Annotated in this window: 39 protein-coding genes; 23 read left to right on the forward strand and 16 right to left on the reverse strand. The window is 66.9% G+C overall.

Annotated elements, in window-relative coordinates:
• Nucleotides 1-26 precede the first annotated feature (26 nt).
• From RH91_RS07835 to RH91_RS07855, 5 genes are all read right to left on the reverse strand, one after another.
• Nucleotides 27-449 (reverse strand): MucR family transcriptional regulator, encoded by a 423-nt coding sequence (locus RH91_RS07835; RefSeq protein WP_010162107.1) that lies wholly within the window; start codon nt 447-449, stop codon nt 27-29.
• A 110-nt stretch (nt 450-559) separates the two neighbouring features.
• Entirely contained in the window at nt 560-1,030 is a 471-nt protein-coding gene (locus RH91_RS07840; RefSeq protein WP_010162108.1) for a GNAT family N-acetyltransferase, read from the reverse strand.
• Complete coding sequence (tsaB, locus tag RH91_RS07845) at nt 1,027-1,686, reverse strand: tRNA (adenosine(37)-N6)-threonylcarbamoyltransferase complex dimerization subunit type 1 TsaB (protein ID WP_010162109.1); 660 nt, start codon at nt 1,684-1,686, stop codon at nt 1,027-1,029. Before tsaB ends, RH91_RS07840 begins: the two co-directional genes overlap by 4 nt.
• Before the next feature lie 5 nt (nt 1,687-1,691).
• Entirely contained in the window at nt 1,692-2,282 is a 591-nt protein-coding gene (locus RH91_RS07850; RefSeq protein ID WP_010162110.1) for a malonic semialdehyde reductase, read from the reverse strand.
• Nucleotides 2,282-2,854 (reverse strand): NifU family protein, encoded by a 573-nt coding sequence (locus RH91_RS07855; protein WP_010162111.1) that lies wholly within the window; start codon nt 2,852-2,854, stop codon nt 2,282-2,284. Before RH91_RS07855 ends, RH91_RS07850 begins: the two co-directional genes overlap by 1 nt.
• A 117-nt stretch (nt 2,855-2,971) precedes the next feature.
• On the opposite strand from RH91_RS07855, the gene RH91_RS07860 reads away from it, so the two are divergent.
• Nucleotides 2,972-5,920: a M16 family metallopeptidase gene (locus tag RH91_RS07860; RefSeq protein WP_051116679.1), complete on the forward strand. Its 2,949-nt coding sequence runs from the start codon at nt 2,972-2,974 to the stop codon at nt 5,918-5,920.
• Between the two features lie 155 nt (nt 5,921-6,075).
• On the opposite strand, the gene RH91_RS07865 is transcribed toward RH91_RS07860, so the two are convergent.
• From RH91_RS07865 to RH91_RS07880, 4 genes are all read right to left on the reverse strand, one after another.
• Nucleotides 6,076-7,137 (reverse strand): SMP-30/gluconolactonase/LRE family protein, encoded by a 1,062-nt coding sequence (locus RH91_RS07865; protein WP_010162113.1) that lies wholly within the window; start codon nt 7,135-7,137, stop codon nt 6,076-6,078.
• Nucleotides 7,138-7,238: 101 nt separating this feature from the next.
• Nucleotides 7,239-9,023, reverse strand: a complete 1,785-nt coding sequence (locus RH91_RS07870; RefSeq protein ID WP_010162114.1) for an AMP-dependent synthetase/ligase — start codon at nt 9,021-9,023, stop codon at nt 7,239-7,241.
• Nucleotides 9,024-9,067: 44 nt separating this feature from the next.
• A complete protein-coding gene (gene ggt, locus RH91_RS07875) occupies nt 9,068-10,828 on the reverse strand; it encodes a gamma-glutamyltransferase (RefSeq protein ID WP_010162115.1) in 1,761 nt (586 codons plus the stop codon).
• Nucleotides 10,829-11,155: 327 nt separating this feature from the next.
• Complete coding sequence (locus RH91_RS07880; protein WP_010162116.1) at nt 11,156-12,190, reverse strand: quinone-dependent dihydroorotate dehydrogenase; 1,035 nt, start codon at nt 12,188-12,190, stop codon at nt 11,156-11,158.
• Between the two features lie 230 nt (nt 12,191-12,420).
• On the opposite strand from RH91_RS07880, the gene RH91_RS07885 reads away from it, so the two are divergent.
• The 8 genes from RH91_RS07885 to galU all read left to right on the forward strand — a co-directional run bounded on the left by RH91_RS07885 (nt 12,421) and on the right by galU (nt 19,361).
• On the forward strand, nt 12,421-12,834 hold the full coding sequence (locus RH91_RS07885; protein WP_010162117.1) for an SUF system Fe-S cluster assembly regulator: 414 nt from the start codon (nt 12,421-12,423) through the stop codon (nt 12,832-12,834).
• A 145-nt stretch (nt 12,835-12,979) separates the two neighbouring features.
• Nucleotides 12,980-14,464: a Fe-S cluster assembly protein SufB gene (sufB, locus tag RH91_RS07890; protein WP_010162118.1), complete on the forward strand. Its 1,485-nt coding sequence runs from the start codon at nt 12,980-12,982 to the stop codon at nt 14,462-14,464.
• A 144-nt stretch (nt 14,465-14,608) separates the two neighbouring features.
• Nucleotides 14,609-15,352: a Fe-S cluster assembly ATPase SufC gene (gene sufC, locus RH91_RS07895; RefSeq protein ID WP_010162119.1), complete on the forward strand. Its 744-nt coding sequence runs from the start codon at nt 14,609-14,611 to the stop codon at nt 15,350-15,352.
• Between the two features lie 105 nt (nt 15,353-15,457).
• A complete protein-coding gene (locus RH91_RS07900) occupies nt 15,458-16,231 on the forward strand; it encodes a SufD family Fe-S cluster assembly protein (RefSeq protein WP_010162120.1) in 774 nt (257 codons plus the stop codon).
• Between the two features lie 118 nt (nt 16,232-16,349).
• A complete protein-coding gene (locus RH91_RS07905) occupies nt 16,350-17,570 on the forward strand; it encodes a cysteine desulfurase (RefSeq protein WP_010162121.1) in 1,221 nt (406 codons plus the stop codon).
• Nucleotides 17,571-17,579: 9 nt separating this feature from the next.
• Complete coding sequence (locus RH91_RS07910) at nt 17,580-18,038, forward strand: SUF system Fe-S cluster assembly protein (protein WP_010162122.1); 459 nt, start codon at nt 17,580-17,582, stop codon at nt 18,036-18,038.
• Nucleotides 18,038-18,391, forward strand: a complete 354-nt coding sequence (locus RH91_RS07915; RefSeq protein WP_010162123.1) for a HesB/IscA family protein — start codon at nt 18,038-18,040, stop codon at nt 18,389-18,391. Before RH91_RS07910 ends, RH91_RS07915 begins: the two co-directional genes overlap by 1 nt.
• Nucleotides 18,392-18,491: 100 nt before the next feature.
• Nucleotides 18,492-19,361 carry a UTP--glucose-1-phosphate uridylyltransferase GalU gene (galU, locus tag RH91_RS07920; RefSeq protein ID WP_010162124.1) on the forward strand — a complete coding sequence of 290 codons (870 nt, stop codon included), beginning with the start codon at nt 18,492-18,494 and terminating at the stop codon, nt 19,359-19,361.
• A gap of 221 nt (nt 19,362-19,582) precedes the next feature.
• Here the strand turns inward: galU and RH91_RS07925 are convergent, their stop codons facing one another.
• The 3 genes from RH91_RS07925 to pdxH are packed head-to-tail and all read right to left on the reverse strand — an operon-like array spanning nt 19,583 to nt 21,932.
• Complete coding sequence (locus RH91_RS07925) at nt 19,583-20,413, reverse strand: PhzF family phenazine biosynthesis protein (protein ID WP_010162125.1); 831 nt, start codon at nt 20,411-20,413, stop codon at nt 19,583-19,585.
• Nucleotides 20,410-21,354, reverse strand: a complete 945-nt coding sequence (locus RH91_RS07930) for a cation diffusion facilitator family transporter (protein WP_010162126.1) — start codon at nt 21,352-21,354, stop codon at nt 20,410-20,412. The genes RH91_RS07925 and RH91_RS07930 overlap by 4 nt, the downstream gene beginning before the upstream one ends.
• Nucleotides 21,351-21,932 (reverse strand): pyridoxamine 5'-phosphate oxidase, encoded by a 582-nt coding sequence (gene pdxH, locus RH91_RS07935; RefSeq protein ID WP_010162127.1) that lies wholly within the window; start codon nt 21,930-21,932, stop codon nt 21,351-21,353. The genes RH91_RS07930 and pdxH overlap by 4 nt, the downstream gene beginning before the upstream one ends.
• A gap of 71 nt (nt 21,933-22,003) precedes the next feature.
• On the opposite strand from pdxH, the gene RH91_RS07940 reads away from it, so the two are divergent.
• From RH91_RS07940 to RH91_RS08005, 13 genes are all read left to right on the forward strand, one after another.
• A complete protein-coding gene (locus RH91_RS07940) occupies nt 22,004-22,288 on the forward strand; it encodes a ribbon-helix-helix domain-containing protein (protein ID WP_010162129.1) in 285 nt (94 codons plus the stop codon).
• Nucleotides 22,285-22,587 carry a type II toxin-antitoxin system RelE/ParE family toxin gene (locus RH91_RS07945; protein WP_010162130.1) on the forward strand — a complete coding sequence of 101 codons (303 nt, stop codon included), beginning with the start codon at nt 22,285-22,287 and terminating at the stop codon, nt 22,585-22,587. Before RH91_RS07940 ends, RH91_RS07945 begins: the two co-directional genes overlap by 4 nt.
• A gap of 59 nt (nt 22,588-22,646) precedes the next feature.
• Entirely contained in the window at nt 22,647-23,510 is an 864-nt protein-coding gene (ku, locus tag RH91_RS07950; RefSeq protein ID WP_010162131.1) for a non-homologous end joining protein Ku, read from the forward strand.
• A 147-nt stretch (nt 23,511-23,657) separates the two neighbouring features.
• Nucleotides 23,658-26,249 carry a DNA ligase D gene (gene ligD / locus RH91_RS07955; RefSeq protein ID WP_010162132.1) on the forward strand — a complete coding sequence of 864 codons (2,592 nt, stop codon included), beginning with the start codon at nt 23,658-23,660 and terminating at the stop codon, nt 26,247-26,249.
• A gap of 318 nt (nt 26,250-26,567) precedes the next feature.
• Nucleotides 26,568-29,048, forward strand: a complete 2,481-nt coding sequence (locus RH91_RS07960; RefSeq protein ID WP_010162133.1) for a circularly permuted type 2 ATP-grasp protein — start codon at nt 26,568-26,570, stop codon at nt 29,046-29,048.
• The gene (locus RH91_RS07965; RefSeq protein WP_010162134.1) at nt 29,045-29,935 is read left to right on the forward strand and encodes a transglutaminase family protein; all 891 of its coding nucleotides are present in this window, start codon (nt 29,045-29,047) and stop codon (nt 29,933-29,935) included. The genes RH91_RS07960 and RH91_RS07965 overlap by 4 nt, the downstream gene beginning before the upstream one ends.
• Before the next feature lie 73 nt (nt 29,936-30,008).
• On the forward strand, nt 30,009-30,947 hold the full coding sequence (locus RH91_RS07970) for a DnaJ C-terminal domain-containing protein (RefSeq protein ID WP_029623698.1): 939 nt from the start codon (nt 30,009-30,011) through the stop codon (nt 30,945-30,947).
• Between the two features lie 6 nt (nt 30,948-30,953).
• Nucleotides 30,954-31,913 carry a YihY/virulence factor BrkB family protein gene (locus RH91_RS07975; RefSeq protein ID WP_010162136.1) on the forward strand — a complete coding sequence of 320 codons (960 nt, stop codon included), beginning with the start codon at nt 30,954-30,956 and terminating at the stop codon, nt 31,911-31,913.
• Entirely contained in the window at nt 31,910-32,713 is an 804-nt protein-coding gene (fabI, locus tag RH91_RS07980) for an enoyl-ACP reductase FabI (RefSeq protein ID WP_010162137.1), read from the forward strand. Before RH91_RS07975 ends, fabI begins: the two co-directional genes overlap by 4 nt.
• A 117-nt stretch (nt 32,714-32,830) precedes the next feature.
• Nucleotides 32,831-33,172 (forward strand): hypothetical protein, encoded by a 342-nt coding sequence (locus RH91_RS07985; protein ID WP_010162138.1) that lies wholly within the window; start codon nt 32,831-32,833, stop codon nt 33,170-33,172.
• A gap of 405 nt (nt 33,173-33,577) precedes the next feature.
• Nucleotides 33,578-34,075 carry a hypothetical protein gene (locus RH91_RS07995; RefSeq protein ID WP_232283437.1) on the forward strand — a complete coding sequence of 166 codons (498 nt, stop codon included), beginning with the start codon at nt 33,578-33,580 and terminating at the stop codon, nt 34,073-34,075.
• 199 nt (nt 34,076-34,274) lie between these two features.
• Entirely contained in the window at nt 34,275-35,354 is a 1,080-nt protein-coding gene (gene aroC / locus RH91_RS08000; RefSeq protein ID WP_010162141.1) for a chorismate synthase, read from the forward strand.
• Nucleotides 35,355-35,465: 111 nt separating this feature from the next.
• Nucleotides 35,466-35,798, forward strand: a complete 333-nt coding sequence (locus RH91_RS08005) for a hypothetical protein (protein ID WP_029623699.1) — start codon at nt 35,466-35,468, stop codon at nt 35,796-35,798.
• Between the two features lie 64 nt (nt 35,799-35,862).
• Here RH91_RS08005 and RH91_RS08010 read toward each other — a convergent pair whose 3' ends face one another.
• On the reverse strand, nt 35,863-37,152 hold the full coding sequence (locus tag RH91_RS08010) for an adenylosuccinate synthase (protein ID WP_010162144.1): 1,290 nt from the start codon (nt 37,150-37,152) through the stop codon (nt 35,863-35,865).
• Nucleotides 37,153-37,371: 219 nt separating this feature from the next.
• On the opposite strand from RH91_RS08010, the gene RH91_RS08015 reads away from it, so the two are divergent.
• Nucleotides 37,372-38,052 (forward strand): hypothetical protein, encoded by a 681-nt coding sequence (locus RH91_RS08015; protein ID WP_037478634.1) that lies wholly within the window; start codon nt 37,372-37,374, stop codon nt 38,050-38,052.
• Between the two features lie 172 nt (nt 38,053-38,224).
• Here the strand turns inward: RH91_RS08015 and RH91_RS08020 are convergent, their stop codons facing one another.
• From RH91_RS08020 to serA, 3 genes are all read right to left on the reverse strand, one after another.
• Nucleotides 38,225-39,334, reverse strand: coding sequence for an ATP phosphoribosyltransferase regulatory subunit (locus tag RH91_RS08020; protein WP_010162146.1), 1,110 nt, complete (start codon nt 39,332-39,334; stop codon nt 38,225-38,227).
• Nucleotides 39,331-39,723, reverse strand: a complete 393-nt coding sequence (locus tag RH91_RS08025) for an endonuclease domain-containing protein (RefSeq protein WP_157136880.1) — start codon at nt 39,721-39,723, stop codon at nt 39,331-39,333. Before RH91_RS08025 ends, RH91_RS08020 begins: the two co-directional genes overlap by 4 nt.
• A gap of 68 nt (nt 39,724-39,791) precedes the next feature.
• Nucleotides 39,792-41,369: a phosphoglycerate dehydrogenase gene (gene serA / locus RH91_RS08030; RefSeq protein ID WP_010162148.1), complete on the reverse strand. Its 1,578-nt coding sequence runs from the start codon at nt 41,367-41,369 to the stop codon at nt 39,792-39,794.
• Nucleotides 41,370-41,443: the final 74 nt, after the last annotated feature.

Below are 41,443 nucleotides of genomic sequence, written 5' to 3' on the forward strand. Positions count from 1 at the left end.
GGAAGGGAAGGGCTTGTCGCGGGGGCTCAGCGCGCGACCGGCTTGCGGCGCTTGGTGCCGAGGCCAATCTTCTTGGCAAGCGTCCGGCGCTGTTCCGCATAGTTGGGGGCAACCATCGGATAGTCGGCGGGCAAGTTCCACTTGGCGCGATATTGCTCGGGGGTCATCTGATAATGCGTCATCAGGTGACGCTTCAGCATCTTCAGCTTCTTGCCGTCCTCGAGGCAGACGATGAAATCGGGCTTGATCGAAGACCGTACCGAAACCGCCGGCTCCTGCCGAACTTCAGCAACCGGGGCAGGACCGCCGAGCGTCGTCAACGCGCCATGCACGTTTGCGATCAGAACCGGCAGGTCTGAGACTGCGACGCTGTTGTTGCTGACGTGGGCCGCGACGATGTCTGCGGTAAGCGTGATCAGGGTGTCCTGAAGCTCGCTGTTGATGTCCATTGGAATCCTTTCACACTACAGTGCGCACGATTACAGTCCGTGGCACATCGCGGCTATCGTCCGGCAGTGTGTCGATTGCAAGGCGAATTACGAAGATGACCGATGCGTCATCACAGATCACGTCGGTAAGTCAGCGCATCGAAAGCCTGACCTGCCGGGCCTCGATAGTATTGATGACGCTCGCCAACTTTCATGAAACCTGCCGAGCGATACAGTTTGATGGCATCGTTACCACTGCGCACTTCAAGATGCAGCGTTCGGGCCCCTTGCGACGTTGAATCTGCAATCACCGATCGCAATATCGCAGCACCGACACCGCGTCGGCGAAACGTCGGAACAGTTGCCAGCAGTAAAAGTTCAGCTTCGTCCAACACCCGGCGCGACAAGGCAAAACCTGCGGGATCAGCGCCGATCGTCGCGATGGTCAGCCATACGCCCGGCATGGACAGCAGGCCGAGCACCTGGTTGCGGGTCCACGCTTCGCCGAAGCGCGGGTCGAATGCCGCCTGCATGATCGTGTCGACCGCCGGCAGGTCGGCCACCACGCCGCCGCGCAGGTCGACGCGGAGCATCGTGCTCATGCCGGAAGGCCCGCGGCAACCGCCGGTGTCGCCGTAGGTTTCGCATCGGGCGCGCGACCGTAGATCGGCACCGCGGGCAATGTCGCAAAACGGGACGGGAGGAGGGTCGCCGACGCTGCATCGGGCAACATTTCCCGATAGGTGCGGTCGGGCGCGATTGCGGCGAGGAACCGCACGCCATTGCCGACCATCGCGGTCGTCGCCGACAGCGCATCGAGCGCCGCTTCGGGGCGAAGCGACACGAAGGGTGCGGTCGCGCGAAGCGGGGCGGCGAAACCTTGCATGAAGACCTCGCCATGCCCGCCTTCCAGGACGACTGCAAGATCGGGCAAGTCCCTGCCGTCCGGATCGTCAGTCCCGAACGCGGCGGCGGCAAGCAAGGCGAGCGAGGAATAGCCCGACACCGGCACGCCCCAGCCGAGCGCGAGCCCGCGCGCGGCTGCGATCCCGACGCGGATCCCGGTGAAACTGCCCGGGCCGCAATCGACGAGTATCTGTTCGGCGCGGCCACCCTCGGGCAGTTCGGCGATCATCGCGATCAACCGCTCCGCATGGCCGCGCCCGACCACTTCGTGCCGGTTCGCTGTCACGCGCCCGTCCGCGATCAGCGCGACCGAGCAGGCGGCGGTCGCGGTTTCGATGACGAGTGTCCGCACCCTGGTCAGACGATCGTGTTGAAGGTCTCGAAATCGGGACGCGGCGATCGGTCGAAGATCGTTGCCGGGTCGCCGTGGCCGAGCGTTGAAATGAAGTTGGTGCTGACCGCGGGCGTCTCCGCAAAGAACGCCGCGTCGACCTTGCCCGCATCGAAGCCCGACATCGGCCCGGTATCGAGACCGAGCGCGCGCGCCGCGATGATGAAATACGCGCCCTGCAGCGTCGAGTTGCGGAACGCCGACGCCGCGCGCAGCTCGACGTTGCCGTCGAACCAGGCCTTCGCATCGGCATGCGGGAACAGCATCGGGAGATGTTCGTGGAACTCGCGGTCCATCCCGATGATGACGCTGACCGGCGCGTTCAAAATCTTGGGGGCGTTCTGTGCCGAGACACAGTCGGCGAGCTTTGCCTTGGACTCATCGGTGGTGCACCAGACGAGCCGCGCTGGCATCTGGTTCGCCGACGTCGGCGCCCATTTCATCAGGTCCCAGATCGCACGCAGTTCGTCCGCGCCCACCGGCGCGTCGGTATAGCCGTTAAATGTGCGGGCCTTGCGGAAGATCTGGTCGAGCGCTGCGTCGTCGAGCACCGGCATCAGACTGCGCGCACTTCGGTGACTTCGGGGACGTAATAGCGCAGCAATTGCTCGATCCCGTTCTTGAGCGTCGCGCTCGACGACGGGCAGCCCGCGCAGGCGCCTTGCATCGCGAGGTAGACCTTGCCCTTTTCGAACCCGCGATAGACGATGTCGCCCCCATCGTTCGCGACCGCCGGGCGGATCCGCGTCTCGATCAGGTCCTTGATCTGCGCGACGATGTCTGCATCCTCGGGGTCATCCGCGAAGCCGCTGTCGCTCGCGACCGTGATCTCGCCCGCGCTGCCGGGGCGGAACAGCGGCATGTCCGCGCTGAAATGGTCGACCATGATCCCGAGCACGTCGGGCTTGAGCGCGCTCCAGTCGGTCCCCGCCGCGGCGGTTACCGAGACGAAGTCGCTGCCGAAGAACACCCCGGTCACGTCGCCGAGACCGAACAACGCGTCGGCAAGCGGGGACGCCTCCGCATCCTCGGGCGTCGCGAAGTCGCGCGTGCCCGCCGCCATCACCGTGCGGTTGGGCAGGAATTTGAGCGTCGCCGGGTTCGGCGTGAGTTCGGTTTCGATCAGCATGCCTGCCATGTGGCGCGCGACCGGACGGATCGCAAGGGATGATCGTGGTCTGTGGGGCGTGGTACGGGGACTCGTGCAATACTGGCGGTGATGGGATTCCGCCGCTATTGGCGGAGCATGACTTCGCTCCAGCGCAAGATGCGCCTCGCCTTATTGTCTTCCCTCATCATCGGTGCAGCCCCGCAGCAGCGACCGCAGCAGCGGCCGCTACAGGGTGCCCCCGCCGGGACCGCCCCGGCGCCCTCGACCACCCCCTCCGCGCAACCCCCCGCAAGCGCGGCGTCGATCGCACAGCAGGGCGAGGCGGCGATCCTCAATCGCGATGCGTGGCTCTACAAGGGCAGCGACATCACCCCCGATGCGGAGTGGAAGTTCGGCACGCTCAAGAACGGGCTGCGCTATGCGGTGCGCAAGAACGGCGTGCCGCCCGGCCAGATCGCGGTGCGCGTGCGGATGGACGTCGGCTCGCTGTACGAGACCGATCCCGAGCGTGGTTATGCGCACATGATCGAGCATCTCTCGTTCCGCGGCTCGCAATATGTGCCCGACGGCGAGGCGAAGCGGATCTGGCAGCGGATGGGCACCACCTTCGGGTCGGACACCAACGCGCAGACCACGACGACGCAGACCGTCTACAAGCTCGACTTGCCGAGCGCGACCGCCGCCGGGATCGACGAGAGCCTCAAGATTTTGTCGGGCATGGTCGCGCGCCCCAACATCACGCAGACCGCGCTCGGCGCGGAGCGCCCCGCCGTGCTCGCCGAGCAGCGCGAGGCCCCGGGGCCGCAGGTGCGCTTCATCGATGCGCTCAACGCGACCTTCTTCGCGGGGCAGCCGCTCGCGGACCGCTCGCCGATCGGGCATGTGAAGGAACTCGAGGCGGCGACCGCGCAGAGCGTCAAGGCGTTCCACGATCGCTGGTATCGCCCCGAACGCGCGGTCGTCGTCGTCGCGGGCGATTTCGACCCGGCGCAACTGGAAGCGATGGTCGCGAAGAATTTCGGCGACTGGCGCGGGATCGGCGATGCGCCGAAGGACCCCGATTTCGGCAAGCCCGACCCCAAGCAGTCGACCACCAAGGCGGTGGTCGAGCCCGGCATCCCGACCCGGATCGAGATGGCAGTGCTGCGGCCGTGGCAGTACAATGACGATACAGTGATCTTCAACCAGAAGCGCCTCGTCGACTTCCTCGGGCTCGCGATCATCAACCGCCGGCTCGAGACGCGCGCGCGCTCGGGCGGCAGCTATATCGCCGCCGCGGTGCGGCTCGACGATCCGTCGCGGTCGGCGAACGGCACCTTCGTCACCGTCCTGCCCGTCGGCAATGCGTGGGAGCCAGCGCTCAAGGACGTCCGCGCGGTGATCGCGGATGCCCAGAAGACCGCGCCGACCAAGGCCGAGATCGACCGCGAGCTCGCCGAGCAGCGCGTCCAGTTCCGCACCCAGGTCGACACCTATCGCGCCGAGGCGGGCGCGAAGGAGGCCGACGACATGGTCCAGGCGGTCGACATCCGCGAGACCACGACCTCTCCCGCGGTCATCCAGAAGGTGTTCGAGGATGCGGTCGCGAAGGGGTTCTTCGCACCCGACAAGATCCTCGCCTCGACCCAGCGGCTGTTCCAGGGCACGCCGCCGCGCGCGCTGATCTCGACACCGGTTGCGGAGCAGGGGATCGAGGCATCGCTCGCCAATGCGCTCAAGGCCGACGTCAAGGGGCTGGCGAAGCGCAAGCGGCAGGGAAGTGTCTCGTTCGACCAGCTCCCCAAGCTCGGGCCCGCCGCGACGATTGCGTCGAACACGCCGATCAAGCCGTTCGACATGCAGGAATATACGCTTTCGAACGGAGTCCGCGTGCTGGTCTATCCGACCACCTCGGAAGACAGCCGCGTCTATGTCCGCGTGCGCTTCGGCCACGGCTACAATGCGTTGCCCGCCGACAAGGAGTCGCCCGCCTGGGCGGCCGATCTCGCGCTGACCGCAGGCGGAATCGGCAAGCTCAACCAGGGCGATCTCGACGCGCTGACCACCGGGCGGCGGATCGGGCTCGATTTCGGGGTCGACGAGGATGCGTTCACCTATAACGCGCTGACCTCGCCGACCGATCTCGGCGACCAGTTGAAGCTGATGGCGGCGGCGCTGTCGGCGCCGCGGTGGGATCCCGCGCCGGTGCTGCGCGCGCGCAGCGTCGCGGTGTCGGCGTTCCCGGGGTATAATTCCTCGCCCGACGGCGTGTTGCAGCGCGATCTCGAGCGGCTGCTCCACGATGGCGACCCGCGCTGGGGCACGCCCAGCCAGGCCGCGATCGAGGGAACGACCCCCGCCGCCTTCCGCGCCTTGTGGGAGCCGTTGCTCAAGACCGGGCCGGTCGAGGTGATGGTGTTCGGCGACATCAAGGCGGAAGCCGCGATCGCCGCGGTGCAGAGCACGCTCGGCGCACTGCCGCCGCGCCCTGCCACCGCCACGTTCGTCGCGCCGCCGGTGCGCTTCCCCGCGCACGATACGACGCCGGTGGTGCGCACGCACGACGGCCCCGCGAACCAGGCCGCGGCGGTGATCGCTTGGCCGACCGGGAGCGGGGTCGAGGGGCTGACCGAGGCGCGCCGGCTCGACGTGCTCGCCGCGATCTTCAGCGACCGCCTGTTCGACCGGCTGCGCTCGCAGGCGGGGGCAAGCTATAGCCCGAACGTGTCGAGCAACTGGCCGGTCGGCCAGCCGGGCGGCGGGCGGATCGTCGCGATCGGTCAGGTCGCGCCGACGAACGTGCCGCTGTTCTTCAAGCTGTCGCGCGAGATCGCTGCCGAGCTGGTCGCCAAGCCGGTCGACGAGGACGAGCTGAAGCGCACGATCGGGCCGATGCAGCAGGCGATCATGCGCCAGTCGACGGGCAACCAGTTCTGGATGAACCAGCTCGATGGCGCGGTCTACGATCCGGCGCGGATCGTCGCGCTGACGCATCTGTACAGCGACATCTCGACGATGACCGCGGCGCAATTGCAGGAGACGGCGGCGAAATATCTGCGGCCGGAGCGCGACTGGACGATGCAGGTGGTGCCCAAGGCGAAGTGACGGCCTCTGCTGGTCTGCGCCCAACCTGCCGTCATGCTGAACTCGTTTTAGCATCCACTGCGCAGCGGGCACGGACAGGACTTGCTGCACGGTGGACCCTGAAACGAGTTCAGGGTGACGCCGGTAGTAAAGGCGTAGCCGCCCCGACCGGAACGCTACCCCCGCGCCGTTGCCGATGGCGCAAGCGGCACGCGCAGCACGCGGTCGTTCGCGGTGAGGAACAGCGTCCGTCCGCCCTCGCCGAACGCGCCGTTCGCGATCGGGCCGCCATTGGCGATCCGCGCGATCGGTTCGGCCTCGGGGGTCATCAGGTAGAAGCCGCCCGGCGCGCTGCAGAACAGCGTCCCGTCCGCGGCGACCTTCATTCCGTCGGGAAGCCCCGGGCCGTGCATCGTGGCGGCATCGAGGAACACGCGCCGCGCGGTCGGCAATCCGCGCGCGTCGAGGTCATAGACCATGATCCGCGGCGCCTTGTCGTCCGACACCGAGACGTACAGCTTGCGCTCGTCGGGCGACAAGGCGACCCCGTTGGGGCGGGCGAGCGTCCCGTCGATCAGCACCGTCTCGCCGCCGCGCGTCCAGCGATACACGCCGTTGTGCGGCAACTCGCGGAGCGGCGAGGTGTCGCCATCGACCAGGCCATAGGGCGGATCGGTGAAATAGACCGCGCCCGAGCGCGCGATGTGGAGGTCGTTCGGGCTGTTGAACCGCTTGCCGCGATAGCGATCGACCAGCGTGGTCCGTTTCCGGCTCGCGAAATCGTAGCGCATCAGCGCGCGGCTGCCGCTGTCCGCGATCACCAGCGCGCCATCCGCCGCGAGCGCGAGGCCGTTCGATCCCGCCTCGCGGATCGTCTTCGGGTCGGCATCGGCCGCACCCGACGGCGTCAGGAACGGCGCAACACCCCCCGCCCGCGTCCACCGCCGCATCAGATTGGCGGGCGGATCCGAGAATAGCAGCGCGGTGAGCGCGGGAACCCACACCGGCCCTTCCGCCCAGCGGATCCCGGTGGCGATCGTCTCGATCGTCGTGCCCGGTGCGAGATAACGGTCGGCGGCGGGGGACAGGCGCTCGATCCCGGGCGCAGAGTCCGCCGCCAGCGCGCCCGCGGGGAAGGCGGGTGCCACCGCCAGCGCGGTCATCCCGGCGAGGAGCGTGCGGCGCGTCGGCTCGCCCGCGAAACGCGTGTCGGCAGAGGGTAGGGTGTGGTGCGACACGATCGGCGGTTCCCGGAGCTGGCGGATGGTATCGCTATCGTCGCACCACCGCGCCGTCTCGTCCAGCGATCGTGGCGACGGCGCAAAGGGCGCAGGCGCGGTTACGCCTTGTACAACCCCTCCAGCCGCGCGCCGTACACCTGCTTGAGCACATGCCGCCGGATCTTGAGCGACGGGGTGAGCTGCTCGTTCTCGATGGCGAACGGCTCGTCCGCCAGCACGAAGCGGCGGATCCGCTCGGTCAGCGACAGTTCGGCATTCACGCGTTTGACCGCATGGCCGAGCGCGGTGCGATATTCGCTGTTCTCCGCAAGCCGCTTGAAGTTGCACGCATCGCCATTCCGCGCGCACCATTGCTGGGTCCATTCGGGATCGGGGACGATCACCGCGACCATATACGGCCGCCGGTCGCCGAACAGCATCGCCTGCGAGATTTCGGGTTGCAGCGTCAGCATCCCCTCGACCTTCTGCGGCGCGACATTCTCGCCCTTGTCGTTGACGATGATGTCCTTCTTGCGATCGGTGATCTGGATCCGCCCCTTGGCGTCGATCACCCCGATGTCGCCGGTGTGCAGCCAACCGTCTTTCAACACCCGCGCGGTCTCGGCGTCGTTGCGCCAATAGCCCTTCATCACCAGTTCGCCGCGCACCAGGATTTCGCCATCGTCCGCGATCCGCACCTCGGTGTTGGGAAGCGGCGGGCCGACCGTGTCCATCTTGATCCCGACCTTGGGGCGGTTGCACGAGATGACCGGCGCGGACTCGGTCTGGCCATAGCCCTGCAGCACGGTGATCCCGATCGCGTCGAAAAAGGTCCCGACCTCGGGCGTCAGCGGCGCGCCGCCTGACACCATCGCCTTGATCCGCCCGCCGAACCGCTTCTGGATCTTGGGCCGCAGCGTCGCGCCGAGCAGCAGGTCCATCGGCTTGTCGAGCAGCCCCGCCTTGCCCGCCGCCCGCTTGCTGCCGAGCGCCTCGGCCCGCCCGAGCAGATAGGTCGAGAGCTTGCCCTGTTTCTCGACCGCCTTCGAAATGCGCGCACGGAGCAGCTCGAACAGCCGCGGCACGACGACCATCATCGTCGGGCGGACTTCCTCGATATTCGCGGCGAGCTTGTCGAGGCCTTCGGAATAATAGATCTGCGCGCCCAGCGCGATCGGGAAGAACTGCCCGCCGCTATGCTCATAGGCGTGGCTGAGCGGCAGGAACGACAGGAAGATCTCGTCGTCCCAGCCGAAATCCTCCGAGATGATCGTGCAGCAGCCGAACACATTGTGGAGGATCGCGCCGTGATGCTGCATCACCCCGCGTGGCGCGCCGCCGGTGCCGCTGGTGTAGATGATGCACGCGGTATCGCCGCGCGTCGCATTGGTGCGGATCGTCGACGGTTCGGCGGCGTGGTCCGCGAGCAACTTGTCCCAATGGTGGAATTCGAGTGCGCCCTGCTGGCCGCTGCGCATGTCCTCGATACTGATCACGATCTTCGCGGTCGACGCGCGGATCGCGGCGGGGAGCAAGGTCTTCGCAAGCTTCGCGGTCGAGACGATCACCGCCTTGGCGCCCGAATTCTCGATGATGTGCGTGTGGTCGCGCTCGGTATTGGTCGTGTAGGTCGGCACGGTGATGCACCCCGCCGCCATGATCGCGAGATCGGCGATGCACCATTCGGGGCGGTTCTCGCTGACCAGCATCACGCGGTCGCCCGGCACCAGCCCGATCGCCTTCAGCGCCGCCGCCAGGCTCGCGACCTCGCGCGCGGTCTGGGTCCAGCTGCGCGAGCGCCAGGCGCCGCCCGCCTTGTGCCACAGGAACGGCGCGTCGCCTTGCTCGGTCACGCGCGCGAGAAACATCGCGACGAGGTTGGGGAAGGTTTCGAGGGTACGCATGGGTCTCTCCCTGCAGATAACGCGTCGTGTTCGACTGCGTAAACTTATTCCGGCGGGCGGTTGGCGAGCGTGCCGACCCGGACGATCTCGGTCCTGCGCCCGTCCTCGCCGATCGCGACGCCTTCGCTGCGCGGATCGGCCGCACCGACCCAGCGGCCATCCACGCGTTCGATCGCATTCGCCTTCAGCCCGAGCGGCGCGCTCACCACGCGTTCGCCAAGCGCGCGGAGCGCCGGGATCATCGCGTCGAGCTGCGTGCCCTTTTCTGCCGCCGCGGTCTGGCCCGGAGCATAGAGCAAACCGAGCCCGATCGCATCCTGCGCGCTCATTTTCCAGTCGAGCACCGCGATCAGCGCCTTCGACACCTGCGCGATGATCGTCGAGCCGCCCGCCGCGCCGATCGCGATGCGGACCGATCCGTCGGGGTTATAGACGATCGTCGGCGACATCGAGCTGCGCGGGCGCTTGCCCCCGGCGACACGGTTGGCGACGAGGGTGCCGTTCTTCTCGGGCACGAAATCGAAGTCGGTCAGCTCGTTGTTGAGCTGCACGCCGTCGACCGAAAGGCCTGAGCCGAAATAGCTCTCGATCGTGGTAGTGACTTCGGCGACGTTACCGCGCCGGTCGACCGTGACGAGATCGCTCGTACCGGGGACGTCGGCATTGGGCGCGAGCTGGCGCGGCGGGGCGCCGGGGGGCGTGCCCGCGGTGATGCTCGGCATCGTGCGGTCGGTCGCAATCAGCGCGGAGCGCTGCGCGAGATAGGCCGGGTCGAGCAGGCCCTTGGCGGGGACGTCGACCTTCTCGGGATCACCGAGGTACATGTCGCGATCGGCGTAGGCGAGGCGTTCGGATTCGGCGAACAGATGCCACGCGACCGGGCTGGTCTTGCCGAGGCCCGCCATGTCGAAGCGTTCGAGCTGTTTGAGGATCATCAGCACCGCGACCCCGCCCGATCCCGGCGGGCCCATGCCGCAGAGCCTGTAGACGCGGTAGGTGCCGCAGATCGGCGCGCGTTCCTTGGCGCGGTAGCCGGCGAGGTCGGCCAGCGTCATTTTCGACGGGTTGCGCGGCGAGGTGTTGACCGCCTTGACGATCCGCTGCGCGACCGCGCCCTTGTAGAAGGCATCGGGGCCCTGCTTCGCGATCCTGGCGAACAGCGCGGCTTGTGCGGGGTTGCGGAAGATCGTGCCGACGGCGACGGGTTCGTTGCCGACGGGAAAGAAGCGCGCATGCGCTGCGGGATCGAGCCGGTCACCGAAATTGGCGAGCCCGTTGTGGAGCCGCGGCGTGACCGTGAAGCCGAGCTGCGCGAGCTTGATCGCGGGCGCGAACAGCCGCGCCCAGGGGAGCACGCCGTAGCGCTTGTGCGCGAGCGCCATCATCCGCAGATTGCCCGGCACGCCGACGCTGCGCCCGCCGGGGACGGCTTGCGTGAAGGGGAGGGGCTGGCCGTCCTTGCCATAGAACCAGCGTGCGTCCGCAGCGGCGGGGGCGGCCTCGCGGCCGTCGAAGCTGGTCGTCGCATTGGCGGCTGCGTCGTGGTGGACCATGAAGCTGCCGCCGCCGATCCCCGAATTCTGCGGCTCGACCACGTTGAGCGCCAGCATCGTCGCAATCGCGGCATCGGTCGCGCTGCCGCCTGCCTTGAGGATCTCGACGCCCGCTGCGGCGGCGCGCGGGTCGGCAGCGCTGACCATGCCGGTTCCGGCTTCGGTAGCGGCGGGTTTGGCATCGGTCCGCCGCGCGTCGGCGACGGTGGGGGCGAGCAGCAGGAGCGCGAGGGTTACGAACGACTTGACCATGCGCGGGACCGTAGCGCGCTTTGGTGGTCAGGCAAGGTTGGGGTTGTGGTTGTGGTTCCCATCCCTCCGTCATGCTGAACTCGTTTCAGCATCCACCGGGGTGCGCGTCCCACGGTCGCAGGATCTCATCGACGGTGGACTCGGGGCCGTGGGCCGGGGAAGCAGGAAGGCTGGATCACGCAAAGCCACAAAGTCGCAAAGAGAAGACGCTAGAGGTGCGCGCCTCCGCTCAATCATGTTCGGTTTTCCTGCGAAAGCAGGAATCCAGAGTTGCAAACGCCACGCCCTTGACCCTGGGCTCCTGCCTGCGCAGGAGCACGGCGAACCTCAGCCGTCGGCCCCCACCGCCGCCGCCACGCTCGCGAACCCGTCCCGTTGCAACGCCTCCGCCAGCCCGCGCAGGATGCGTTGCGCCAAGCCCGGCCCATGAAACACCAGCGCGCTATACAGCTGCACCAGGCTCGCGCCGGCGCGGATGCGGGCATAGGCTTCGTCCGCGCTGTCGATCCCGCCCGCCGAAATCAGCGGCATCGCGCCCCCCGTCGCCTTGCGGAAATCGCGCAACCGCGCGCGTGCCAGCGGCGCGAGCGGCGCGCCCGACAGGCCGCCCGTCTCGCCCGCATTGGCCGAGCGCAAATCGGGGCGCGAGATCGTCGTGTTGCTGACGATCAGCGCATCGACATGATGCTCCATCGCCGCGCGCGCGATCGCGTCGATCGCGGACGCGTCGAGATCGGGCGCGACCTTGAGGAACAGCCGCGGCGGCGTATCGCCGATGCGGCGCGCTTCGTCGGCGGCGGCGAGCAGGTCGGTCAGCTCGCGGCCATGCTGGAGATCGCGCAGGCCCGGCGTGTTGGGGGAGGAGATGTTGACCGTGACGTAATCCGCGATCGGCGCGGCCGCCGCGACGCCATGCGCATAATCCGCGATCCGGTCGGGCGCGTCCTTGTTCGCGCCGACGTTGATGCCGAGCACCCCGCACCGCTTCGCCGCCTGCGCGCGCGGGAGGGCGGCGTGGATGCCGCCGTTGTTGAACCCCATGCGGTTGATGACGGCTGCGTCCTCGACCAGCCGGAACAGCCGCGGGCGCGGGTTGCCCGCTTGCGGGAGCGGGGTCAGCGTGCCGATCTCGACGCTGCCAAAGCCCAATCCGAAGAAGCCGTCGATCGCCTCGCCATTCTTGTCGACCCCGGCGGCGAGCCCGAGCGGGTTGGCGAACTCGAGCCCGGCGACGGTGGTCCGCAGGATCGGGGCGCTTTTCGGGGCGGTGCGCGGGAAGCGCGACAGCAGCGTGATCGTCAGGCCGTGCGCCTGTTCGGCATCGAGCGCGAACAGCGCGGGGCGGAGGAGGGGGAAGAGCATGCGCGCCTGATGACACCGGTGCGAGGCCGCGTCAAAGCGCCCTTCTGCGTCACCCTGAACTCGTTTCAGGGTCCACCGCGCAGCAGGCACGGACCGGACTCGCAGCGCAGTGGACCCTGAAACGAGTTCAGGGTGACGGCGACAAGGGGGACGCCTCGCTTCGACAGCCCTTGACCGACTCACCCCGCACCCCCATTTGCAATCCTACCAATATTGTCCGATTGGAACTCATGCGTCTTTCCAGCCTTGCCGACTACGCCGTCGTGATGATGTCCGCCGCCGCGCGACATTGCGGCTCGTCGTGCCGGTTGAACGCGACGCTGCTCGCGGAGGAGACCGGGCTGCCGCTGCCGACGGTGCAGAAGCTCGTCAGCCGCCTGTCCTCGGGTGGGCTGATCGAGAGCACGCGCGGCACGGGTGGCGGTTTCCGCCTCGCGCGCCCCGCGGCGGCGATCTCGCTTGCCGAGATCATCGAGGCGGTCGAGGGGCCGATCGCGATGACGACCTGTGTCGACGAGGGCCGTCACGATTGCGCGCTGGAAGGCGACTGCCGGGTCAAGCCGCACTGGAACGTCGTCAACGGCGCCGTCCGTGGCGCGCTCGACGGTGTGTCGCTGGCAAGCCTGTCGAGGGCGCCGGCATGACCGACGCGATGCGCGAAGCGCGCTCCACCCCCTTCTTCCTTCGTGGCTTCGTGTCTTCGTGTGAGGCAAATCTTCTCGCACAAAGGCACAAAGGCACAAAGATTTTCAGAGATTCATCAAGCCGCTGCGCGGCGAGGATTTGACGATGGCGACCAAGAATGCGCAGGCCTATGAGGCCGTCAACAAGACCTATGAGTGGGGCTTCCACTCCGACATCGAACAGGACTTCGCGCCCAAGGGGCTGAGCGAGGACACCGTCCGGTTCATCTCCGCCAAGAAGGGCGAGCCGCAGTGGATGCTCGACTCGCGGCTCAAGGCGTTCCGCCTGTGGCAGACTCTGGAATCGCCCGATTGGGCGAAGCTCAATCTCGAGCCGATCGATTACCAGGACGCGTTCTACTACGCCGAGCCCAAGCCGAAACCAAAGCTCGGCTCGCTCGACGAGGTCGATCCCGAAATCCTGCGCGTCTACGAGAAGCTCGGCATCCCGATCGCCGAGCAGAAGATGCTCGCGGGCGTCGAGGAGCTTGGCGAAGACGGCCAGCCCAAGCGTCGCGTCGCCGTCGACGCGGTGTTCGACTCGGTCTCGGTCGCGACGACCTTCCGCAAGGAGCTCGAGGCGGCGGGCGTCATCTTCCGCAGCATTTCCGAGGCGATCAAGGAATATCCGGAGCTCGTCCGCAAGTGGTTGGGCCGCGTCGTGCCAATGACCGACAATTACTTCGCCACGCTCAATGCCGCGGTGTTCAGCGACGGGACGTTCGTCTACATCCCCGAGGGCGTCCGCTGCCCGATGGAGCTGTCGACCTATTTCCGCATCAACGCCGAGAATACCGGCCAGTTTGAGCGCACGCTGATCGTGGCGGACAAGGGGTCGTACGTCTCCTATCTCGAGGGCTGCACCGCCCCGATGCGCGATGAGAACCAGCTCCACGCCGCGGTGGTCGAGCTGGTCGCGCTGGACGATGCCGAGATCAAATACTCGACCGTCCAGAACTGGTATCCGGGCGACGAGAACGGCAAGGGCGGAATCTACAATTTCGTCACCAAGCGCGCGCTGTGCCAGGGCAAGAATTCGAAGGTGTCGTGGACGCAGGTCGAGACCGGCAGCGCGATAACGTGGAAATATCCGTCGTGCGTGCTCAATGGCGAGAATTCGGTCGGCGAATTCTATTCGGTCGCGGTCACCAACAACCGCCAGCAGGCGGATACCGGCACCAAGATGATCCACAACGGCAAGGGATCGCGTTCGACGATCGTGTCGAAGGGGATTTCGGCGGGGCGCTCGGACAACACGTACCGAGGCCTGGTGCGCGTCGCACCGGGCGCTGAGGGCGTGCGCAACTTCACCCAGTGCGATTCGCTGCTGCTAGGCGACCAGTGCGGCGCGCATACCGTGCCGTATATCGAGGTGCGCAACCCGTCGGCGCAGATCGAGCATGAGGCGACCACCTCGAAGATCTCCGACGACCAGATGTTCTACGCGATGCAGCGCGGGCTGGATTCGGAGAGCGCGGTGGCGTTGATCGTCAACGGGTTCGCCAAGGAAGTGCTGCAGCAGCTGCCGATGGAATTCGCGGTCGAAGCGCAGAAGTTGCTGGGGATCAGCCTTGAGGGTTCTGTGGGGTAAGCGCCGCCCGACACTGCCGTCATGCTGAACGCGTTTCAGCATCCACCGTGCAACTGGCACGGGCCGGACGTGTGGCGCGGTGGACCCTGAAACAAGTTCAGGGTGACGGACGGACTATAGTTCAAACGAATTTGCGGAAGACAGATGCTTAAAATCACCGACCTCCACGCCGAAATCGACGGCAAGGAAATCCTCAAGGGGCTCTCGCTCAGCGTCAATGCGGGCGAAGTCCATGCGATCATGGGCCCGAACGGCGCGGGCAAGTCGACGCTCGGCTACGTGCTCGGCGGACGGCCCGGCTATGAGGTGACGTCCGGCGCGGTCGATTTCGACGGGCAGGACCTGCTTGAGATGGAACCGCACGAGCGCGCTGCGGCAGGCCTGTTCCTCGGCTTCCAATATCCGGTCGAAATCCCCGGCGTGTCTAACGTCCAGTTCCTGCGCGAGGCGCTAAACGCGCAACGCAAGGGCCGCGACGAGAAGCCGCTGTCGGGCGCGGAGTTCCTCAAGCTCGCACGTGCGCAGGCGGATCTGCTCAGCATGGACCAGGACATGCTCAAGCGCCCGGTCAACGTCGGTTTTTCGGGCGGCGAGAAGAAGCGCAACGAGATGGTGCAGATGGGGATCGTCGATCCCAAGCTCGCGATCCTCGACGAGACCGACAGCGGGCTCGACATCGATGCGGTGCGGATCGTCGGCGAAGGCATCAACCGGATCATGCGCAAGCCCGACAAGGCGGTGATCCTGATCACGCATTACGAGCGGCTTCTGGGTTATGTCGCGCCCGATTTCGTGCACGTTCTCTCGGCCGGGCGGATCATCCGCTCGGGCGGGCCGGAGCTGGCGGCGGAGCTCGAGCGCGAAGGCTATGCGGGGGTGGTTGCGTGAGCGGCCTTTCCCCTTACTGCCGTCATGCTGAACTTGTTTCAGCATCCACTGCGCCACAACGGCTGGCCGGACTCGTTGAGGGCTGGATCCTGAAACAAGTTCAGGATGACGCAGAAGGGGGCGCTCGTGGCTGAGCTCGCCCGTGTCCCCACCCGCCGCGACGAGACGTGGCACTATAGCAACCTCGAAGCGGTCGCATCGGTGTGGCCTGTCGAGACCGAGGTGATCGACGTGCCCGCCGGCACATCGATCGCGCGCGTCATCGTCCAGGACGCTGCGACCGACACCGTCGCGATCCGCGATTACCGCGTGATCCTGCGCGAGGGTGCGACCGCGACGTTTCATGTGCTCAACACCGGCGGCAGCTTCGGCCGCGTCGCGATCGACGTGACGTGCCACTCGGGCTCGCATTTCGAACTCGGCGGCGCGATGCTGGGCACGGGCGAGCAGACGCTCGAGATCGTCACCACGCTCAACCATATCGAGCCGAACGCCACGTCCAACCAGGTGGTGCGTACGGTGCTCGGCGGGCGCGCGACGGGGTCGTATCTCGGCAAGGTCGCGGTCGCGCGGCATGCGCAGAAGACCGATGCGTCGCAGAGCGTCAAGGCGATGCTGCTCAGCCGTACCGCGACCGCTAACGCCAAGCCCGAGCTCGAGATTTATGCCGACGACGTGAAGTGCGCGCATGGCGCGACGGTCGGCGAGCTGGATGCGAATGCGCTCTTCTATCTCGCGTCGCGCGGGATTGCGCCGGCGCAGGCCAAGGTGATGCTGCTGGGCGCGTTCATCGGATCGGTGTTCGACGGGATCGACGATCCGGCCGAGCGCGCGCGAGTCGAGGCGGCGGCGCAGGCTGCGCTGGAGCGGATGTTGTGAGGCTCTCCCACAACCGCCGTCATGCTGAACTCGTTTCAGCATCCACCGCGCCGCACCGGCTGGCCGGACTTGTGGAGGGATGGATCCTGAAACAAGTTCAGGATGACGGGAGCGTGGGATGAATGTGATGACTGAAACCCGGACCGCCGCGCTCGACCGCGTAGCGGATTTCCCCGCCATCCCCGCCGGCTGGGCGTATCTCGACACCGCCGCCACCGCGCAGAAACCGCAGATGGTGATCGACGCGATCACCCGCGGCTATGACGACAGCTACGCAACCGTCCACCGCGGCGTCTACCAGCGCTCCGCCGACATGACGCTCGCCTACGAAGCCGCGCGCCGCAAGGTTGCGAGCTTCCTGGGCGCGGGCAGCGCGGACGAGATCGTGTTCGTGCGCGGCGCGACCGAGGGGATCAACCTCGTCGCGCATAGCTGGGCGGGCACGCAGCTCAAGGCGGGCGACCGCATCCTGCTGTCGCAGCTCGAGCATCACAGCAACATCGTGCCGTGGCAGATGGTCGCTGAGCGCGTCGGTGCGCAGATCGACGTGCTCCCGCTGACCGCCGATCACCGGATCGACCTCGACGCGATGGCGGCGATGATCACGCCGCAGCACAAGCTCGTCGCGCTCGCGCATGTGTCGAACGTGCTCGGCTCGGTGCTCGACGGCAAGCGCGCGGCGGAGATCGCGCATTCGGTCGGGGCGAAGATCCTGCTCGACGGATGCCAGTCGGTGCCGCGGATGACGGTCGACGTCGCCGCGCTCGATTGCGACTTCTACGTCTTCTCCGCGCACAAGCTGTACGGCCCGACCGGGATCGGCGTGCTGTGGGCGCGGCCCGAATTGCTCGAGGCGATGCCGCCGTACCAGGGTGGCGGGTCGATGATCGACAGCGTCAGCTTCGAGCGCACCACCTACGCGCCGCCCCCGGGCCGGTTCGAGGCGGGAACGCCGCATATCGTCGGCGCGCTCGGGTTGCATGCCGCGATCGACTATGTCGAATCGATCGGTCTCGACCGGATCCACGCGCACGAAACCGCGCTCGTCACGATGACGCGCGAGGCGCTGTCGCAGATCAACTCGCTGACGCTGTTCGGCCCGGAGGATTCCGCCGGGATCGTCAGTTTCAGCATCCAGGGGGTGCATCCGCACGACATCGGCACCATCTTGGACGAAGCGAAGGTGGCGGTGCGCGCCGGCCATCACTGCGCTCAGCCGTTGATGGCATCGCTCGGCGTCGATGCGACCGCGCGGGCGAGCTTCGGAGTCTACAACACCGCCGCAGACGTCGAGGCGCTGGTCCGCGGGATCGAGCGCGTGACGCGAATTTTTGGGTAGGACTGGCAAATGAGTGACCGGATCGAGATCGAAGAGGTGACGGGCGTCGAGCAGCCCCCGCGCGCCCGCGTCGAAGCCGCAACCGAGACGTTCGAGCGCAAGCGCGACTATCTCGAAGGCTTCCTCACGCAAAAGCCGCAGGCCGACGCCGCGGGTGCGCCCGGCGGCGCGGTGTATGAAGGCGTGATCGAAGCGCTCAAGGACATTTATGACCCGGAAATCCCGGTCAACATCTACGACCTGGGCCTCATCTACGGCGTCGAGGTGACCGAGGCCGGTCATGCGGTCGTGATGATGACGCTGACCACGCCGCATTGCCCGGTCGCCGAATCGATGCCGGGCGAAGTCGAGCTCCGCGTCGGGTCGGTCCCCGGGGTCGGTTCGGCCGAGGTCAATCTCGTCTGGGACCCGCCATGGGATCCCGCCAAGATGTCGGACGACGCGAAACTCGAACTGGGGATGCTGTAATGGCGACGATCGCCCGCCCGCGGCCTGCCGCGCTGATCCTGACCGACACCGCCGAAGCCCGGATCGCGGCGTTGATGGCGCGCGCTCCCGAGGGGGCGATCGCGGTCAAATTGTCGACTCCCAAGCGCGGCTGTTCGGGCCTCGCCTATTCGGTCGATTATGTCACCGAGGCCAAGCCGTTCGACGAGCGGATCGACACGCCCGGTGGAACCTTGTTCGTCGATGGCGGGTCGATCCTGTACCTCATCGGGTCGACGATGAACTGGGTCGAGGATGATTTCACCGCCGGGTTCGTCTTCAACAACCCCAACGCCAAGGGCGCCTGCGGCTGTGGCGAGAGTTTTACCGTATAACCGGCTCCGCTCGCGTTATTGTTGAAACGGACAGCTTTATATTCGTGTGGTCGCACTGTAACGCCGTCGCGAATCGATACGATCTTGAAGGAATGTTGCGATGGCGATCAAACCTCTGCGTAAGGCTGTGTTCCCCGTCGGTGGCCTCGGAACGCGCTTCCTGCCCGCAACCAAGGCGGTCCCCAAGGAAATGCTGCCGGTCGTCGATCGCCCGCTGATCCAATATGCGGTCGACGAAGCGATCGAGGCCGGCATCGAGCAGATGATCTTCGTCACCGGTCGCGGCAAGTCCGCGATCGAGGACCATTTCGACATCGCCTATGAGCTCGAAGCCACGATGTCCGCGCGCGGCAAGTCGCTTCAGCTGCTCGAACAGACCCGGCTCGCACCTGGCGCGGTCGCTTATGTCCGCCAGCAGGAGCCGATGGGCCTCGGCCATGCGGTGTGGTGCGCGCGCGACATCGTCGGCGACGAGCCGTTCGCGGTGCTGCTCGCGGACGATTTCATGGTCGGTGAGCCGGGCTGCCTTAAGCAGATGGTCGCTGCCTATGAGAAGACCGGCGGCAACATCATCTGCGCGCAGGAAGTGCCCGACAGCATGACGCACATGTACGGCGTCATCACGCCGGGCACGCGCGATGGCGCGCTGACCGAGGTCAAGGGTCTGGTCGAGAAGCCGGCGGCGGGCACCTCGCCGTCGAACCTCGCGGTGATCGGGCGCTACATTCTGCAGCCGGAAGTGATGCGGATCCTCGAGACGCAGGGCAAGGGCGCGGGTGGCGAGATCCAGCTGACCGATGCGATGGCGCGGATGATCGGCGACCAGCCGTTCCACGGGCTGACCTTCCAGGGCAAGCGCTACGATTGCGGCGACAAGGCCGGCTATATGACGGCGAACCTCGCGGTTGCGCTGACGCGGCCGGAGATTGCGGAGACGGTTCGCGTGTTTGCGGTGGATTTACTGAAGTAGCGGCTGCTCGCATCGTTGCCCCGGCGGAGGCCGGGGCCTTTGCGAAACCTATAACCGCCGTCACCCTGAACTTGTTTCAGGGTCCACCGCTTTACAATGGCTGACTGCCCAAGCGGAGGGCTGGATGCTGAAACAAGTTCAGCATGACGGCGGGTGTGGGATGAGCGGTCCGCCCGCCCCCTAGCGCTCCGCGCTGGTCAGCGTCGGGATCGCGGTACCCGTCAGAGGTAGAACATACCCTCGAGCACCGTCACGCACTGCCCGCCGAGGACGACGCGATCCCCATCCAGGCGACACGTCAGATGCCCCCCGCGCGCGCTTGCCTGGAACGCGGTGAAGCGGTCGCGGCCGAGGCGCTGCGTCCAATAGGGCGTCATCACCGCATGCGCCGATCCGGTTACCGGATCCTCGTCGATCCCCGCCCCCGGCGCGAACACGCGGCTCACCACATCGGTGTCGTCGCCGGGTGCGGTGACGATCGTCAGCACGTCGGGTTCGGCGCTGCCCGCCACTTCGGGGTCCGCCGCGGACGGACGCCCCAAGGCGCGGAAATCGGGGTCGAGCGCATGGATCTGGTCGGCATGCTCGAGCACGATCAGCGCGTAGCGATGCGGGTGCCACAGGGTTTCGACCGCGGACTGCAACCCGAGCGCGGCGACGATATGCGGCAGCGGCCTTGGCTCGGGCGTCCACGCCGGGAGCGCCAGTTCATAGCCATCGCCTGCGTGCGTCGCCGACAGGATCCCCGCCTTGCGCGTGCGGAAGCGCACGCTGTCACGCGACGGATCGCCCGACAGCACGTAATGCCCGCTCGCGAGCGTCGCATGGCCGCACAAGACCACTTCGGAGGTCGGCGTGAACCAGCGCAGCTCATAGTCGCTCGCATCGGTCGTGTCGGGCACGATGAACGCGGTTTCGCTCAGGTTGTTCTCGGCGGCGATCGCCTGCAGCGTTGCATCGTCGAGCCATTCGGCGAGCGGCATCACCGCCGCCGGATTGCCCTCGAACGGCCGGCTTGCAAACGCGTCGATCTGCGTGATGGGGAGCTTCATAGCCGTTTTCCGAACCAGTGCGGGGTCACGTCCGCTTCGACCAGGGGGTTGTCGGTGTCGACATGGCCCTCGGGGTCGAGGTGAATCAGCACCTCGACCTTGGGGAAGGCGCGACGCAGCGCGACCTCGACGTTTTCGACGACGACATGCGCCTGCGCGACGGTGATGTCGCGTGCGACTTCCATGTGGAATTGCGCGAAATCATGCGCGCCCGAATGCCGCGTGCGGAAATCATGGATACCGCGGATGCCGGGCTGGCGCGCGGCGACCTCGATGAAATCGCGGCGCATGGCCTCGGGCCATTCCTTGTCCATCAACTGGTCGATCGCGTTCGACGACGCGCGGAACGCGCCATACGCCAGCCACAGCGCGATCACGATCCCGAAGATCGGATCCGCGCTGCGCCAGCCGAGATACTGGTCGAGCACCAGCGCGATGATGACCGAGCCGTTGAGCAGCACGTCCGACTGGTAATGGACGTTGTCCGCGACGATCGCGACCGATCCGGTCTGCCGGATCACCGCACGTTGATAGGCAAGCAGCACCATCGTCGCGAGGATCGCGATGATCGACACGCCGATGCCGAACTCGGCACCCTTGGTGGGTTCGTTGCTGCCGAGGGCCATTACCGCGCGCCAGCCGATCCCGGCGGCGGACGCGGTGATCAGCATCACCTGGAACAGCGCGGCGAGCGCCTCCGCCTTGCCGTGGCCGAAGCGGTGGTCGTGGTCGGCCGGCTGCGCCGCCAGCCGCACGCCGTACAGCGTGACGAGGCTGGCGAGCAGGTCGAGCCCCGAATCCGCAAGGCTGCCAAGCATCGCGACCGAGCCGGTCGTCCAGGCGGCATAGGATTTGAGGGCGATCAGCCCGCACGCCATCGCCACGCTCGCAAGCGCGGCGCGGACGGTGTGCGGAATCGCGAGGCGCTGTTCCTCGGTCATGGGTAGAGCAATCCTTCCGACCACCCGCCGTTGCCGTCGGGCAGGAACAGGCGGCGTTCGTGCAACCGGTGCGCGCGGTCCTGCCAGAATTCGATCCGGTCGGGCACGACGCGGTAGCCGCCCCAATGCGGCGGGCGCGGGACGTCGCCGCCTGCGAACCGTTCGGTCATCGCGGTGAAAGCGGCTTCGAACGTGTCGCGGGTCGCGAGCGGGCGCGATTGCTCGCTGGCCCAGGCACCGAGCTGTGAGTCGCGGCCGCGGGTCGCGAAATAGGCGTCCGATTCGGCGTCGCTGACGTGGCTCAGCGCGCCTTCGATGCGGATCTGGCGGCGGAGCGACTTCCAGTGGAACAGCAGCGCGACATACGGGTTCTCCGCGATCGCGCCCGCCTTGCGGCTCTGGCGGTTGGTGTAGAAGACGAAGCCGTCGGGGCCATGTCCTTTCAGCAGCACCATCCGCGACGACGGCCGCCCCGCCGCATCGGCGGTGGACAGCGCCATGGCGTTGGAGTCGTTGATCTCGCTCGCGCGCGCCTCGGCGTACCAGGCGTCGAACAGGGGGAAGGGGTCGGTGGACATGGGTGCGCTTTAGGACAAAGTCGCTTCAATCGCCACCGCTTCGCGCGTATGATCGGCGCGGAGGTTGGCCCATGACGATATCGGTGGTGATCAGCGAAGCGGCCAAGGCGCACGCCGAGGCATTGGTATCGAGCGGGCGCTATGAGTCGCTTGAGGAGGCTGTTGAGGCGGCGATCTGGCAACTTGATGCGTGGGAGGACGAAGAGGTCGATCTCGACACCATGTCTCCGGAACACCGCGCCGCCGTCGAAGAAGGGCTCGCCGATATTGAAGCGGGACGGGTGGTGGACGGCGAAACTTTCTTTGCCGAACTGATCGCCAAATACGAAGCAATGGCGAAGGCAAAGGGCGTTTGAAATATGTCCTGAGCCGGGCCGCATCGGAGGATGTTCGGGCGATCACGGAGTGGATCGCGAAGGATAATCCGGTACGCAGTGTATCGTTCGCGCGCGAATTGTTGATGTGTTGCCGCAAGCTGACGACAGCGTCGGAAAGATATCCGATTATCCGGGCGGACGTTACGCCACCCGTCCGGCGCCGGAATTATCGACGATATGCGATCTGCTATACCGTGCTGCGCAACCATATCCATGTAATCGCGGTGGTACATGGCGCACGCGATGTCATGTCCGTGATTGAAGAGCGTCTGAATTGATCGGAACGACTCCGCGCGCCAAGGATTGAATCGGTTTCGCAACGAAGGGACCGATCGCAATGGCCGCACGCGCCTATTGGCAAGGACAGATCCGGCTCGCCTTGGTGTCGATCCCGGTCGAGATCTACAGCGCGACCAAGTCGGGCGCGCAGGTCAGTTTCAAGCAGATCCACGAGCCGAGCGGCAAGCCGATTCATTACGACAAGGTCGTCACCGGCGTCGGCCCGGTCGACACCGACGAGATCATGAAGGGCTTCGAGTACGAAAAGGGCTCCTACGTCCTGCTCGAGCAGGACGAGATCGACGCGGTAAAGCTCGAATCGAAGAAGACGTTAGAGCTGACGCAGTTCGTCGACGCGAGCGAGATCGACGTACTCTATTACGAGAAGCCGTATTTCGTCGTGCCTGCCGACGATCTTGCGGAGGAGGCGTTCATCGTGCTGCGCGAGGCGCTCAGGCGGACCAAGAAGGTCGGGCTGGGGCAGCTCGCGATGCGTGGGCGCGAATATGTCGTCAGCCTCAAGCCGTGCGGGCGCGGAATGGTGCTCGAGACGCTGCGCTATGCGGACGAGGTCAACAAGGCGCAGGGCTATTTCTGCGACATTCCCGACGACGAGCCGGATGCCGACCTGATGGATCTCGCCGAGGCGCTGATCGAGAAGAAGAGCGGGGCGTTCCATCCGCAGGATTTCCACGATCGCTATGTCGATGCGCTGCGCGATCTGATCGAGCGCAAGCGCAAGTCGAAGGGCGGCAAGATCATCGAGGACAAGGGCGGGGATGCGCCGGCGAAGGGGTCGAACGTGGTCGACCTGATGGCGGCGCTCAAGAAGTCGATGGGGGCGAGCGGGTCGAAGGCGGCGGACGAGCCGGCGGAGAAGAAAGCCCCCGCCAAGCGCGCCCCGGCGAAGAAGCGTGCTTGAAGGCCGCTTGGCCCCAGCCAAACCCTGGTTTCGTCACCCCGGGCGTGTCCCGGGGTCCACCGGGCGACACGTCCCGCAGACGTTGGGATCGCTGCGCGGTGGACCCCGGCACGAGGCTGGGGTGTGGCTACCCCCGGTTGAAAACCGGTGAGCGGCCCGCTCGAAAAATACAACTCCAAGCGCGACTTCGCGAAGACCGCGGAGCCCGCGGGCACGCTCGCGCCGGGGCATGGCAACCGCTTCATCGTGCAGAAGCACGACGCCAGCCGCCTCCATTGGGACTTCCGGATCGAGGTCGATGGCGTGCTCAAGAGCTGGGCGGTGACGCGCGGCCCCAGCATCGATCCCGACCAGAAGCGGCTCGCGGTGCGGACCGAGGATCATCCGCTTTCCTACGCCGATTTCGAGGGGACGATCCCCAAGGGCGAATATGGCGGGGGCACGGTGATGCTGTGGGACAGCGGCACCTGGGCGCCGATCGCGGGCAAGAGCGCGAAGGACCTCGAACACGGCCACCTCCACTTCGTCCTCGATGGTGAACGGATGAAGGGCGAGTGGATGCTGATCCGCCTCAAGCCGCGCGGCAAGGAAAAGGGCGAGAACTGGCTGCTGCGCAAGGTCGGCGATGCGGAAGCGGGCGGGACCGATGTGCTGGTCGAGACCGGGCTGACGAGTGTTTCGACCGGGCGGACGATGGTGGAGATCGCCGAGGGGAAGAAGCCCAAATCCTCCCCGGCACGGGGAGGGGGACCATCTGCTTCTTCAGCAGATGGTGGAGGGGTTTCGAAACGGGCGAAGCGCTCGTCGTCCAACCCCTCCACCACCAGCCTGAAGAAGGCTGGAGTGGCAGGTCGGCCGTCCCCCCGGGACGGCCTCGAACAGCCGGGGGCTGTTCGACCTGCCACTCCCCCTCCCCGTACCGGGGAGGATCCTACGTTTCAGGAGCCGCAGCTTTGTACGCTGGTCGATTCGGTGCCGACCGGGAACCAGTGGCTGCACGAGGTCAAATACGACGGCTATCGTGCGCTGATCTCGGTGGCCAAGGGCAAGGCCAAGGTCTTCACGCGCTCGGGCCTCGACTGGACCGACAAGTTCCAGGCCATCGCCGACGCGGTCGCGAAGCTCCCGGTCGACACCGCGCTGTTCGACGGCGAGATCGTCGCGTTCAAGGACGGCAAGCCTGATTTCTCCACCCTCAAGAACGCCATATCTTCAGGCGGCGACATGACCTTCTTCGCGTTCGACCTGCTCGCCCTCGACGGCGAGGACCTCACCGCCCTCGCCAACAGCGCACGCAAGGACCGGCTCGCGCCACTGATCGACGGCAAGGACGCGCGCGTGCAATATTCGGAGCATGTCGTCGGGCAGGGCGAGGCGCTGTTCGAGACGATGTGCCGCGAAGGGTATGAAGGCGTCGTCTCGAAGCGCGTCGACGCGCCGTATCGCGGGAAACGCACGCAGGCGTGGCTCAAGATCAAATGCACCCGGCGGCAGGAGTTCGTCATCGTCGGCTGGACCGCGAGCAGCAAGGCGCGCGGGTTCGCGTCGCTGTTGCTCGGCGTCAACGGCCCTGAGGGGCTGATCTATGCGGGCAAGGTCGGGACGGGGTTCGACACCGCGACGATGCTGGATTTGCGCGAGCGGATGGAGAAGATCGAGCGCAAGACCCCGACCGTAAAGGCCCCCCGCGCGGCGGTGAAGGGCGCGCACTGGGTCACTCCCAAGCTCGTCGCCGAAGTCGCTTTCGCCGAGACCACCCCCGATGGCGTGCTGCGCCATTCGAGTTTCCTTGGTCTGCGTGAAGACAAGAAGGCGTCCGACGTCGTCGCCGAAACCCCGGCGACCGCGCCGGTCGCGGCGGGCGAGGTGCCCGAGACCAGCGTAAAGGTCAGCAACCGCGACCGCGTGATCTTCCCCGAATCGAACGTCACCAAGGGGCAGCTCGCGGATTATTACGCGAAGGTCGCGGGCATCATGCTCCCCTTCGCGGGCAACCGGCCGATCAGCCTCGTCCGCTGTCCGCAGGGCCGCGCGAAGCAATGCTTCTTCCAGAAACATGACGCGGGGAGCTTCAAGGAGGATCAGGTCCACAAGGTCCCGATCCTCGAAAAGGACGGGTCGACCGAGGAGTATCTCTACGTCGACGACGCGGACGGGCTGGTCGCCTGCGTCCAGATGGGGACGATCGAATTCCACGGCTGGGGGTCATCGGTGGGCACGCTCGAACAGCCCGACCGGCTGGTGTTCGATCTCGACCCGGACGAGGACCTCGGGTTCGACGTGGTCAAGAAGGCGGCGGAGGACCTCAAGGAGCATCTCGCCGAACTCGGGCTGGTGAGCTTCGCGTTGCTGTCGGGCGGCAAGGGCGTCCATGTCGTCGTGCCGCTGACCCCGCAGGCGGAATGGCCCGCGGTCAAGGACTTCGCGGATCGCTTCGCGCGCGCGCTGGGCGCGGCGGAGCCCGAGCGGTTCGTCGCGACCATGTCCAAGGCGAAGCGGAAGGGACGGATCTTCATCGACTGGCTGCGCAACCAGCGCGGCGCGACCGCGGTGCTGCCGTACGTCGCGCGCGCGCGTGCCGGGGCACCGGTGGCGGCACCGGTGTCGTGGACCGAACTCCGCGCGCTCGACGCCGCAAACCGCTGGAGCGTCACCGACGCGGACGAACTGATCGCACGCGCGGCGTCGCCCGGGCTGGCGGGGTGGGGCGTCGCGGATCAGGTTCTTCCCGATCTTTGATTGCGATGTTGCGCATGCGAGGGACTTGTGGCCATGTCCTGCGGGGATCAAAGGGGCCCGAGTGATCGTCACGCCAACCATTTGCCGTAGCCGTGCGTCGGCTGGCGTACCGCGCCGGGCAGCCGCTCGATCGCTTTGCGCGTGGCCCTTCCACAACGCTTCGTCACCCCGGGCCTGGCCCGGGGTCCACTGTGCCGTACATCGTGCAGCCCGGCGGAACATTCCCCGGTGGATCCCTGGCCAAGCCCGGGATGACGGCGGGATAGGTTCGATGGCGTCGCGTCCGCAACGCTTCGCAGCAGTAGGCCGAGCGACCTGATGGCGACCGCTTCCATTCCCTCGCTGCTCGATGCCGGAACGCACGCCGCGCGCTGGATTGCGGACTATCGCGCCCGGGCCGGGGCGGGCGACGTGCTCGGCGCGCAGCCCGATCCCGCCTGGGCCGCGATGTTCGAGGAACTGGCGGCGGGCGCGGGCGACGATCTCGCTACCGCGCGCGACCGGGTGCAGCGGCATGCCGAGGATATCGGCACGGGCTTCCGCATTATCGGCGAAAGCGAGGAACGGCCGTGGCCGCTCTCGCCCGTCCCGCTGCTGATCGACAGCGCCGAATGGCGGCATATCGAGACGGGGATCGTCCAGCGCGCCGATTTGCTCGAGAATATCATCGCGGATCTGTACGGCGACGCGACGCTGGTCACGCGCGGGCTGCTCCCCGCGGCGCTGGTCGGCGGGTCGCCGCATTTCCTGCGCCCGATGGCGGGGCTTGTCCCGCCCGGCGGGCATCACCTGCATTTCGTCGCGATCGACCTCGGGCGCGGGCCGACCGGCGAATGGCGTGTGCTCGCGGATCACCTGCGCGCGCCGGCAGGGGCGGGCTATGCGCTTGAGAACCGGCTCGCGATCGCGCGGACGCTCGGGGGTCTGCAGGCGCGGCTCAACGTCGAGCGGCACGCGCCCTTCTTCGCCGCCTTCCGCGACGGGCTGGCGGCGGCGTGTCGCCGGGTCGAGCCGCGGATCGGGTTGCTGACGCCCGGGCGGTACAGCGCGAGCTATGCCGAACAGGCGCATCTCGCGCGCTATCTCGGGTTCCTGCTGGTCGAAGGGCCGGATCTCGCCGCGCTCGAGGACAAGCTCTATGTCCGCACGATCGGCGGGCTCAAGCGCGTCGACGCCCTGTGGCACCGGATCGACCCGCGCCTGCTCGATCCGCTCGCGTTCGATTCGCATTCGCGGATCGGGGTCGCGGGACTGATCGACGCGGTGGCGGCGGGCAATCTGGTAATCGCCAACGCGCCCGGCGCGGGCGTGCTCGAATCGCCTGCATTCGGCGCGTTCCTGCCGCGGATCGCGGCGCGCGAGACCGGGCGCGACCTGATCCTCCCCAATATCGCGACCTGGTGGTGCGGGCAGGATGCAGCGCGTGCCAGCGTGATCGCGGAGCTCGACACGATGCTGATCGGCCCCGCCTTCGGGGTCGCGCCTTTAGGCTTGCCCGACGGCGTCGCGCGGCCCGGGACCGAAATCACCGGGGAGGCCCGCGCGGCGCTGCTCGCCGACCTCGAGCGGCGCCCGCAGGATTATGTCGGGCAGGAAATCGTCCGGCTATCGACGATGCCGGTGGTGACCGACACGGGGCTCGCGGCGCGCCCGTTCACGCTGCGGGTCTTCGCCGCGCGCGGGGGCGATGGCCGCTGGACCGTCCTGCCCGGCGGGTTCGCGCGGATCGGCGAGCATCCCGATCCGCGCGCGTCGGTGATGGGGCAGGGGACGTGGTCCGCCGATGTCGTCGTCCATGGCGGCGGCGAGTCGGTCGCGCCGGTGTCGCTGCTCCAGCCCGCCGATACGATCCATGTCCGCCGCAACCCGGGCACGCTGCCGAGCCGCGTCGCGGACAATTTCTTCTGGCTCGGGCGCTATCTCGAACGCGGGGAGGCGTTGCTCGGGGTGATCCGCGTGATGCTGGGCAATTCGATCGATGCCGACGCGGGCGCGGCGCTTGCGGCGGAGACGGTCGGCAAGCTCGTCGGGCTGGTCGTCAATGGCGGGGGTGCGCCGCATCCCGCGACGCTGCGCCGCGCCGATCTGGCCGCGTTTGCGCGCACCGCGCTCGAGGATGACGGCTGGCACAGTGTGCGGACGATCAACCGGCTCGCGCGCGGGATCGGGCAGGGGTCGCGCGACCGGCTGGCGGCGGACGTGATCCGCCTGCTCGACGCGCCCTTCCCGAGCCGGGGCGGGATGCTCGATCGCGCGGGGTCGCTCCAGCGGCGCTATGCGGCTTTGTCGGGATTGTCGGCGGAGCATATGGGGCGGACCGCGTCGTGGCGGTTCCACGATCTCGGGCGGCGGCTCGAACGCGCGACGAGCATGACGCGCGCGATCCGCGCGTTCGGAATGGCGCGGGCATCGACCGACGATCTGTCGACGCTGCTCGATCTCGCCGACAGCCAGATCAGCTATCGCCAGCGCTATCTGACCGGTCTTGCGCGCGTGCCCGTCGTCGACCTCGTCGCGCTCGATCCCAACAACCCGCGCTCGCTCGCCTATCAGATCGTGCGGATCTGCGAGCATCTGAAGGATCTGCCCGTGCTCGAGGACGACGGGATGGAGGAACCGCAGCAGGCGCAGGGCACCGTGCTCAACGCGATCGTCTCGACCGCGACCGCAGCGGCGCTGGATGCGGAGATCCTCGGCGATGTCGAGCGGCGGCTGTTCCAATTGTCCGAGGCGATCGCGCGGCGGTATTTCCTGCAAGGCGCGGAGCCGCTGCGCGCGGCAGGGATGGTGCTCGCGTGATCTACGACATCCGCCACGTCACGCGGTTCGATTACGGCGGCAACGTCAAGTTCGCGCGCTGCAACCTGCGGCTCAAGCCGATCCACTGGTCGGGGCAGCGGCTGCTCGACTATACCTTGCGCATCTCCCCCGCCGGGCGCGTGTCGCCCGCGCGCGCGGAGGCGGGGCTGGCGAACGTCGTGCGGCTGGTGGTCGACGAACCGGTGCGGCATCTGGTGATCGAAAGCATCTCGCGGATCGACATCGACCGGCCGGTGCCGATGCCGTCGGACGGATCGCCGCGGCTCCACGACATCGCGATCGCCGCGCGCGCGAGCCGCGATCCGTCCCCCGCAGGCCCCGCGAGCTATCTGTTTCCCTCGCCGCTGATCCCGCTCGACCGCGACATCGCTGACTATTGCGCGCTCGATCTCGATCCGGATCGCCCCGCGCTCGACGCCGCGATCGCGCTGGCGCAGCGGATCCAGCACGACTTCGCGTTCGATCCGCATGCGACCTTGGTCGACACGCCCCCGCACGAGGCGTTCCTCAAGCGCGGCGGCGTCTGCCAGGATTTCGCGCAGATCATGATCGCGGGCCTGCGCGCCGCCGGGCTGCCCGCCGCTTATGCCTCGGGCTATATCCGCACGATTCCGCCCCCCGGACAGGCGCGGCTCGTCGGCGCGGATGCGACGCACGCCTGGGTGCTGCTGTGGTGCGGGCCGGAGCTCGGCTGGGTCGGGGTCGATCCGACCAATGGGATCTGGATGGCGGGGGACCATATCGTGATGGCGATCGGGCGCGATTACGGCGAGATCGCGCCGATCGACGGCGTCGTGCTCGGGTCGAGCGCGCAGAAGATGGATGTCAGCGTCGACGTCGCACCTGTGCTAGAGGCCGCCATCTGAGATTTGCGCCCGGTATTTGCGCTGGGCGTAATGACTCCCCAACTATGGGGAAAGACCAGCACCGGGGATAGAAGTGGCCGATCCGTATACGACATTGGGCGTCGAACGCACCGCGAGCGAAGCGGACATCAAGAAGGCGTATCGCAAGCTCGCCAAGGAACTCCACCCGGATCGCAACAAGGACAATCCCAAGGCGACCGAACGCTTCGGCAAGGTGACGCAAGCCTATGATATCCTGACCGACAAGGACAAGCGCGCGCGCTTCGACCGCGGCGAGATCGACGGCGACGGCAATCCCGCGTCGCCGTTCGGCTTCAGCGGTCCGGCGGGCGGTGGCGGCGGGTTCCGCCCCGGGCCGGGCGGGCAGGGGTTCCAGGCGGACGGGCCGGATCTCAGCGACATCTTCGAGGGCATGTTCTCGGGCGGCGGGCGCGGCGGCGGCTTCTCGGGCGGGTTCGGCGGGTTCGGGCGCAATCGTGAGCAGCCCAAGGGCGCGAACGTGCTCTACAAGCTCGACGTCCCGTTCACCGATGCCGCCGCCGCCAAGCCGCAGCGGATCACGCTCGCGGACGGCAAGACGATCGACCTCAAGCTCCCCGCGGGTCTCGAGAGCGGCGCGCAGATGCGGCTCGCGGGCAAGGGCCAGCCGGGGCCGGGGGGCAATGGCGACGGGATCGTCACGATCGAAATCGAACCCCATCGCTTCTTCGAACGCGATGGCGACAACGTCCTGCTCGACCTGCCGATCAGCCTGTCCGAAGCGGTGCTCGGTGCGAGCGTCCGTGTCCCGACGGTCGAGGGCGCGGTCATGCTGACCGTCCCCAAGGGCTCGACCTCGGGCAAGGCGCTGCGGCTGCGCGGGCGCGGGTTCCACCGCAAGGACGGGACGCGCGGCGACCAGCTGGTCACGCTGATGGTCGATCTTCCGGTCGATGACGATGCGCTGATCGAGTTCGTACAAGGCTGGAAAGACCGAGACTTAGGGAACCCGCGGGGTAACATGGGCGTCTGACCCCGAATGAGTGATGTATCCCCCGCTTCGCCCGAAGAACGCGCCCTCCGTGGCGAGGCAGGGATTCGCCCCGAGGACGCACCGCCCGCCATCCGGCTCCCCGCGCGCGCGTGGGAAGTCACCAAGCGCGCGCTGATCGGCGTCTTTACCGACGGCTTCATCCACGCGGGCAACCTTGCCTATCTTGCATTGCTGACGGTGTTTCCGTTCTTCATCCTCGCCGCCGCGATCGCCTCGCTGATCGGGCAGAGCGCGGAGACGCAACGTGCGGTCGCCTCGTTCCTCCATGTCCTGCCACGCAACGTCGCCGAGCTGCTCGAGAAGCCGATCCACGACGTGCTGCTCGCGCGGACCGGGTCATTGCTGTGGATCGGCGCGCTGGTCGCGCTCTGGTCGGTCGGCAGTTTCGTCGAGACGATCCGCGACATTTTCCGCCGTGCCTATGGCGTCAAGTCGAGCAAGCCGTTCTGGCATTACCGGCTCAGCTCGATGCTGGTGATCATCGCCTCGGTCGTGCTCGCGCTTTTGTCGTTCCTGATCCAGGGCGTGCTGACCGCCGCCGAGCGGTTCATCTATGCGCTGCTGCCGTTTGCGGAGAATATTGCGGGCTGGATCGGGCTGTCGCGCGCGGTGCCGGGGCTGGTGATGTTCGGTGCGCTGTACATGCTGTTCCTGTCGGTCACGCCGTCCAAATACCGCCTGAGCAAATGCCCGAAATGGCCGGGCGCGATGTTCACCACGGTCTGGTGGATCAGCATCACCGCGCTGCTCCCGCTCGTGCTGTCGCAACTTGGCAGTTACGATCTGACCTATGGCAGTCTCGCGGGGGTGATCGTTGCCCTGTTGTTCTTCTTTCTGGTCGGTTTGGGGATCGTCTTCGGCGCACATCTCAACGCGGCACTGGCGGAACCGCATGAACACGGGGTAGAGAGCACCGCAGACCAACAGGAGGCGGTAGCGGCGTGACGGAATTGATGGCGGGCAAGCGCGGGTTGATCATGGGCTTGGCCAATGATCGCTCGCTCGCCTGGGGCATTGCCAAGAAGCTGAGTGAAGCCGGGGCGGAACTCGCGTTCAGCTACCAGGGCGAGGCGATGGAAAAGCGCGTGCGCCCCCTCGCCGAGCAGCTCGGCGTCGCCCGCCTGTTCGATTGCGACGTGTCCGACATGGGCGCGCTCGACGCGACCTTCGCGGATCTCGCGAAGGAATGGCCGACGATCGATTTCGTCGTTCATGCGATCGGCTTTTCCGACAAGAACGAGCTGCGCGGCGGCTATGTCGACACCAGCCTCGACAATTTCCTGATGACGATGAACATCTCGGTCTATTCGTTCGTCGCGGTGTGCAAGCGCGCGGCGGCGATGATGCCCAATGGCGGGTCGCTGCTGACGCTGAGCTATTACGGTGCCGAGAAGGTCATCCCGCATTACAACGTGATGGGTGTCGCCAAGGCAGCGCTAGAGACGAGCGTGCAATATCTGGCAGTCGATCTCGGGCGCGACAACATCCGCGTCAACGCGATCTCGGCCGGGCCGATCAAGACGCTTGCCGCCTCGGGAATCGGCGACTTCCGCCTGATTCTCAAATGGAACGAGCTCAATTCGCCACTCAAGCGCAACGTCACGATCGAGGACGTCGGCGGGGCGGGGCTGTACCTGCTGAGCGACCTCGCGAGCGGCGTGACCGGCGAGACGCACCATGTCGACGCAGGCTATCACGTGATCGGGATGAAGGCCGAGGACGCACCGGACATCGCGCTCGCCTGACGGCGTTCGCGTTGGAAACGCTTTTTTTTTCAGTTTAGCCTGTCAGTCGCGGGCGACATTCGCGGGGAGCGCGTTCCCCCACTGTGTCGCGCGTCGCCGCGGCACAGGGATCGATGAATGCTGACCTTCGGTTCCTCCACGCTGGTCGACCTGCTGAGCTGGATCGTGGTCCTGACCCTCGGCTTCAAGGCGCTGGCGACAATCATTCTCCTGACCGTGAAACAGGAAGTACGGGACCAACCGGGATGGGGTTCAGTCCTGTGGTGGGCCACCAAAATTGCGCCGATCATCGCCGTGCCCTGCGGCATCTGGATTGCCTGGTTGCAACGGCAAACGGATCTGATGTGGGTCTTCGTCGCGCTGATGGTGTTCGTCGTCATCGCGGTGCCGACGAAAGTCCGGCACCGTCGCGCGCGTATGGCGCACCGAACCTTCGCTAAACCCCCTGGGAGAGGTTGAACCGCCGGACCGGTATCGGCCAAAGCCTGTCGTTCTAACAGAGTCCGCGCTGCCCATTACCGGACGTTGCCGAGGCGAGCGATGCGAGATAGCATCTTGCCATGTGGACATTTTTCCTTTGGAACTTCGCGGCTCTGGCGGCGGGCATCTATTGCCTAACCAAGGCGGTCGGCGACCTTCGCGAACGAAGATATGGGTGGGGCGTTATTGGCTTGTTGAGCGCGGTGGTCTTCTCGGTAACGCCGATTCAGACACATGCCGTGAAGGTCGACTTACCCGTAACCGGGCCATAGCCACTTGCGCCCATTTGCGGCTCAATCGTTGGGCTGGACTGACGCCCGAAAGCGGACTTAATAGCTGTCGCCATTGGGGAGAACTGCCGTGGGGGCATGGGGCGCGCTTATTATGAGTTTCTTCGGAGCAGTGTTCGCTTCGCTGACCTTGTATTGGCAGTGGCACCTCGCCGGAGCAGCCTTGGCGTTGCCCTTTCTCGGGTTCGTCCTGATCGGGCTCGCAGCAAGCTATGTCATTCGCTCGCCCGGTGAGGGGATCAAGCCATCACCAAATGAAGAGCGAGCTATCATGTGGAGCAGCATCGGCGAGGGAGTCGGCCTTTTTCTTGCATCCAACATCGTCATCAATCTGCATCGGCCTGACCTCCTCATGCCATCGATGGCGCTAGTCGTCGGTCTGCACTTTCTGCCGATCGCCTTCGCCGCCAGCTTCCGCCCGTTCTACGTTCTTGGCACCGCCCTCATTCTAGTGGCGATTGCCGGCTTCGTCGTCGGGGCCCCTACGGGCGGCGAGGTGGCCGGGTTCATGGCTGCTGGCGCACTCTGGCTTGCGGCAGCCATCGCAGTTCGCCGCGATTGGTCGGCAAAGGAGAGGACAGCAGCGGCTTAATAGCTTCCCGCTAATCGATCGTTTTTCGGGAAAGGCGGCAGCACGCTGCCCTGTCGGCTATTGCTATCTGCCTTTCTGAAAGCGGTCCGTCTGTAGTCCACCAAAGTCAGACGTTCTTTTGCGCTGATCGACGATCGGACGGAGCGCCGACAAAGCCCGATGGCTTGACCCGCGCGCGCAGGCGGATGACAGGGAGGGCATGAGCTTCAACACCTTTGGCCACGTCTTCCGCTTCACCACCTGGGGCGAATCGCACGGTCCCGCGATCGGCGCGGTGGTCGACGGGTGCCCGCCGGGCATCCCGCTGACCGAAGCCGACATCCAGCCGTGGCTCGACCAGCGGCGCCCCGGCACCTCGCGCTTCACGACGCAGCGGCAGGAGCCCGATCAGGTCCGCATCCTCTCGGGCGTGTTCGAGGGGCGCACCACGGGCACGCCGATCAGCCTGATGATCGAGAATGTCGACCAGCGCTCGAAGGATTATTCGGAGGTCGCCAAGGCGTATCGCCCGGGCCATGCCGATTACGCCTATGACGCGAAATACGGCTTCCGCGATTATCGCGGCGGCGGGCGCTCGTCGGCGCGCGAGACCGCGTCGCGGGTGGCCGCCGGGGCGGTGGCGCGGCTGGTCGTCAGCGAAGTGACGATCACCGCCTGGGTCGAGGCGATCGGCGGCGATGCGATCGACCCGGCGAATTTCAACGTGGACGAGATCGCCCGCAACCCGTTCTTCTGCCCCGACGCGGTGGCGGCGGCGCGGTGGGAGACTCTGGTCGACGCCGCGCGCAAGTCGGGCTCGTCGCTCGGCGCGGTCGTCGCCTGTGCGGCGACGGGCGTGCCCGCAGGCTGGGGCGCGCCGCTCTATGCCAAGCTCGACGCCGAGCTTGCGGCGGCGTGCATGGGGATCAACGCGGTCAAGGGCGTCGAGATCGGTGACGGCTTTGCCGCCGCCACGCTGCGCGGCGAGGACAATGCCGATCCGATGCGCCCCGGTGCGGAGGGGCTTGAATTCCTCGCCAATCACGCCGGCGGGATCGCGGGCGGGATCGCGACGGGGCAGCCGGTCACGCTGCGCGTCGCGTTCAAGCCGACCAGCTCGATCCTGACCCCGGTCGAGACGATTGCGCCCGATGGCACGGCGGCGGAGATCGCCACCAAGGGGCGCCACGACCCGTGTGTCGGCATTCGCGGCGTCCCCGTCGTCGCCGCGATGGTCGCGCTGGTGCTTGCCGACCAGAAGCTGCTCCACCGCGCGCAATGTGGCCCAACAATCGGGTAACAAACCGATAAGGTGGTTAATTTTGTCGATAGAGGGAGCGACCAAACGCCAAGTTGGTCGTTATTACCCCGACCCATTTGAAGGTCACGTCACAGAAGAGGACCAGACCCCATGCGTATCGCAACTTTGGCAACCATTGCCGCCCTCGGCCTTTCGACCGCAGCCATCGCCCAGACCGCCCCAGCCGGTGGTGCCGGCGCAGGCGGCATGCCGTCGACCGGTTCGACCACCGGAACCACGACCGGCGCACCGTCGACGATGCCGGGCGCGCCGATGGGCTCGTCCGCAACCGATCCGTCGATGTCGTCCAGCACGCAGTCGAGCACGACGACGACCGCGGCTGATCCGGCAACCTCGACCGACTCGGCGATGAGCACCGGTTCGACGACCGATACGACCGCGACGACGACCAAGTCGAAGCGCACCAAGAAGCGCCCGATGTAAGCATCCTGCGCTGACAGGTTGAAAAAAGGCCCCGGCCGCGTGAGCGGTCGGGGCCTTTTTCGTGTCAGTCGGCGAAAGGGTCGCGGACGAGGATCGTGTCCTCGCGCTCAGGGCTGGTCGAGACCAGCGCGACCGGGCATTTGATCAGTTCCTCGATCCGGCGGATGTACTTGATCGCCTGTGCGGGCAGGTCGGCCCAGCTGCGCGCGCCTGCCGTCGTTTCCTGCCAGCCGGGCATGCTCTCGTAGACCGGCTCGACCTCGGCCTGATCCGCGGCATGCGCGGGGAAATAGTCGAGCGTCTCGCCGCGCAGGCGGTAGCCGGTGCAGATCTTCACTTCGTCGAACCCGTCGAGCACGTCGATCTTGGTCAGCGCAATCCCGGTGATTCCGCCGACCGCCGCCGACTGGCGGACCAGCACCGAATCGAACCAGCCACACCGACGCTTGCGCCCGGTAACCGTGCCGAACTCATGCCCGCGTTCGCCGAGGCGCTCGCCGGTGGCATCCTCGAGCTCGGTCGGGAACGGGCCCGAGCCGACCCGCGTGGTGTACGCCTTGGCGATCCCCAGCACGAAGCCGACCGCGCTCGGGCCGAGGCCCGAGCCGCCCGCCGCGGTGCCTGAGATCGTGTTCGACGAGGTGACGAACGGATAGGTCCCGTGGTCGACGTCGAGCAGCACGCCCTGCGCGCCCTCGAACAGGATGCGCTTGCCGCGCGAGCGCGCATCATTAAGCACGCGCCACGTCGGCTTGGCGAAGGACAGCACGAAATCGGCGATCTCGCGGAGCTCCTGCACCAAAGCGTCGCGATCGATCGGCGGTTCGCCGAAGCCTGCGCGCAGCGCGTCGTGATGCGCGGTCAGCCGGTCGAGCTGCGCACCCAGCGAATCGAGATGCGCGAGGTCGCACACGCGGATCGCGCGACGGCCGACCTTGTCCTCATACGCCGGGCCGATCCCGCGCCGCGTCGTGCCGATCTTGCCAGCACCACTCGCATCCTCGCGCAGCGCGTCGAGATCGCGGTGGAACGGCAGGATCAGCGCGCAGGTGTCCGCGAGCATCAGCGTATCGGGCGTGATCGTCACGCCCTGGCCGCGGAGCTTCTCGACCTCGGCCTTCAGCGCCCACGGGTCGAGCACCACGCCATTGCCGATCACGGACGGCGTGCCGCGCACGATCCCCGAAGGGAGCAGCGACAGCTTGTAGACGCTTTCGCCCACGACGAGCGTATGGCCCGCATTGTGCCCGCCCTGGAAGCGCACGACGACATCGGCGCGCTCGGCGAGCCAGTCGACGATCTTGCCCTTGCCTTCATCGCCCCACTGGGCGCCGATCACTGCTACGTTTCCCACGGTCTGTTCCACACATCGTCTGTGACAAAGCGTGCAGCCCTAATGCGCGGGGGGCGGGGGGTCCATGCCTATTGCGTCTGTGCCGTCACCCCGGCGCGGGCCGGGGCCGCGCTGTTGCCCGCGAACCGGCGGTCGAAACGAAAAGCGCGCCGGCCCCGGCCTTCGCCGGGGGGACGGGGGAGGCATTCCGGATAGACTGGACGGGGGAGGCGGATCGACATGCTGCTTGCGATACTCTTGGCTGCCGCGCGGGTGGAGACGGGCGAGGTTTATGGCGATCTCGAGCGAGAGATCCCGCGCGAGCTCGTGGCTATGATGGACGGCATCGACGCCCCTCTGGACGCGGTGGGCGAATGCCTCGACCGATATCCACGCCTTGATGTCGACGCAGCACTCGCGGCGCGCACGCAACGCTCGATGAAACTGCATCGCGCGATCCGCGAGATCTGGGCGCGATCCGAAGAGGACGCGCTCCGTGATCCGCCGCCGCGGCGCCGCCGGGCGTGTACCATGGCGAACGTGACCGCCGCGCTGCAGGAGGCTGACGTCGCGTTGCAGCGGGCAGAACAGGCGTTCGCGGAGGCGACCGTCGCCCTGCGTGCCGGTGCGTGGTTCGGACCCTTGCAGCTCTGTCGCGCGAGCGTGATCAGCGCTGGCGTTGGGCGTGGCGAGGAGGACGGTGACTGGCAGCTGTCGATCGCCTTGCGGCCCACCGCCGCTGCCGCACTTGCCGACATTACGCGCCGCCGGGAAGGCGACCTGCTCGCGTTTCGGGTAGCAGGAACGGTCGTTTCGCGGCCCAGGATCTTTGGATTGATTCCTCACGGGCGGTTCTACCTGTCCACGGGGGACGCCGGGCCGCTCGGGCATGGCGCCACGCTGGCGCTGGGGCCGTGTTAGGCGACGGGATTGTCGTCAGGCCCGGAGTGGCAAACCCAACTTTCCGTCATCCCCGCGAAGGCGGGGATCCATACTGGCGGACGGTGGAAGGTGCCGTGAGACAGCGCCAATGGATTCCCGCCTTGGCGGGAATGACGGTTGTCGGGAGGGCGTATCGCCCCCCCAAAGCTGGCTAGACCGCGCGCGCTTCACCTTCCGCGAGCACGTGCGTGCAAAGCTGCGCCTCGGGCGTATCGCCAGCTTCAAGTGCCGCAACCGTGACCCAGCCTGCCGCGCGCATCGCTGCCGCGGTTTCGGGCGGGGTGCCGAGCGGCACGAACAGCCGCCGCCGGTCGACCTCGGCGAGCCCCGCCGCGACGATCGCATCGGCGTAGAGCGAGAAGCCGACTGCGGTCTCTTCCGCGCCGCCTTCGTGCATGATCGTATAGGTGCCGCCGCGCCCGATCTCGCCGCGCACGCCGCCTGCGAAGATCGAGAAGCCGAGCCAGCTCTGATATTCGAAGCCGTGGCGCTCGGTCGGGTCGAGCGTCAATGCGACGCGGCCCTTTAGCCCCTCCGCGATCTTCCACAAGGCATCGAGCCGCGAGGTCAGCGCGCCGCGCGCGTCGAACGCGCAGAGCCGGTCGTGCGCGGTCTCGAACGGGCCGGCGGCCTCGATCAGCGGGAGATAGGCGGGGGCGATCCCCGCGACCCCGCCTGCGTCCTTGGCATCGAGCCGGTCGCGCAAAGCATCGATCTGCGCCGCGTCGATCGGGAACGGGCCGCCTGCGAGCACGTCGATCAGGTCGGGGAGGGTGAAGTCGATCGAGATATCGCTGACGCCTGCCGCCTCGAGCGCGGCGACCGCGACCTCGACCACTTCGCGCGCCGCCGCCACGGTATCGAGCCCGATCAGCTCGCAGCCGATCTGGCGGAGTTCGCGCTCGGGCGCGAGTTGCGAGGCGCGGAGTTTCAGCACCGGGCCGGCATAGGACAGCCGCACCGGGCGCGGGTGATGTGCCATGCGGGTGGCGGCGATCCGGCCGATCTGCGCGGTCATGTCGGGGCGGATCGCGAGCGTCGCCTGGCTGACCGGATCGACGAAGCGCACCGCATCCTGCGCGCGCGCGGACTTGAGCCGCCCGGCGAGGCCCGCCTCGAACTCGGCGAGCGCGGGGTCGGCGCGTTCGTAGCCATACGCGTAGGCCGCGGCGAGCGCGGCGGCCTCGAGCCGGGCGGCGGCATCGGCGAAGGGGGGGAGCCGGTCACGGAAGCCGGTCGGGAGGAGGGCGGTGGTGCTCACTGCTCCCTCTCCCCGCTTGCGGGGAGAGGGCCGGGGAGAGGGGGGCTCGCAACGGCGACGAGGATCGCCTCAAGGACTGCCGCCTCATTTCCCATCACATCGGCGTTATTGAATCGAATCACGCGGTAGCCCTGCTTTTGCAGCCAATCCGTCCGGCTGCGGTCTTTAGCCTCGTTGCCGCCGTGCGTGTCTCCGTCAACCTCAACGATCAATTTGTGCGAACGTGCGACGAAATCGGCGACAAAGGGACCGATCGGGACTTGGTGTAAGAATTTGATGCCATTGAGACGGCGGGCTCGGAGCCGGTACCACAGGCGCGATTCTGCGACCGTGGGTTCGCGGCGCATGGCTTTGGCGCGCTGCAGCATCGTGCCGTGCGAGTGTTTCATGTGTCCCCCTCTCCCCGGCCCTCTCCCCGCAAGCGGGGAGAGGGAGAAGAGAAGGTACCGCTTCGGCTCTAGAACGCCAGACCCATCGCGGTCACCACGCCCGGCAGCGCGCGGACCTGCGCGAGCAGTTCCGGCGTCAGCGCTTCGTCGATCGACAGCAGTAGCACCGCCTCGCCACCCGCCGAGCGGCGACCGAGGTGGAACGTCCCGATGTTGACCCCGCCCGTGCCGAGCAACGTACCAAGACGCCCGATGAACCCCGGCGCATCCTCGTTGACGACGTACAGCATGTGGCCCGCGAGATCGGCCTCGACCTTGATCCCGAACAGCTCGACCAGCCGCGGCGCGGCATCGCCGAACAGCGTGCCCGCGACCGAGCGCTCGCCCGCATCGGTCTTGACCGAGACGCGCAGCAGCGTGTGGTAATCGCCCTCGCGCTCGGTGCGGACTTCGCGGACTTCCATGCCGCGCTCCTTGGCGAGCAGCGGCGCGTTGACCATGTTGACCGTGTCGGTCTGCGTGCGCAGGAACCCGGCGAGCACCGCCGACACCATCGGCTTCTGGTTGAGCTCGGCCGCGGCACCCTCGCTGTGAATCGAGATCCGCGCGATCGCGCCATGCGTCAGCTGGCCGACCAGCGACCCCAGCTTCTCGGCGAGCGCCATGTACGGCTTGAGGCGCGGCGCTTCCTCGGCGGAGAGCGACGGCACGTTGAGCGCGTTGGTGATGCCGCCCGACATCAGATAATCCGACATCTGCTCGGCGACCTGGATCGCGACATTGACCTGCGCTTCGTCGGTCGAGGCCCCGAGATGCGGCGTCGAGACGAAGTTGGGCGTGCCGAACAGCGGCGAGTCCTTGGCCGGCTCCTGCACGAACACGTCGAGCGCCGCGCCGCCGATATGGCCCGAATCGAGCCCGGCCTTGAGCGCCGCCTCGTCGATCAGCCCGCCGCGTGCGCAGTTGATGATGCGGACGCCCTGCTTGGTCTTGGCGAGATTCTCTGCCGACAGGATGTTGCGTGTCTGGTCGGTGAGCGGGGTGTGGAGCGTGATGAAGTCGGCGCGGGCGAGCAGATCGTCGAGTTCGACCTTTTCCACACCGAGTTCGACCGCGCGTTCGGGCGAGAGGAACGGATCATAGGCGACTACCTTCATCCGCAGGCCGAGCGCGCGATCCGCGACGATCCCGCCGATGTTGCCCGCGCCGATCAGGCCGAGCGTCTTGGCGGTCAGCTCGACCCCCATGAAGCGGTTCTTCTCCCACTTGCCGGCCTGCGTGCTGGCATCCGCTTCCGGAAGCTGGCGGGCGAGCGCGAACATTAGCGCGATGGCGTGCTCGGCGGTGGTGATCGAGTTGCCGAACGGGGTGTTCATCACGACGACGCCCTGCGCCGAGGCTGCGGGGATATCGACGTTGTCGACGCCGATTCCGGCGCGGCCGATGACCTTGAGGTTGGTCGCCGCCGCGAGGATCGCCTTGGTCACCTTGGTCGAGCTGCGGATCGCGAGGCCGTCATACTCGCCGATGATCGCGATGACTTCTTCCGGCGTCTTGCCGGTGATCTCGTCGACTTCGACGCCGCGTTCACGGAAGATCTGCGCGGCTTTGGGGTCCATTTTGTCGGAAATGAGGACTTTTGGCATGATTTTTCCTTCTGCTCCCTCTCCCCTTCAGGGGAGAGGGTCGGGGAGAGGGGAAGTGGGAAATTCGGGAGAGG

It is taken from the genome of Sphingomonas sp. PAMC 26617, assembly GCF_000242835.1.
In the GTDB taxonomy this organism is placed as follows: Bacteria; Pseudomonadota; Alphaproteobacteria; order Sphingomonadales; family Sphingomonadaceae; genus Sphingomonas.

Bases quoted from the DNA above. Each gene is read 5' to 3' on its own strand.
- RH91_RS07835 (WP_010162107.1), bottom strand. From the start codon at position 449: ATGGACATCAACAGCGAGCTTCAGGACACCCTGATCACGCTTACCGCA.
- RH91_RS07840 (WP_010162108.1), bottom strand. From the start codon at position 1,030: ATGAGCACGATGCTCCGCGTCGACCTGCGCGGCGGCGTGGTGGCCGAC.
- RH91_RS07850 (WP_010162110.1), bottom strand. From the start codon at position 2,282: ATGCCGGTGCTCGACGACGCAGCGCTCGACCAGATCTTCCGCAAGGCC.
- RH91_RS07855 (WP_010162111.1), bottom strand. From the start codon at position 2,854: ATGCTGATCGAAACCGAACTCACGCCGAACCCGGCGACGCTCAAATTC.
- RH91_RS07860 (WP_051116679.1), top strand. From the start codon at position 2,972: ATGACTTCGCTCCAGCGCAAGATGCGCCTCGCCTTATTGTCTTCCCTC.
- RH91_RS07870 (WP_010162114.1), bottom strand. From the start codon at position 9,023: ATGCGTACCCTCGAAACCTTCCCCAACCTCGTCGCGATGTTTCTCGCG.
- ggt (WP_010162115.1), bottom strand. From the start codon at position 10,828: ATGGTCAAGTCGTTCGTAACCCTCGCGCTCCTGCTGCTCGCCCCCACC.
- RH91_RS07880 (WP_010162116.1), bottom strand. From the start codon at position 12,190: ATGCTCTTCCCCCTCCTCCGCCCCGCGCTGTTCGCGCTCGATGCCGAA.
- RH91_RS07885 (WP_010162117.1), top strand. From the start codon at position 12,421: ATGCGTCTTTCCAGCCTTGCCGACTACGCCGTCGTGATGATGTCCGCC.
- sufB (WP_010162118.1), top strand. From the start codon at position 12,980: ATGGCGACCAAGAATGCGCAGGCCTATGAGGCCGTCAACAAGACCTAT.
- sufC (WP_010162119.1), top strand. From the start codon at position 14,609: ATGCTTAAAATCACCGACCTCCACGCCGAAATCGACGGCAAGGAAATC.
- RH91_RS07900 (WP_010162120.1), top strand. From the start codon at position 15,458: ATGACGCAGAAGGGGGCGCTCGTGGCTGAGCTCGCCCGTGTCCCCACC.
- RH91_RS07905 (WP_010162121.1), top strand. From the start codon at position 16,350: ATGAATGTGATGACTGAAACCCGGACCGCCGCGCTCGACCGCGTAGCG.
- RH91_RS07910 (WP_010162122.1), top strand. From the start codon at position 17,580: ATGAGTGACCGGATCGAGATCGAAGAGGTGACGGGCGTCGAGCAGCCC.
- RH91_RS07915 (WP_010162123.1), top strand. From the start codon at position 18,038: ATGGCGACGATCGCCCGCCCGCGGCCTGCCGCGCTGATCCTGACCGAC.
- galU (WP_010162124.1), top strand. From the start codon at position 18,492: ATGGCGATCAAACCTCTGCGTAAGGCTGTGTTCCCCGTCGGTGGCCTC.
- RH91_RS07925 (WP_010162125.1), bottom strand. From the start codon at position 20,413: ATGAAGCTCCCCATCACGCAGATCGACGCGTTTGCAAGCCGGCCGTTC.
- RH91_RS07930 (WP_010162126.1), bottom strand. From the start codon at position 21,354: ATGACCGAGGAACAGCGCCTCGCGATTCCGCACACCGTCCGCGCCGCG.
- pdxH (WP_010162127.1), bottom strand. From the start codon at position 21,932: ATGTCCACCGACCCCTTCCCCCTGTTCGACGCCTGGTACGCCGAGGCG.
- RH91_RS07940 (WP_010162129.1), top strand. From the start codon at position 22,004: ATGACGATATCGGTGGTGATCAGCGAAGCGGCCAAGGCGCACGCCGAG.
- ku (WP_010162131.1), top strand. From the start codon at position 22,647: ATGGCCGCACGCGCCTATTGGCAAGGACAGATCCGGCTCGCCTTGGTG.
- RH91_RS07960 (WP_010162133.1), top strand. From the start codon at position 26,568: ATGGCGACCGCTTCCATTCCCTCGCTGCTCGATGCCGGAACGCACGCC.
- RH91_RS07975 (WP_010162136.1), top strand. From the start codon at position 30,954: ATGAGTGATGTATCCCCCGCTTCGCCCGAAGAACGCGCCCTCCGTGGC.
- RH91_RS07985 (WP_010162138.1), top strand. From the start codon at position 32,831: ATGCTGACCTTCGGTTCCTCCACGCTGGTCGACCTGCTGAGCTGGATC.
- RH91_RS07995 (WP_232283437.1), top strand. From the start codon at position 33,578: ATGAGTTTCTTCGGAGCAGTGTTCGCTTCGCTGACCTTGTATTGGCAG.
- aroC (WP_010162141.1), top strand. From the start codon at position 34,275: ATGAGCTTCAACACCTTTGGCCACGTCTTCCGCTTCACCACCTGGGGC.
- RH91_RS08005 (WP_029623699.1), top strand. From the start codon at position 35,466: ATGCGTATCGCAACTTTGGCAACCATTGCCGCCCTCGGCCTTTCGACC.
- RH91_RS08015 (WP_037478634.1), top strand. From the start codon at position 37,372: ATGCTGCTTGCGATACTCTTGGCTGCCGCGCGGGTGGAGACGGGCGAG.
- RH91_RS08025 (WP_157136880.1), bottom strand. From the start codon at position 39,723: ATGAAACACTCGCACGGCACGATGCTGCAGCGCGCCAAAGCCATGCGC.
- serA (WP_010162148.1), bottom strand. From the start codon at position 41,369: ATGCCAAAAGTCCTCATTTCCGACAAAATGGACCCCAAAGCCGCGCAG.